This window comes from Allobosea sp., from assembly GCF_035944895.1.
In the GTDB taxonomy this organism is placed as follows: domain Bacteria; phylum Pseudomonadota; class Alphaproteobacteria; order Rhizobiales; family Beijerinckiaceae; genus Allobosea.
Map to the genome: position 1 here is coordinate 221,535 of NZ_DASZAT010000010.1, position 53,682 is coordinate 275,216.

Sequence of the window (53,682 nt, forward strand, 5' to 3'; positions counted from 1 at the left end):
CTCGCGCCTGCAGCTGGCGCGCGGCCCCAACGAGCTCTGGAGCAAGGGCGGCATCCAGTACTCACCGCCCTTCCGGTAGGCAGCGAGGCAGGCACAGGGAACCGCCGGGCTCTCCGGCGGTTGTTTACTCCGTTACATCACCAAGGAGTACTGCCCGTGCCCGCCATCAAATCCCTCCTCGCCGGCGCTGCCGCCCTCATGCTGGTTTCCGGCTCGGCCATCGCCCAGCCGCGAACGCTCGGCCCACAGACCGGCACGGTCAAGATCGAGCAGATTTCCGTCGCCTTCATCGCTTCGGGTGAGCTCGGCGGCGGTACCTTCACCTATCGTGGCCGCTCCTATCCGATCTCGGTCGGCGGGCTCGGCATTGGCGGCATCGGCGCCTCCCGTGTCCTCGCCAGCGGGCGCGTCTACGGCCTGACGACCCGCAACGACCTCGCTGGACCCTACGTCCAGCTCAAGGAAGGCTGGGCTGTCGGCCGCGCCGGCCAGGGCCGCGTCTGGCTCAAGAACGACAAGGGCGTGACCATCAGCCTCGACACCCGCCGACAGGGGTTGCAGGCGACGATCGGCGCCGACGGCGTGGTGATCGCGTTCAAGTAAGCGAGACCACCGGCAGGAAGGCACTCAATGGCGGCCGGGCGGATGCTCGGCCGCACTCGTTTAACGGCTCTCAGCGTCCAACCGCGCATACTCCGCCGCCAGAAAATCGAGCAGCGCCCGGACGGAGGGCAGCAAGCCGCGCCGAGACGGAAACACCGCGTGGATGATGCCGGCGCGCGGCGCCCAGTCCGGCAGGACCTCGATCAGCCGGCCTGCCCTGATATCCTCGATCACCACCATGACCGGCATCTGCACCACGCCGACGCCTTCAAGCGCGGCATGGCGCAGCGCCACCATGTCCTCGGTGACGAAGCGTGGCTGGTGGCGGATGCTGGCCTCGGCGCCATCAGGCCCCTGCAGCCGCCATTCATGACCCGGCTGCGTCCCGCCCCATGACAGGCTCGGCAGCGTACCGACATCGGCGGGCACCGGCGTGCGCCCGAGCCCGGCCAGCAATTGCGGCGCCGCCACCAGGCATTGCCGGCTTTCGGCCAGCACCTTCATCACCAACTCGCTTTCATCCAATGGCGGGAAACGCACCCTGATCGCGATGTCGAAGCCCTCGCGGATCACGTCGACGCGCCGGTTGGTGCTCTCCAGCTGCACCTCGACCTTCGGACACGCCGCGAGGAAGCGGGCGATCATCGGCCCGACCTGGAAATAGAGCACCGCCGACGGGCAAGCGACGCGCACTACGCCCTGTGGCGCGGCACGGGCCCGGTCGATCGCCTCCTGCGCCGCCTCGGCCTCGACCATCATCGCGACGCAATGCTGGTAGTATTCGCGGCCGATCTCGGTGACCGCGAAGCGCCGCGTCGAGCGCTGCACCAGCCTGACCCCGAGCCGCTCCTCCAGCAGTGCCAGCCGACGGCTCAGCCGCGAGCGTGGCATGCCCATCGCACGGGCGGCCGCGGCGAAGCCCTGATGCTCGACCACCTGGGCGAAGAAGTAGAGGTCGTTCAGGTCCTGCATCGCACCACCATTGTCCTATCAATAGGACAGAGTGGCGGGATTATGCCGGCTACTGCGCCTTCTGTCCCGCTCATAATCTTCTTGGCAACACGGCGCCGCATCGGCGCCTCCAAGGAGACCAGGCCATGCGACAGGTTCGCGGCATCTACAGCAGCCCCGCCGCCCATTGGGTCGGCGACGGCTTCCCCGTCCGCTCGATGTTCTCGCACGCCGCCCAGGGCGAGCATGTCAGCCCCTTCCTGCTGCTCGACCACGCCGGCCCTGCCGAGTTCGCTCCGGCGGGCAAGCCGCGCGGCGTCGGCGTCCACCCCCATCGCGGCTTCGAGACCGTCACCATCGTCTATCAGGGCGAGGTCGAGCACCGCGATTCCACCGGCCAGGGCGGGCTGATCGGCCCCGGCGACGTGCAGTGGATGACTGCCGCCTCCGGCATTCTGCACGAGGAATTCCACTCGCAGGCCTTTACCCGCTCGGGCGGCACGCTCGACATGGTTCAGCTCTGGGTCAACCTGCCGGCGAAGGACAAGGGCGCAGCTCCCGGCTACCAGACCCTGCTCGACAAGGACATTCCGGCAGTCGCGCTTGAAGGTGGCGCCGGCACGCTGCGCGTCATCGCCGGCGACTATCAGGGCCATGCCGGCCCGGCCCGCACCTTCACTCCGATCGACATCTGGGACCTCAAGCTGAAACGCGACGGGCAGGTTTCGCTCGCTCTGCCGGAGGGACGCACGCTCGGTCTCGTCGTCCTGCGCGGCAACGTCCTGATCAATGGCGCCGACAAGGCCCGCGAGGCTCAGTTCGTACTGTTCGATCCGACCGGCGGCGAGATCGCGATCGAAGCGGAAACCGACGCCGCCGTGCTCGTCCTCAGCGGCGAGCCGATCGACGAGCCGGTCGCGATGCACGGCCCCTTCGTCATGAACACCAATGCGGAGATCCGCCAGGCCATGGCCGATTTCCAGAGCGGCCGCTTCGGCAAAATCCCGGCCTGAGCGCCGGCACCGGCGCTGTCCGCCGCCGCGATGCCGGACATTCCTCGCAACGGAGAAAGACCATGACCAAGCCCTATACCCGCCTCGACAAGGACAAGGCCGTCGTCCTGCTGGTCGACCACCAGACCGGCCTGCTCTCGCTCGTCCGCGACATCGACCCGGACAAGTTCAAGAACAACGTGCTGGCGCTGGCCGACCTCGCCAAATACTTCAAGCTGCCGACGATCCTGACGACCAGCTTCGAGGACGGCCCGAACGGCCCGCTCGTTCCCGAGCTGAAGCAGACCTTCCCGGACGCGCCGTTCATCCCGCGCCCCGGCCAGATCAACGCCTGGGACAATGAGGACTTCGTCAAGGCGGTGAAGGCGACGGGCCGCAAGCAGCTCATCATCGCCGGCGTCGTCACCGAGGTCTGCGTCGCCTTTCCGGCGCTGGCCGCGATCGAGGCCGGCTTCGAGGTCTTCGTCGTCACCGACGCCTCCGGCACCTTCAACGAGATCACCCGCCATTCCGCTTGGCAGCGCATGTCCGATGCCGGCGCCCAGCTGATGACCTGGTTCGGCGTCGCCTGCGAACTGCATCGCGACTGGCGCAACGATGTCGAGGGCCTGGGCGCGCTCTTCTCGAACCACATCCCCGACTACCGCAACCTGATCACCAGCTACACCACCGTCTCGGCGAAGAAGGCCTGATCGGCGAGGAGCGCAGAGCAAACGACGCCTGCGCTCCACCTTCTCGCCCCGCAAAACCTCCACGGAGATCTGTCATGACGACCCCCGCCAACTTCAACGGCCAGCGCCCGGTCATCGACCCCAGCGATGCGGTGATGCTGCTGATCGACCATCAGAGCGGCCTGTTCCAGACCGTCGCCGACATGCCGATGCCGGTGCTGCGCAATCATGCCGCCGCGCTCGCCAGAATGGCGACGCTGAGCAAGATGCCGGTGATCACCACCGCCTCGGTGCCCCAAGGGCCGAACGGGCCGCTGATCCCGGAGATCCATGAGAACGCGCCGCATGCGCAGTACGTCGCCCGCAAGGGCGAGATCAACGCCTGGGACAATCCCGACTTCGTTGCGGCGGTGAAGGCGACCGGGCGCAAGACCCTGATCATCGCCGGCACCATCACCTCGGTCTGCATGGCCTTCCCGGCGATCGCCGCCGCTTATGACGGCTACAAGGTCTTCGCCGTGGTCGATGCGTCGGGCACCTATTCGAAGATGGCGCAGGAGATCACGCTCGCCCGCGTCGTCCAGGCCGGCGTCGTGCCGATGGACACCGCCGCCGTCGCCTCCGAGCTGCAGAAGAGCTGGCATCGCGACGACGCTGAGCAGTGGGCACAGGTCTATACCAGGATCTTCCCACCCTATCAGTTGTTGATCGAAAGCTATCTTAAGGCCCAGCAGGTCGAGAAGGACCAGGAACAGCTAGACTCCCAGCGCGGCTGACCTGTCATGCTCGTGACTGGACAACTGCCCTAGCAAGCTCAACTTGAACCGCCGGAGCTTCCTCGTTCCGGCGGCCTCCCGTGACAAGAGGATGATCCCGATGACGAAGGTTCTGGTTCTCTACTATTCCAGCTACGGCCATATCGAGACGATGGCGCAGGCGGTCGCCGAAGGGGCGCGCGAGGCCGGCGCCGAGGTGGTGATCAAGCGCGTGCCCGAGCTGGTGCCCGAGGAGGTCGCCCGCAAATCCGGCTTCAAGCTCGATCAGGCCGCGCCGATCGCCACCGTCGACGAGCTTCCGAACTACGACGCCATCATCCTCGGCGTTCCCACCCGCTTCGGCAACATGCCGGCGCAGATGAAGAACTTCCTCGACCAGACCGGCGGCCTCTGGTTCCAGGGCAAGCTGATCGGCAAGGTCGGCAGCGTCTTCACCTCGACCGCGACCCAGCATGGCGGCCAGGAAAGCACGATCCTCTCGACCCATACCGTGCTGCTGCATCAGGGCATGGTCATCGTCGGCCTGCCCTACAGCTTCCAGGGCCAGATGTCGCTGAGCGAGATCACCGGCGGCTCGCCCTATGGCGCCAGCACCATCGCCGCCGGCGACGGCTCGCGCCAGCCGTCGGAGAACGAGCTCGCCGGCGCCCGCTTCCAGGGCAAGCACGTCGCCGGCATTGCGGCCAAGCTGGCGGCGGGCTGAGACCCAACCGAATCCGCGGTCCGGCAGCGCTGCCGGGCCGCCTTGTCTTGAGCCGCACCGCGGCTTCAGATTGTCGCTGCGCCCGCACGCGATAGCCAGGTCGGCCGCAGCCAGAGAGGAATGCCCGATGGATACCGGCGTCGTCGACAACCCCGACCAGCATCGCTTCGAGCTCGACATCGATGGCGAACTCGCCCTCGCCTACTACAAGCTCGACGGCGACCGCATCGTGCTCACCCACACCGAGGTGCCGCAGGCCCTCTCGGGCCAGGGCGTCGGCTCGCGCCTGGCCAAGGGCGTCTTCGAGCAGATCCGGGCGTCGGGCCGCAAGGTCGTGCCACGCTGCTCCTTCATGGCCGGCTGGGTCAGTCGCCATCCGGAATATGACGACATCGTCGTAGGCTGAGCCCGGCAGCTCGGCCCGCTGCGGCGGAGCGACGCTACTTCATCGCGTCCGGCTGCACCGTGGTTGCCTCCGCGATCGGTCCGGCGCTCCGGGCCGGCAACGGCCGGTCGCGTTGCGGCCATTGCAGTGCGAGCATCGCCGCCGCCAGCCCGATCCCGAGCAGGTCGGTCAGCCAGTCCGGCTTCACCAGGCAGAAGGCGGTCGCGACGAGGAGCGCGCGCTCCCAGATGGCGCAGCGCCGCAGCAGATAGCCGTGCAGGCCCGCCGCGAGCAGGCCGATGCCGATGCAGGAGGCGATGAAGCGCCAGATGATCGTCGGCCAGTCGCCGATCATCAGCAGCGCCGGCTCGTAGACGAACATGAACGGCACGACGAAGCCCGCCGCGCCGATCTTCACGGCCGCCCAGCCGCTGCTCCAGAGATCGGCCTTCGCCAACCCGGCCGCGGCATACACCGCGAGCGCGACTGGCGGCGTGATCGCCGAGAGGATGGCGAAGTAGAAGGCGAACATGTGCGCCGCCGGCATCATCACGCCGAGCTTGATCAGCGCCGGCACCAGCAGCGAGGTCATCACGATATAGGCCGGGGTGGTCGGCATGCCCATGCCGAGCACGATGCCGGCGACGCCGGTCAGCAGCAGCGCCAGCAGCAGGTAGTTCTGCGACAGTCCGATCACGGCCTGGGTGAAGACGATGCCGGCGCCGGTCAAGGCCACGACACCGATGACGATGCCGGCGCAGGCGCAGGCGAGCGCCACGGCAAGCGCATTGCGCGAACCATCGATCATCGCGTCGATGATGATCGGGATGCGTACATTCACCCGCGTCGAGGCGCGCAGCGCCGCAACCGGGAAGCAGAGCAACGTCCCGGCCAGCGCGGCGAGCGGAGCGCTGTAGCCGGAATAGAGCACGGCGAGGATGGTCAGCACTGGCAGGAAGAGATGGCCGCGCTCGCGCAGGGTCGTACCGAGCTTCGGCAGTTCGCTGCGCGGCACGCCCATGATGCCGTGGCGCTTCGCCTCGAAATGCACCGCGGCGAAGCAGGCGACATAGTAGAGGATAGCCGGGATCAGCGCCCAGATCACCACCTGGCCATAGGAGACCGACAGGAACTCGGCCATGACGAAGGCCGCCGCCCCCATGATCGGCGGCATGATCTGGCCGCCGGTCGAGGCCACCGCCTCGACGCCGGCGGCGAAATGCGGCTTGAAACCGGTCCGCTTCATCAGCGGGATCGAGATCGGCCCGTCGACCATGACATTGGCGACGGCGCTCCCGGAGATGGTGCCGAACAGGCTCGACGACACCACCGAGACCTTGCCGGGCCCGCCGGCCGTGTGCCCGGTCAGCGACAGCGCGAAATCCATGAAGAGCTGGCCCGTGCCGGTCCGCTCCATGAACGAGCCGAACAGCACGAAGATCATCACATAGGCGGCGGAGACGCCGAGCGGCGCACCGAAGATGCCTTCCGTCGTCATGAACAGCTGGTCGAGCAGCCGCATCGGCTCGACCTTCGCGACGAAGAGGCCATAGACGAGGAAGACGATCGCGGTCAGCGGCAGCGCCCACCCGATTAGCCGCCTGGTCGCCTCGAGCAGCAGCACGATGAGGATGACCGCCATCGCCATGTCGACCGGCGTCATGTCGTCGACATAGTAGATGCGGTTGACGATGTAGTCGTAGTTCCAGAACAGATAGGTGATCGGCGCCATCGCCAGAACGAGCAGCGCGTAGTCGAGCAGCGAGGGCGCGGCATCGCTCCCGGCCCGCCGATAGATCAGGAAGGTCAGCGTCAGCGCGAAGAGCAGATGCGTGCCGCGGAAGATGATCGCTTCCGGCGTGCCCTGCCCGCCCAGGATCGGCGGCAGGATCACCCACATATGGTAGAGCGCCATCGCGACCGCGATCACGGCCGTGACGAGCCGAACGATGCCGGCATGGCTGAAATCGAACCGGAATTCCGGCTTGGGAACGCTGATATCCACTGGCATGTCCCGGCTCTGGAGCCGATCGCGGGCCGTCGCGCGCATGCGCCGCGCAGGCCGATCGGAAGCTTGTCGGAGAGCGCGCGCCGGAAAGGCCCGGCGCGCCGGGTTAGCGATCGGTTCTCAAGGCTGCCGCCAGCCGCTCACTTGGCGGCGACGGTGATGCCCTTTTCCTTGTAGAAGCGCACCGCGCCGGGATGGAACGGCACGCCGACATCCTCCGCCATGATCTGTGGCGTCAGGCCGGCCATTGTCTTGCTGGTCGCCGCCAGCGCCGGGACGTTGTCGGCGATCGCCTTGGTCATCGCATAGACCTGGTCGGCCGGCAGCTTGCAGGAGGCGACGATGTGGGTGGCGTAGCCGATCACCTTCACGTCCTCGGCCTGCTTCGGATAGGTGCCTTTCGGCACCGTCACCAGCGTGTAGCCGGGGTTGAGCTTGCGCATGCCGTCGAGATCGGCCGAGAGGTCGAGCAGCTTGACGTCGCGCGCCGAGGCGAGATCCATCACCGCGCCGGAGGGGATGGCCGTGCCGAGCGAAAACGCCTGGGCATGGCCGTCCTTCACCTGCTCGACGGAGTCCGTATAGGAGACGAACGAGACCTTGACGTCGCTATAGCTCATCCCGTGCACCTTCAGCAGCTGGCCGGTAATGAGCTCGCCGGTGTTGCCGCGCGGCTGGGTGGTGATCGCCTTGCCTTTCAGGTCCTTGACCGTCTTGATCCCGGAATCGGCCGGCACCAGCATCTGGAAATACTGCGGGTAGAGCGAGGCGATGTTGCAGATGTTCTCGTGCTTCTTCGGGAACGGCGCATTGCCGGCGAGCCCGTCGACCGTCGAGATCGAGTTGCCGAAGCCGACCTCGGCCTTGCCGTCCTCGATCGCGCGGACATTGGCGATGCCGGCGCCCGGCAGCGACTGCACGGCAAGGCCGGGAACAGCCTTCTCCCACATGTCCTTGAGCTGCCCACCCAGGGGCACCCAGACGCCGCCCTGCGGCCCGGTCATCAGACGCATCTCGGCAGCAGCGGCCGGCGCGGACAGCACCGTCGCGACTGCGAGACACAAAGCTGCACTGCTCAGTCTCGTCATCGGATTTCCTCCCTTTGAAACGATTGAACCTCGCCGCCTCTTGGGGGCGGTCGGGCAAACGCCGGCAGAACCGGCGCGACAATCATCGCGCCAAAGCTAGCGATTGAGGGCGGGCTGGCAAGTCTGGTTGTGGAAGTCGTGCATTAGTCGTCCTGCGCGAGCGGCCTCCGGGCTCGCAGGGCCGTTGCCGCTGCGCCCCGCTGATGCTAGGCCTGCCGCGGGCCGGTAGCTCAATGGTTAGAGCTCGCTGCTCATAACAGCGCCGGTGCCGGTTCGAGTCCGGCCCGGCCCACCAAACCGCCCCTCACGCCCCGCCGATCAGGATCCCCGCCGCCAGCACCAGCGCGCCGCCGAGCACGACCTGGAAGGTCGCGCGGGCGAAAGGCGTTTCCATGTAGCGGTTCTGGATCCAGACGATCGCCCAGAGCTCGATGAAGACCACCACGAGCGCGATCGCTGTCGCCGTCCAGAAGGACGGGATCAGATAGGGCAAGGCATGGCCGAGGCCGCCGAGCGCGGTCATCACGCCCGAAGCCAACCCGCGTTTCCAGGGCGAGCCGCGGCCGGAAAGCTTGCCGTCGTCATGCGCCGCCTCGGTGAAGCCCATCGAGATGCCGGCGCCGATCGAAGCCGAGAGACCAACCAGAAACGTTGTCCACGGGTTCTGCGTCGCGAACGCCGTGGCGAAGATCGGCGCCAGCGTCGAGACGGAGCCGTCCATCAGCCCGGCGAGGCCCGGCTGGACCCAGGTCAGCAGGAACTGCCGGTGCGCGGCCGCGTCCTCCGTCGAGCCGGCCTCGCCCTTGAGATGGTCCTCGGCGAGTTCCTCCGCCTTGCTCTCGTGGCCAGCCTCCGCCCGCGCCAGGTCGCCGAGCAGGCTGCGCGTCTGCGCATCCGTGCTGCGGCCCGCGGCGGCGACATAGAAATCGCGCGCCTGGCGCTCCATGGCCGCCGCCTCCTCGCGGATGCGCTCGAGGCCGAGCGTCTCGACCAGCCAGACCGGCCGACGCTGGTAGAAGTCGGCGACATGCTCGCGCCGGATCGGCACCACCACCTCGCCGAAGCGGCGGCGGTAATCATCGAGCAGGCGGCGGCGATGCCCGTCCTCCTCTGCTGCCATGCCGTCGAACACCGCCGCCGAAGCCGGATAGTCCTTGCGCAGCTTCTCGGCATAGACGGCGTAGATGCGGCCATCCTCCTCTTCCGAGGCGATCGCCAGCGCCAGAATCTCGCGCTCGCTCAGGCTGTCGAAGCGGCGCCGGCCACCGAAGCCGGCGGGCAGGAACGAGGATAGCATCGCAATCTCCTTAGAATGATTCTAAGATAAATATCGCACCATCTCGCGACAAGCCGCCCCAAACGCAACGCCCCCCGCCTTGCGGCGGAGGGCGTCGGGATATCCGGCGATGACGTCGTGCGTCAGGCGGCCCGCGCCTGCTCGTGATCGTGCTCCGCCCCGCCTTCGCGGAAGCTGAAGCGCGAGATGTGCTCCTTCAGCGAGCGGGTCTGCTCATCGGTGAGGGCGAGAGCAGCATTGGTCTCCTCGACCAGCGCGGCGTTCTGGTGCGCCATGGTGCCGATGCCGTCGATCTCCTTATTGATCGTCGAGACGTCGCTGGCCTGGCCGCGCGCCGTCTGCGAGATGCCGTTCATCAGCGCCGAGAGATCGTTGACCGAAGTCAGGATGCTGCCGAACACGGCCGAGCTCTGCTCGACCAGGCCGACGCCGACCTTGACGTCGCCATGGGCGGCCTCGACCAGCTTCTTGACGTCGTTCGAGGCATCGGCCGAACGCTTGGCGAGGCTGCGCACCTCGCTGGCGACCACCGCGAAGCCCTTGCCGGCATCGCCGGCGCGAGCCGCTTCAACCGCTGCGTTCAGCGCCAGCAGGTTGGTCTGGAAGGCGATCTCGTCGATCATCGAGATCACCTCCGAGATCTTGCTGGAAGAGGTACGGATGCGCTGCATCGCTTCCAGCGCCGAGGCGACGACCTGCTCGCCCTGCTGGGCGCGCTCCTCGGCGCTCTGGGCCATGCCGACAGCGGCGGCGGCATCCTTGGCGGTCTTCTGGACATTGGTCGCGAAGGCGCCGAGCTGGTTGGTAGCGACCGAGACGGCGTTGCTCTCCTCGGAAGTACGCTCGGCAAGGTCGGTGACGCCGTCGAGGATCTCGCTGGTCGCGCTGCGCACGGCCGAGACGGTCTCGGAGAGGCGTGCCAGCGTGCTCTCGAACTCGCCGGCGAGGCTATTGGTGCCGTTCTTCAATTCGGCGAAGGCGCCCTGGTAGCGGCCCTCGACGCGGGCGACCAGATGGCCGTCCGAGAGATGGCCGAGGACCTCGCAGGTTTCGGACAGGCCGGCCTGGACCGTCTCCAGCAGCTCGTTGACCGAAGCTGCCAGCGCATTGAGCTCGGCATCGGCGAAGGTCGCGTCGACCCGGCGGCTGAAATCGCCCTGCGCCGCTGCGGCGACGACGACCCCGAAGGCTTCGCCGAGCTCGGCCATCATCTGGCGGCGCTGCTCCTGGGCGCGCTCCTCATCCTCGACCTTGGCGAGTTCGGCGGCGCGCAGCGCCACCGCATTGTCGCGGAACAGCAGCACGCTCTTCGAGATGTCGGCGATCTCGTCACTGCCCTTGGTGTCGACGGCCGTCTCGAGCTGTCCGTCGGCGATCGCCTTGGTCGCGGCCCAGAGCTTGTTGAGGCGGCCGACGATCTGGCGCCGGACATAGAACAGCGACAGCGCCAGAGCGACGAGAAGCGAGCCGAGGCCGATCATGCCGAGCCAGAGCTTGCTGGTCTCGATCAGCTCTTTCGTCGAGCCGACGGCGGCCTGCGCCTCGCCGCGCGCGCCCTGCACCAGCGCATCGACCTCGCGGCGCAGCTGCGCCGCCGCCTGATCGATCTCCTTGAGGCCGCGGTTGATTCCCTCGCGGGTGGTGATGTCACGGTTGCGGATGTCGACCAGTCCGTCGCTGCCTTCGCCGATCCCGATCAGGTCCTCGACCGTCTTGGCCCGCGCCTTGTTGGCGGTGATCTTCTCGGCGTCGGCGAGCAGCGTCCGCAGCCGGTAGGCGATGCCGTTGAAGCGCTCGCGGGCGAGGCTCAGCTTTTCCTTGTCGTTGATCTGGGCGATCTCGCGCAGCACGCCGACCATCTCGTTGACATTGGCCTGCAGGGTGCGGGCCAGGTCGAAGATCGCGAAGTCGCGATCCATCAGCGTCTTGACCGCACCGGTCAGCGCCTCGCCGGAGAGTACGGCGAGATCGTCGAGGCCGAAGGTCACCGCGAACTTGGCCTGCTCGGCCTCGCCGCTGGCGGCCTTGACGAAGGCCTCATAGGCGCCGCCGAGCCTCTCCAGCGCCGCGGCGCCTTCGGAGGCGTTGCGCAGGCGCTCGCCGGTCAGGTCGTTGATGTCGTTGATCTGGCGCGAGAGATTGTCGAGCGCGGCCTGCGCCTTCTTGTTGTCGACATTGCCCTGCTCGCCGATCTTGCGGACGAGGTCGAACTGCCGGGCCTCGACCTTGTCGAACTCGCCGGTCAGCGCAGCGCGCTCGCGCACCGTCTGCACTTCCATGAAGCGCGGCGCCAGCGCAGTCGAGGCGGTGGCAGCCTGCGACAGCTCGAGCGCCAGCTCGACCACCGGCATCTTGCGCTCGACCATCTCGGCGACTGTGCTGCCGACCCTGCCATAGGAGAACCAGGCGACCAGCGAGGCCGCGATCGTCAACACCGTCAGGACGCCGAGCGCGGCATAGATCCGCGCTGCGATCCCGATGCGCGAGCCCTTCTGGCGCGCAGGCTTTTCAGTCTTCGACATTGACGCGGTACTCCTGAAGGCATTCCCGGCAGCGCGGCGCTGGCCGAGGTCGGACGCGGACATGGGCTAGCAGCCGACGAGGGTCAGCCGCGGAATGGAAATGATCGTGATGATGAGCGACAGCGGCTCGTCGGCGCGGCGCCTCGATGCGGCGACGGCGCGAGCCATGCTTCATGCGCCGACGGATGACGGCGGCCGATCATGCAGGACCTCCCAGCCCCTGGCAGACCGGCCCCGATGGACCGATCTGCGGCAGAATTGCGGAGGTCCGCTTAAAGAACGCTTAAGTTGCCGGATTCTTCTGAATCACTCGCCGATCGAGCCTCTTCACGGCTCGTTAGGAATTGCGGCGTCGTCCCCTACCCCGCCGACAGCGGCGGCACGGGACGCGGCTTGCCGTCATCGTCGATCGCGACGAAGGTGAAGGTCGCGTCGGTGACCTTCTCGTGCAGCGTGGTGCGGAAGCGCCTGGCCCAGGCCTCGACCTGGATCTTCATCGAGGTCCGCCCGACCGATTTCACCGAGGTGTAGACGCTGAGCACGTCACCGATCTTGACCGGGCGGATGAAGGTCATCGCCTCGACCGCGACCGTGACCACGCGCCCCTGCGCCCGGTCGACCCCGGCGATGCCGCCGGCCTGGTCCATGCGCGACATCACCCAGCCGCCGAAGATGTCGCCATTGGCGTTGGTGTCCGCCGGCATGGCGATGGTGCGAACGGTCAGGGTGCCGCAGGGTTCTTCGGCAGGTTTCACGCCGGGCTCAGTCATCGTTGGCCTTCCCCTCTTCGATATGGAAGGAGTGGAGCACACGATGCAGGATCGGCGCCAGCACGAAGCCGGTGGCGATCACCACAAACAGGCCTGAGAAGATCGCATAGAAGCCGGCGAAGAGCTTACCGTCTGCGGTTTTGAGTTCGGCGACCGGCCCCATGCCGGAGAGGATCATGGCCGCATTGACGAAGGCATCGACCCCGCTCATGCCTTCGCTCGCGGCATAGCCGATCATGCCGATGCCGAGCCCGACGACGGTGAGCCCCATCCAGAGCAGCATCGCCCGGCCCATGCGCAGCGCGAAGCGCCGTATCGGGACCAGCCGCTCATGGCGACGCTCGAATTGCAGCATGGGTTCGCCCCTGGGAGGTTGAGTGCAGCTTGGCGAGCCTGCATGCTGCGTCAAGCCGTTCAGGGCAGGAGGAAGCGCGATGTCCAGCCCGCCACCGATGATCTGCATCTCGCTGCGCTATGCCGATGCGCCCCGCATGTATGACTGGCTGATCGCGGCCTTCGGCTTCGAGAAGCATGCCGCTTATTATTCCGACGACGGCAAGACCCTGCTCCATGGCGAATTACGCATGGGCGAGAGCTTCGTCATGCTCGGCTCATCCGAGAACAACGAGTTCGGCAAGCTGGTCTCGCGCCCGGCCGAGCTCGGCGGCACCACCGCCTCGCCTTATATCGCGACGACGGGGATCGACGCGCTCTGCGAGCGCGCCCGTGCCGCGGGAGCGGAGATCTGCATGGAACCGACCGACCAGCCCTATGGCAGCCGCGACTTCATCTGCAAGGACCCGGAAGGCCATGTCTGGTGCTTCGGGACGTACCGGCCGGGCGACAAGCCCGCCTGATCAAGCCGCCGCCAGCTTCGGCCGCGCCTTCAGCATCAGCCAGCAGACGATCGAGAGGTTGATCAGGTTCCAGGCGAGGCCGTTGAGGAAGGCGAGCCTGTAGGACGAGGTCGCGTCGAAGATCAGGCCTGAAACCCAGCCGCCGAAGGCCATGCCGAAGACCGTCGCCGACATCACCACGCCGATGCGCACGCCCGCCTCGCGCGGCGGCATGTAGTCGCGGATGATCACCGCATACATCGGCACGATCCCGCCCTGGAACAGGCCGAAGATGCCGGTGACTATGAAGAGCGAGCTCAGCCCGTCGAACCAGAGATAGAGGAAGAGCGCCATGCCCTGCATCACCGAGGACAGGGCGAGCGTCGCCGTGCCGCCGATCTTGTCGGCGACGAAGCCCGAGCTGATCCGGCTGACGATGCCGAGCGCCATCATCACCGTCAGCATCTCGGCGCCGCGGGCGACGCCATAGCCGAGGTCGCTGCAATAGGCGACGATATGGACCTGCGGCATCGACATCGCGACACAGCAGCAGAAGCCTGCGACGACCAGCAGCAGTTGCAGCTGGTTCGGTGACAATCCGAGGCTGCCGCGCGCCCCGGCGCTCACCGCCTCCGCCGCGGCGATGCTCGCCGCGTTCGGCCGGCGCCGGAACAGCGGCGCGAGGGGCATCATCACGACGAACGCCGCGATGCCGAGCCACAGATGCGTCGTGCGCAGCCCATAGGTCTCGACGCCCCAGTTGATCAGCTGCGGCCAGAACATGCCGGCGAGATAGCTGCCCGACGCCCCGAACACGACGGCAAGGCCGCGATAGCGCCGGAACCAGTGCGAGAGATCGGCGATCAGCGGCGAGAATCCGGTCGCGGCGCCGAGCCCGATCAGGAAGCCATGCGCCAGCGCGAACTGCCAGAGCGAGCCGGCGACCGAGGCAAGCGCATAGCCACTGCACAATAGCACCGCGCCCAATACGATCGGCCAGACGATGCCGACGCGGTCGGCCAATCGGCCCATAGCGATGTTGCCGACGCCGAAGCCGATCATCGCAAAGGTGTAGGGCAGCGAGGCATCGGCGCGCAGCACGCCGAATTCCTGCTGAACCGCCGTCACCACCACGACCGCCGACCAGGAGCCGACGCAGGCGATCGTCCCGACCAGCAGGGCAAGTCCCAGCCTCATCCAGGCATAGGCAGAATCCGGCGCATAGCGCGCATCCTGGGCGTTCATGTTTCCTCGCCATGCGGTCGGAGAAAGTTCTTCTCCGTGCCTGAGCATTAGGCAGCACGCCTGTTCGCCACAAGCGCATGGGCGATGGGCCGATGCGGCGCGGATGGGGGGTCGGCGGCGGCTCGCTTCTTCGTTCGACTTGCATCGCGTAGGGGCCACGGCATGCTCGGCACCCGACTGGAGGGGTGATGGCGAGGATCTCAATCTACGGCGCCGGCGCGATCGGCTGCTATCTCGGCGGGCGGCTCGCCGCCGGCGGCGCGGAGGTCGGTTTCATCGGCCGCCCGGGCGTTGGCGATGAACTCCGGCAGCATGGCCTGAGGCTGACGCATTATGACGGCCGCGACTGGCGCGTTCCGCCAGAAACCATCGCCTTCTCGACCGAGCCGGCTGCCGCCGCGGCGGCCGATCTCATCCTCGTCACCGTGAAATCGGGCTCGACTGCGCAAGCCGCGGCAGAGCTTGCCGCCCTGGCTGCTCCGAACGCCATCGTGATCAGCTTCCAGAACGGCATCGGCAATGCGGATGTGCTGCGCGCCGCCCTGCCCGGCCGCAGCGTGCTCGCAGGCATGGTGCCCTTCAATGTCATCAGGCGTGGCGCTGGTGCCTTCCATCAGGCGTCGGAAGGCGAGCCCGAGGTCGAGGACGCAGCCGCGCTCGCGCCTTTCCTCAGCGATTTCACTCGCGCCGGTTTCGTCCTGCGCCAGCACCCCGACATGCTGCCGGTGCAATGGGCCAAGCTGCTCCTTAACCTCAACAACGCCGTCAACGCCCTCTCCGGCCTGCCCTTGCAGCAGGAACTGGCGCAGCGCGCCTATCGCCGCTGCCTAGCGCTGGCGCAGACCGAAGCACTCGCCTTGCTGAAGCAGGCGGAGATACGGCCCGCGCGGCTGACGCCGTTGCCGGCAAGCTGGATCCCGGCGCTGCTGCGCCTGCCAGACGCGCTCTTCGCCCGGCTCGCCCGCAAGATGCTGGCGATCGATCCGTCGGCGCGCTCCTCAATGGCCGACGATCTCGCCGCCGGGCGCAGGACAGAGGTCGACTGGATCAATGGCGAGGTGGTCAGGCTGGCAGAGCGGCTCGGCCAGCGGGCGCCGGTCAATGCGCTCCTGATATCGCTGATCAAGGCGGCGGAAGCAGGCGAGGCGAACTGGAGCGGAGAGGCCCTGTTCGCCGAATTGCAGACTGGCGCCGGGCGGGGCTAGCTCAGCCCTTGCGGCCGGTCAGGTCGGCATATTGCTCGGCTGGCAGCGGGCGGCCGAGCATATAGCCCTGCATGTAGTTGCAGCCCTCGTCGATCAGGAAGTCGAGCTGCTCGCGCGTCTCGACGCCCTCGGCCACCACCTCGATGTCGAGCGCATGGCCGAGCGCGATGACGGCGCGCGTGATCGCCGCGGCCTCCGAGGCGACGCCGAGATTGGCGACGAAGCTGCGGTCGATCTTCAGCGTCGAGAGCGGGAACATGTGCAGATAGGAGAGCGAGGAATAGCCTGTCCCGAAATCGTCGAGCGCGATGCGCACGCCGAGCGCCTTGATCCGGTGCAGCACCAGCATGGTGCGGTCGAAATCGGTGATCATCACCCCTTCGGTGATCTCGAGCTCAAGCCGCTCCGGCTCCAGCCCGGTCTCGACCAGCACCTCGTCGATCAGCCCCGGCAGGTCGCCATGGCGGAATTGCAGGGGCGAGACGTTGACGGCGATGCGCAGCGGCTTTGCCCAGCTCGCCGCCTCGGTGCAGGCCTGAACCAGCAGCTCGCGCGCCAGTGGCAGGATCAGCCCGCTCTCCTCCGCCGCCGGGATGAATTCGGATGGCGGGATCACGCCGCGCTCGGGATGGACCCAGCGCGCCAGCGCCTCGAAGCCTGTCAGATTGCCGCCCGCCGAGAAGACCGGCTGATAGTGCAAATGCAGTTGCTTCTGCGCGATCGCGGCTGAGAGATCCTCGGCGAGGTGATGAGCGAACGATACCGCATCCGCCCCGACCTGCGGCCCGCTGCTGACATCGACCAGCACGTTGACGGCGCCGGTGAGCTTGCCCTGCGCATCGTAGAGCGGCGTCGGCAGCGGCATGAAGCGCACGCGGCTGCCATCGGGCCGCTCGGCCAGTGCCTCGATACCGCGAACCGCGCGCCCCTCGCGCAGCGCCACGGCCAATGGGCAGTCCTCATGCGCCAGCGGCGAACCGTCGATATGGAAGAGACGATGGGTGATGCACCAGCGGTCGTGCCCGAGCTGCGGCTGCCGCCCGACGAGCCTGGCAGCCGCCTGATTGAAATAGGTCACGACCCCGTCGGCATCCGTCGCATAGAGCGCGAGCGGCAACTGCGCCACGACCTGCCGGAACCAGCCGTCATCGGCGGCGGCGCCTCGCACACTCGCAGACTCGTCCGGCTTCTGATTGCCGGGGGGATTGGGAGGCATGCGGGCGATCTCGACACGGCGAACAACGTGACGACATCAAAGCTGGAAAAACCGAATAAAGTTTTAAATGGCGACGGCGAATCTAATCCCGTAACGCAATAGCCGCTTTTCCGGGGACGAAAAACAGCGACAAAGCTCGTATTAATTGATTCAAATTTGCGCAATACCCAAAGGAAACCGTAATGGATGCGCAGATTTAAAATTTTGAACCAGCACTGAGCCAATGAATTTTGAAACAACTTCCATGATTAGAACAGGGAATACCCGAAATCCTATTTGAACAGGCGTTCGCCCTGCTCGTCGATCAGCTGCCGGGCCTTGACGATCGCGAAATCGGCCGCCTCGTCGGCGCCCGGGAAGCGGTCAGCCCGGATGAAGCGATGGCTCTTCACCTCGCCGTCGATCTCTTTCTCGATCACCCCGGACAATTGCTGCTGCCCACCCTCCGGGAACGGCGTGGCGTGGATGGTGAAGCCCTTGTACTCGATGGTCTTCAGCGGTCCGGCGGGCGTAGCCGGCTTGGCATCCTTGCGGCCGAACAGGGATTTGAGGAAAGACATGGCGCGCTCCGTGTGACCGGCGCTGTATAGCGCAGATGCGGCCCGCTTGGCCAAGAGGCGGGGCACGCGAAGAGCGATGGGCATTCGCGTCCAAGGAATCCCCTATCGCGTTCCTCGCCCCTAGCGCAGGGATGCCTGCGTCACCATGTCCTAGTCAGACAGGGCGAAAAAGCCGAGCCCGTCCGCCCGTCGTGCCCGCCTTGGCCCGCTCTGTCGCAGGAGCAGCCATGACGCGCTTCCTCAAATCCTGCTTGCCGATCCTGCTGGCCTTGCCGCTGTCATCCGGCACCGTCCAAGCCCAGGTACCCGCCGGCGTTCCCTGCGCCGAGCGCAGCATGGCGACGACCCAGCTGCATGAACTCTATGGCGAACGCCGGATCGGCTACGGCCTCGCCGCCAATGGCAGCGTGATCGAGCTCTTCGCCTCTCCGAACGGCTCCTTCACCGTGTTTGCGACCTTGCCCGACGGCATCAGCTGCCTGATCGCCACCGGCCAGTCCTGGGAGCCACCGCCCGAGCCCGAATATTACGCCGGGCGGTGAACGGCGGCACCTCCGTGCATCCGCTCCCACGGCTCCCAGCTTTGCCCTTCCCTCCCCTGCAACCGCCCAAGACAGGCGGCGGCTTGCTTTTTCCATCAATAATACCATACGGTATTGTACTAATCACGAGGCACCTATGAACGCTTGGCTCGCCCTTGCTGCCGCACTCGCGGCTGCCACGACCTTGATCCACGCAGTTCTGGGCGGCCGGCATGTCGCCGCGCCTTTGCTCGCGGCCGAGCGGCTGCACGCCGTGCCGAAATTCACCATGTATTATTGCTGGCATCTGGTGACGATCGTGCTCGCCGCGCTGGCGCTCGCCTTCGGCCTCGTCGCGACCGGCCATGGCAGCCGCGACCTCGCTCTATTCGCCACTGCCGGAGCTGCGCTGTTCTGCCTCTGGAGCCTCGGCATGATCGGGCTGTTCCGCCTGCGGATCGCGCATTTCCCGCAATGGGCGCTGTTCGCCGCGATCACCCTCAGCGGAGCGATCGGCCTGTGGTCGTGACCTCCCCTGCGCCGCGCCGCTTCCGCCTGAACGATTGGCTTGCGCTCGGCCTCGATGCCCTCGCCGAGCAGGGGCCGGCAGGGCTGACCATCGAGGCGCTTTGCCGCCGTGCCGGCAAGACCAAGGGCTCGTTCTATGCCCATTTCCCGGCGATCGAGGCCTTTCTCGCCGCGCTCGCCGCACATTGGCGCGAGACCTACACGCTTCGGCTGATGCAGGAGGTCGAGAACGGCGTGCCGACACAGGACCGCCTGATCGCGCTGGACAGGATGGCGCTCGCGCTCGACTTTCGTGTCGAGCAAGGCATGCGCCGGCTCGCCCAGCTCGATCCGGGCGTCGCGACGACCTGCGCCGAAGTCGACCGCGAGCGCGTCGCCTATCTGGAGATGCTGCATGGCGAGAGCGGGCGCTTCACAGCGGAGGAAGCCCTCGCGCTCGCCCGCGTCGAATACGCCGCCTATATCGGCTTCCAGCAGCTCGACCTCGGCCTGTCACCGCAGGATCTGCACGACTGCTACGGCAGCTTCATGCGGCTTTTGCACCGCCCGGCCAGTGGCTGACGGCTCAGGCGAGATGCAGCACGACCTCGCGCCGGTGCGGGCTGGTGCGGTGCTCGAACAGGTAGATGCCCTGCCAGGTGCCGAGCACCAGTCGCCCGCCGCTCACCGGGATCGACAGCGAGACCGGCAGCACCGCCGCCTTGATATGGGCCGGCATATCGTCCGGGCCTTCGGCGCGATGGGTGAGGTAGGCCATAGCCGGATCGTCCGCCGGCGGCACGAGGCGCGCAAAGAAGGCGGCAAGGTCGCGCCGCACATCCGGATCGGCATTCTCCTGGATCAGCAGCGAGCAGGAGGTGTGGCGCACGAACAGCGTCAGCAGGCCGGCCTCGACCGCTGCCTCGCGCACGAAGCGAGCGACCGCATCGGTGAACTCGTAGAGCCCCGCCCCGCGCGTCTCGATCGCAAGGCGGGTCTGCTTGCCAGCCATTACCGCTCGGTCAGCGCCAGCTTGGCGCCGAGCGCGACGAAGGCCGCCGCGAAGGTGCGCCGCAGCCAGGCCATCACCGCCGGCCGGCTCACCACCTTGTCGCGCATCGCCGCGGCGAACAGGCCGTAGAGCGCGAAGACGACGAAGGTCATCGCCATGAACACGCCCGAGAGCTCGAGCATGCGCGCCATCGGGCTCGCCTCATTGGCAGCGATGAACTGCGGCAAGAAGGCGACGAAGAAGATCGACAGCTTCGGATTGAGCACGTTGAGGGCAAGGCCGTCGACCAGCACGCGCCAGGCCGAGCGCTTGTCGGCCGCGGTCTCGACGCTGAGCGCGCCTTGCTCCTTCAGCGTCTGCCAGGCCATCCAGAGCAGATAGGCGACGCCGGCATATTTGACGATCGAGAAGGCGAGCGCGCTGGCATGCAGCAGCGCCGCAAGGCCCATCATCGCGGCGATCAGATGCGGTACGATGCCGAGCGTGCAGGCGAAGGAGGCGAGCACGCTGGCCTTGGCCCCGCGCGTCAGCCCGGCGGCGATGGTGTAGATCGCGCCCGTTCCGGGCGAGGCGACGATGATCAGCGAGGTCAGCAGGAATTCGAGGGACACAGCTTCACTCCAGCTCCAGCGACGCTGCCGGAGCCGCATCGATATCCCTGTCTCGGGCGCCTTGCTAGCCCAGCCCCTCGAAGATGCCGCCGATCACCGTCACGACGGCTTCGCCAGTCGCGACCACGGCGGTCCCGGCGCCTTCGATCACGGTCCCGACGGCCTTGACCGCCACGCCGACCGCCTCGATCGAGACATTGCTGGCGAGATCGAGAACGCCGTCGACGATCTCGGCGGCGCCCGAACCTTCTTCTTCCTGCTTCTTCGCCTGTGGCGGCAGATTCGCCTGCAGCGCCGCCTTGGCGGCTTCGATCTCGTCGGCGCTCGGGATACCGGCCATCTCTGCTCCTCCAAGGGAAGACCCGCAAGGGAAACCCCGATTGTCGGGGTGACCTTAGCAGAACTGTGGCGGCCAGGGCCGATTTTGCTTGCCTCCTGCGTAAACGAACCGTAAGGGCGGCGCTGCGTCCCCAGGGACCGCCGTAAGCGTCTCACGTCAGGCAACGCATCCACCACGGCCTGATGCCGCCGGGATGCAATGAAGCCATGACGGCGCGGCCTGTCCTTACGGATGTTCCCATGAACCTTTTCCGCAAATTGCCGGCGCGCTATGGCGCGCTCGTCACCCCCTTGATCCTATCGGGCCTGATGACGCTGATCGTCTCGGGGATCTCGACCCTGCGTGTGCTCGGCCCGACACCAGCCTTCCTGCAGGGTTGGCCCGGCGCCTGGGGCCTGTCCTGGCTGATCGCCTTCCCGGTCCTGCTGCTGGCCCTGCCGGTGGCGCGCCGGCTCACGACGATGCTCGTCGCGCCGGCAGGCTGATCACTGTGGAAAGGGCGGCTCCTGCTGCCCTTTCCAAGGCGTCGCAGGTCGAAAACCGCGCTGGAAAGCCCAATGCCGCCCTGCGGCCTGCGGTCGATGCCAAGCGCGCGCGACCAATCTTCGCACGGGGCCGTGGAACGGCCCCGTGCGTCTCCGAGATATCAGCAGGCCACCTCCAGCAAAGGCGGAAACATGCAGAAGAATGTTTCAGTGGTTATTTATGACCTTCACACGATCAGCCGGTTCTTTCGCTCCTGCGCGCTCCTCCTCGCCAGCCAGCAATCCCTGAGGATCGAATGGGAGACCTATCGGGACAGCAAGGTCATCAACGCGATCTACACGGTCTTCTTCTGGAAGGAGCCGCCCGGCATCGCCGTGGTAAAGGAAGGCGCTCCGGAGAAAGTCGAACGGCGCACCAACGAAATGCATGAGCGCTTTCTGTCGACCTGGGTCCGCAAGCTCTCCGAAGAGGGGCCCGGCGCAGCGCAAGGATATGTTACGACCATAGGCCAGCTCCGCGACATGGCGCGGAAGGACATGCAGAATTTTTACCGGAACGCCTCGGACATCAACAACGATGTCATCCGGGAAACTCAGGACGGCATCAACAATCTCGCCGCCATCAAGCTCGGCGCGCAGATCGGCGTCGCCGCGATCGGGGCCGTCGTCGGCATCGGCTTCGTCGCCCCCGCCTTGGTCGGCGGCGCGCTGACCGCGGGCGGCGGCCTGACGATCCTCGGCGTCGAGGCCGGGGCGGGAGCGGCGGCGTTCGGAGCCACCGGCCTCGCTCATTCCGTCACCCATTCGGTCATCAAGAATTGGGACGCCGGCGCCGGTGCCCAGGTTGCGGGAATTGCGATCGAGAAGAGCAAGGCCAAGGCCAGCGACCTGGCGGGAACCGGGGCCCAGCGCGTGCTCGACAAAGCTCTCGCCAACTCGGCGAACGCCGAAAACATCGTCCGCTCGGTCCAGGGCGAGATCAACAAGCAGTCGAACCGGCTCGCCCAGCAGACGCTGACCAGGAAAGCGGCGGAGAAGGCATCCAGCCGCATAGCCGCAGGCAATGCGCAACTGGCGACGCGCACAGCGGAGCTGGCGGCGCGCAACCGCAACGTCACGCTCGCCAGAGCCGGCGGCGTGGCCGTCCCCGTCGTCTTCGCGGCCTGGGACATCATGGATGCGATCAGCGATTATCGCGAGACCACGGCCGCCAATCGCTAAGGCACTCCCGAGCGGCAGGACGCCGGTGACGGAACCGGCCTCGCCAAAATGAAACGGGGCGCCGAAGCGCCCCGTTCGATATCCGGATCAATTGTCCAGGAAGCTCCGGAGCTTGCGGCTCCGGCTCGGATGCTTGAGCTTGCGCAGCGCCTTCGCCTCGATCTGGCGAATGCGCTCGCGGGTGACGCTGAACTGCTGGCCGACCTCTTCGAGGGTGTGGTCGGTGTTCATGCCGATGCCGAAGCGCATGCGCAGCACACGCTCCTCGCGCGGGGTGAGCGAGGCGAGCACGCGCGTGGTGGTCTCGCGCAGGTTCGACTGGATCGCCGCGTCGATCGGCAGGATCGCGTTCTTGTCCTCGATGAAGTCGCCGAGATGGCTGTCTTCCTCGTCGCCGATCGGAGTTTCCAGCGAGATCGGCTCCTTGGCGATCTTCAGGACCTTGCGCACCTTCTCCAGCGGCATGGCCAGCTTCTCGGCCAGCTCCTCCGGGGTCGGCTCGCGGCCGATCTCGTGCAGCATCTGGCGCGAGGTCCGGACGATCTTGTTGATCGTCTCGATCATGTGCACCGGAATGCGGATGGTGCGGGCCTGGTCGGCGATCGAGCGGGTGATCGCCTGCCGGATCCACCATGTCGCGTAGGTCGAGAACTTGTAGCCCCGGCGATACTCGAACTTGTCGACCGCCTTCATCAGGCCGATGTTCCCCTCCTGGATCAGGTCGAGGAACTGCAGGCCGCGATTGGTGTACTTCTTGGCGATCGAGATCACGAGACGCAGGTTCGCCTCGATCATCTCCTTCTTCGCCTGCCGGGCCTCGCGCTCGCCCTTCTGGACCATCAGCACGATCTTGCGGAACTCCTGGATCTCCAGGCCGGTCTCCGAGGCCATCGTATGGATGTCCTCGCGCAGGTCCTTGATCCGGTCCTTCTCCTGCGCGACGAACTCCTTCCAGCCGCGCGAGCCGAGCTTGGAGACGCGCAGCAGCCACTTCGGATCGAGCTCGCCGCCGATATGCTGCTTCAGGAAGTCGTCGCGGGCGACGCCATAGCTCTCAGCCAGACGCAGCAGCCGGGTCTCGTGCGAGATCAGGCGCTTGTTGATGTCGTAGAGCTGCTCGACCAACGCCTCGATGCGGTTGTTGTTGAGCGAGAGCGACTTCACCGAAACGATGATGTCGTCCTTCAGCTTCTTGTACTTGCGGTCCTGCGACGGCGAGAGCTTGGCATTCTCCAGCCGGCCGGCGATGTCCTGGTCCTGCAGGCGGCGCAGCTTGGTGTAGTTGCTGGCGATCGAGTCGAAGGTCTCGAGCACGCGCGGCTTCAGCTCGGCTTCCATGGCCGAGAGCGACACGTTGTTCTCCATGTCGTCGTCGTCCATGCCCTCGGGCGGGGTCTCGCCCTCGGGCGCAGCCTCTTCGGCTGCCTCGGCCCCTTCCTCGCCCTCGCCCGCCATCTGCTCGGGGTTCTTGCCGTCGGGGCCGGCATAGGTCGCTTCGAGGTCGATGATGTCGCGCAGGAGGACCTTGCCCTCCATCAGCTCGTCGCGCCAGATGATGATCGCCTGGAAGGTCAGCGGGCTCTCGCAGAGCCCGGCGATCATCGCCTCGCGGCCAGCCTCGATGCGCTTGGCGATCGCGATCTCGCCCTCGCGCGAGAGCAATTCGACCGAGCCCATCTCGCGCAGATACATGCGGACCGGATCGTCGGTGCGCTCGGTCGGCTCGAGATTGCGCTTGGTCTCGACCGGCAGCGCCGAGCGCTGCGCCTCGACCATGTCGCCGCCCTCGGCCTCGTCCTCTTCGCCATCCTTGCCGCGGGCCGCACGCTCCTCGCCGGCCGCTTCCGGATCCTCATTGTCGACGACATTGATGCCCTGCTCGCTGAGCTGGCCGAGCACGTCCTCGATCTGCTCGGAGGAGAATTCCTCCGAAGGCAGGACCTCGTTCAGTTCGTCATAGGTGACATAGCCGCGCTTCTTGGCGAGCTTGATCATCCGCTTGACGGCCTGATCGGTCAGATCGAGGAGCGGGCTGTCCGTGCTCGGGGGCGCTTCCGGGGAACCCGCTTCGGACTTGTCCCGCTCGCTCACTTTGGTCGCCATCAATCAGCGCTCCACCATCTTGCGCGCCGGTGCTCTGGCTCCGACGCATAAAAGGGCGCCGCGGCAGCCATCGCTGCCGCGCACCCACCCAACTCATCCGCCGCAGATAGCACCGATCATCGTTGATGAATCGTGCACCATCTCAAAGCCGTCCTCGAATCTGCCGACGAAAGCAACGGACCGGCCTGGTCACTTCTCCGGATTCGCCTCGGTCCCCTCGATCGTCTCGAGGCGAGCCTTGACGTCCTTCATCCAGGCGAAATTGGCTTCCGTTGGTTCGTCAGCCAATGCGCGTTCGGCTGCCTTCAGCTCGCTATGTAGCGTTCGTGCGCGATGATGCAAGACGAGAGCCTGACGAATCGAATCAAAAACCGATTCAGGATCAGCCGTTTGCGCGAGCTTCAGCCGCTCGGCCGGCTGGGTGACCGCGAGCAGCGCCGCCCGCGCTTCCGCCACGCGGGTCTGCTCCAGCCGGCGCCCGAACGCCTCCTGGTCGAAGCTGCCATCGAAAGCCGCTTCGACGAGCGCCTGACGGAAACGCTCGGCCGCAGCCCCATCGAGCGCAAGCTCGGCGATCTCGTCGACGCAGCGCATGACGAGGTCCGGATGGCTCGCCAGAGCCAGCAGGATGAACGCCTCGCGCGTGTTCTCTCCGTGCCGGCGCTGCATCAGCGGCGAGCCGGCGAGTTGCGGGCTCGGCCGCACCAGCGACAGCGGCGGCCGCTCGGGACCACGCGGAAAGCCGCGCGCGCCACCGCGCGCATTGCCGCCGCCAAACCCGCTCTGGCGCCGCCCCTCGAAACGCTCCCGCTGCGGCGGCGCGAAGAGCTGGGCAATGCGCTCGTCGATCTCGCGGCGATAATGCCTGCGCGTCACCTCGTCGCGAATCAGGCCGAGCGGCTCCTTCAGCCTGCGCTCGAAGGCAGCACGCCGCTCGGGCGTGTCGAGCTGGCTCGCTTCGAACTCGCGGGCCCAGAGCATGTCGACCAGCGGCTTGGCCGAACCGATCACCTCGGCGACCGCCGGCTTGCCGCCGGAGCGGGCGAGATCGTCCGGGTCCTGTCCCTCGGGCAAAAGCGCGAAGGAGAGCGAGCGCCCCGGCTCCAGCATCGGTAGCGCGAGGTCGATCGCCCGGCCCGCCGCCTTGCGGCCGGCCTTGTCGCCGTCGAGGCAGATCACCGGCTCGCCAGACATGCGCCAGAGCAGGGAGAGCTGATCCTCGGTCAGCGCCGTGCCGAGCGGCGCCACCACCTGCGGGAAGCCGGCGAGCGTCATCGCGATGACGTCGACATAACCCTCGACCACGATGACCTGGCCGGTGTCGTGCGCGGCCTTGCGGGCATTGTGATGGTTGAACAGCAGCGCACCCTTGTGGAAGAGCGGCGTCTCCGGCGAGTTCAGGTACTTCGCCGGCACGTCGGCGCTCATCGCCCGGCCGCCAAAGGCGATCACCCGTCCGCGCGCATCATGAATCGGGAACATGATCCGGTCGCGGAAGCGGTCATAGGGCACGGCGATCTCCTCGCCATGCACCAGGAGCCCGGTCTCCATCATCGCATCGGCGCCGACGCCCTTCCCCGCGAGATGGTCGCGCAGCGCGAAGCGGTCCGGAGGGGCATAACCCATGCGGAAGAGCCGGCGCGCCTCCCCTTCCAGCCCGCGCCCTGACAGATAGCGCCGCGCCAGTCCGCCGCGCTCCGATTGCAGCTCGGCCTCGAAAAAGCGCGCCGCCAGCTCGACGACTTCGTGCAGCCCCTTGCGCTTCTCTTCCTGAGCCTGCGCCTCGAAGGACACCTTCGGCAAGGTGACGCCGGCCTCCGAAGCGAGCTTCTCGACCGCCTCCGGGAAGGAGAGCCCTTCGGTCTCCATTACGAATTTGAAGATGTCGCCGTTCTTGCCGGAGGAGAAATCGAAGAACGAGCCCTTCTGGTCGTTGACGAAGAAGGACGGCGTCTTCTCGGCATTGAAGGGCGAGAGCCCCTTCCATTCGCGACCGGCCTTGGCAAGGCGCACGCGCTTGCCCACGACCGCCGAGACAGGCAGCCGCGCCTTGATCTCCTCAAGGACGGAGGGCGGGAACTTCATGGCTTCCTATCTGGCGATGCGAGACGGCTCTGCCAATCGCCGATCGCAACACTCCCACTCTTATCTGCCCTTTCCACAGCGTCGTGATAGCCGACCCCGCTGCCGATGTGAGACAGCAGCACACTCGCACTGCGGATTACGGCGGCACCGAGTCGTTCACGGACAGTGCAGCGGGTCGTCCGCCAGGGCCTTCGCCACGCCCTCGATCGGCAGCAGGATGGCGGCGTCTCCGGCCCGCAATTCGATCCGTTTCGCATCGCGCAAGGCTGCCACCACCGGCTTCATCTGCGTGGTTCCGAAGCCCGCATCGGGTTTCCAGGTCAGCTCGACCTCGTCGATACCGGCCTGGGCCGTGACCGGCACGCGCGTCGCCTTGCCGTCGGCCACGATCTCGATCACCGCCGGCAGGGCGTCCTTGAGCTGCGTCCTGGGCAGGACGGCAATCAGGTAGGGGCCGCTCGCGATCGCCGGGTTGGCGCGGGCAGCCGCCGAATCCCCGCAATAGAAGGTGAGCCGCGTCCCGTCGGCGCCGCTCACCCCGGCATAGGATGTGCCCATCTGGTAGCCGGTGCCCCAGCCTTCCGATTGGGCCAGAGCAGCCGAGCCTTGCAGGGCGAGACCGAGCGTCAGGACAGCGATCGACCGTTTCGACATCGGAAGCCTCCCTTGCCGAAACGCTGCCCGTCGATCTGGCGAGAATGCCGCCGCGGATCAGCCGCCCAGCAACTGCTTTACCATAGGGGAGACCTTGGCGAAGTCCATCTGGCCGGCATAGGCGGCGCGCAGGGCGCCGATGACCTTGCCCATGTCCTTGACGGCGGAAGCCCCGGTCTCGGCGATGACCTCCTCGATAGCCGCCTTGATCTCCTCGTCGCTCATCTGCTTCGGCAGATAGGAGGAGATCACCGCAACCTCGGCGCGCTCGCCTTCGGCGAGCTCGGGCCGGCCATTGGCATCGTAGATCGCGATCGATTCCTGGCGTTGCTTGATCATCTTCTGCAGCAGGGCGAGGATCTCGTCGGCCGTTGCCTCGCCCTTGCCGGCACCGCGCGCCTCGATGTCCTTGTCCTTCAGTGCTGCCTGGATCAGGCGGATGGCGGCGACCTTGCCCTTCTCGCCGGCCTTCATCGCGGTCTTGAGGTCGGCGGTGAACTGCTCGCGCAGAGTGGACATGATGTTACGAACCTTCTTCATTCATTGACGGGGCGCGGCCGCCTGATTAAGGCTCGCGCTCCAGACCGGCAGCGCCATTTCGCGCAGCCTTCACGCTTGCCGCAGCTTCCAGCGGCCTGGACGAGACATAGACATGACCGCTCACGAAGGAAACCCCGCCTCCCAGGGCTGGCAAGGGGGCACGCAAGAAGGCTGGGTCGAGCCGCGCGCAACTGCCGTGCTGGTGCTGGCCGACGGTACGGTGCTCGAAGGCTTCGGCCTCGGCGCGACCGCACAGGCGCCCGGCGAGGTCTGCTTCAACACGGCGATGACCGGCTATCAGGAAATCCTGACCGACCCGTCCTATGCCGGGCAGATCATCACCTTCACCTTCCCGCATATCGGCAATGTCGGCGTCAACGAAGAGGACACCGAGACGGTCAACGCAGCCGCCTCCTCCGGCGTGCGCGGCGTCGTTCTGCATGCCGAGGTCACCCAGCCCTCGAACTGGCGCGCGGCCAAGCATCTCGACGCCTGGCTCAAGGCCCGCAACATCGTCGGCATCTGCGGTGTCGATACGCGCGCCTTGACCGCGCTGATCCGCGAGAACGGCATGCCCAACGCCGTCATCGCTCATGACCCCGCCGGCAATTTCGACATCGAGGCCCTGAAGAAGGAGGCCGCGGCCCTACCCGACATGGCCGGGCTCGACCTCGTGCCGCTCGTCGCCGCGACCCAGCGCTATGACTGGGACGAGACGCCCTGGCAGTGGCCGCGCGGCTACGGCAAGCGCGAAGCTGCGGCGCATCGCGTCGTCGCCATCGACTACGGCGTCAAGCGCAACATCCTGCGCCTGCTGGCCAAGGCCGGCTGCGAGGTCGAGGTCGTGCCCTCGACCGCCAGCGCCAAGGACATCCTCGCCCTCAATCCCGACGGCGTCTTCCTGTCGAACGGCCCGGGCGACCCGGCCGCGACCGGCGAATATGCCGTGCCGGTGATCAAGGAACTCCTCGACCTGAAGATCCCGACCTTCGGCATCTGCCTCGGCCACCAGATGCTGGCGCTCGCCATCGGCGGCCAGACCATGAAGATGAAGCAGGGCCATCACGGCGCCAATCATCCGGTCCAGGACAAGACCACCGGCAAGGTCGAGATCGTCTCGATGAACCACGGCTTCGCCGTCGATCCGGCGACGCTGCCGGCCAACGCGACCGAGACCCATGTCTCGCTCTTCGACGGCTCGAACTGCGGCATCGCCCTGAACGACCGCCCGGCCTTCAGCGTCCAGCACCATCCGGAAGCCTCGCCCGGCCCGCAGGACAGCCACTATCTCTTCACCCGCTTCGTCGAGCTGATGGAAGCGGAGAAGGCGAAGAAGGCCGCCTGATCACGGAGGGTGTCATGATCCACCAGTTGCGCATCTACGAGATCTTCGAGCGCAACAAGGTGGCGTTCCACGCCCGCTTCCGCGATCATGCCAGCCAGATCATGGCCCGCCACGGGTTCCGCATCATGTCGATGTGGGAAACGCGCAGCGCCGGTCGCACCGAGTTCGCCTATCTCCTCGCCTGGCCCGACCTCGAGACAAAGGCGGCGCGCTGGGCGAGCTTCATGGCCGACCCTGAGTGGATCGAGATCAAGCGCGTCAGCGTCATCGAGCATGGCGACCTCGTCGGCGCGATCGAGGACCGCGTTCTGCTGCCGACCGACTATTCCCCGCCGCTGTGATTGACAGGCGCTCGTAATTGCCTCGCCTTCACCGCTCATCGTGGCTCTGTGAAGGCGGTGACCACTCTCAATCCCCGCATTGCACGAGAAAGTGGACTTCCTTCAGAAATGCGTGCTTTGATTGCGACGCTGGTCGCAAGAAACATCAGGGAAAAGGGTAGCGGCTCGGCTTGGGGGAGCGATGGCTACAGACGTCCTGACAATCTCGTCGTTTGACGAGGCTCTCGATCTATTTTTAAGACTAACGGAGAGCGAAGAAGAATTTGAACAACGAATTGAGATTGCGCCAGGATGGGTTACGCCGCACGTCTATATTCCTAAGCCAGAGGTAGATTCTTCGATCTCACCCCCGTTTATGGAGGCATTCCTACACCTCCAAAAAGAACTATTTCAACTTGCTGCACTTGCAAAATCAGGCGTCTCTCACGTCAATCAACTTAACGAAATAGATAGACATGACTTAGAGATCTCTGTAAAAGTAACTTCCGGCAGCTCGAATCTCGTCTCCGACTTAGCAAAGCCCATAGAACGGTGCTTTAAGATCATGCTCGGAAAGATGACAGGACGCCAAGCAACGATTGTCATCCTCGGAATCTCGATGCTAATCGCCGGCACAATTGGCTGGTCATCGTGGCTTGAGCAGCAAAAAACCATCAAGATTGAGGAACTAAAGAGCAAAGAGCACATTGAAGCACTCTCAGCGCTTAAATTCGCCAATGAAAATCAGCTAGAAATTTTTAAGATGCTGATGCAAACCCTTGAAAAGCAAGGAAAGGTTGGCACTCAATCTCAAGATTTGATCGACTCTTCATTTGGCGCCCTACTGAAAGCAGCATCAAAAACTGAAAAAACTGAAATAAATGGACAGAGGCTGACTGCATCAGAAGCTTCATCACTAAGAACATCCTCTCGATCTTACGCCATGAACAGGATAATTCGAGAGAAAATGCGTGTTGTAGATATGAACACCGCCGCTGAAGTCGATGCAATGATCCTTATGCGGCCCGTGTCCAAAGAGCAGTTCAAAATGAAACTATCAGAAACTCTCTTTATGTCAGATGATAGGACAAAATTATTTGAAGCTCTTGAAAATAGAACAGAGATTGAAGTCGAACTTTCACTCCGCGAGGTAGAAGGTGAAGTAAAAACTGTAACTTTTTTACGAGTGGCTCCTAGGTAAACATTTGCGTTCCGAAATCGACCTGGCCAACGGCGCCCAATCCGAGCAAGGTTGACAGCCCGGCCCGCCCGCGCTCTAAGCGGGCCATGACTGGTCCCTGCCTGCTCGCCCGCAACTATTACGCCCCGTCCTCATAGAGGCGGTGGCATTTTCATGTCTCAACCGCCGCGCTGGCGGTTGAAATCAGGCAGTCACCCGGCATCGCGGCCCCTCCAGAGGACCACGCGATGCTTGCCCCGAACAAGACCAATCCCTCCGTCGGCCTGATGGGCTTTGGCGCCTTTGGCCGCCTGATCGCCCGCCATCTCAAGCCGCATTGCCGCTTGCTGGTCTTCGACCCGGCATTGCCGGCCGATGCCGCCTCAAGCGGGATCATCGCCGCCGATCCGGCCGAGATCGCCGCCTGCGATATCGTCATCCTCGCCGTGCCGGTCGCGGCTCTTTCGGAGGCGATCGCCACCCTGCGCCCACATCTGCGCGCCGGCGCGATCGTCGTCGATGTCGGCTCGGTCAAGATCGGCCCGGCCACGACCATGCTCGCCGAGCTGCCCGAGGACGTCGAGATCGTCGGCACCCATCCGCTCTTCGGCCCGCAGAGCGGCCGCGACGGCATTGCCGGCCTGAAGATCGCGATCTGCCCGATCCGCGGCGCCAGCGCCTGGCGCATCGCCGCCTTCCTGCGCCGCGTGCTTGGTCTCAAGGTGATCATGACGACGCCGGAGGCTCACGATCGCGAGGCGGCGCTGGTCCAGGGCCTGACTCATCTCATCGCCAAGATCCTGGTCCGGATGGAGCCCCTGCCCCGCCGCATGACCACGGCGAGCTTCGATCTCCTGATGCGTGCGACCGAGATGGTCCGCCATGACAGCCCGGCGGTCTTCATGGCAATCGAGCAGGCCAACCCGCATGCCCGGCCGGTGCGCGACCGCTTCTTCGCGCTGGCCGAGGAGATGCGGGCGCATCTCGATCGCTCGACCATTGATGGCACCAGCCCTCAGCCGACGCCGGAACCGCAACGCGCCCTCTCCCCCCTTGTGGGGGAGAGCTGGAGAGGGGGGTAGTCAGCCGTGCGGGGAAAGATTTGCTCCATGGTCGAAACCTCCCCGAGAAGGGCAGCGCCCTGCATACCCCCCTCCCAACCCTCCCCCACAAGGAGGGAGGGCTGCGCCTCTGCCGGTAACCTGTCGCCAAGCCGAAACGATCTGATCCGAGCGGCCGCTAAATCGCCTTCGCCTCGGTCCTCAGGAAGCCAGCGAGCTTGCCCGCCGGCAGCCCGGCTTCGTGTGCGATCCTTGTCGCCAATGCCACCGCCGCCGGGCGTGGCTGGCCCATCGGCCGGTCGAGCCAGTAGGAGACCGGGTTCAGCGCCGTGCGCTGGTCGACCCTGACGATCCGCCCGGCATCGACCTGCGCCTGCGCCAGAGGTGGGCGCGACAGCGCCACGCCGAGCCCGCTGGCTGCAGCGTCGAGCACGAGATTGTAGTCCTCGAAGCGCCGATCCTGCTGGCGCGGCCGGAAATCGAGCCCCTGCGCATTGAACCAGGCGCGCCAGCCGGCGGCGTCCGAATCATGGATCAGCGGCTGGTCGAGGAAGCGCTCCGGCCTGCCCTCGCCGATCGCCTTGGCCAGCTCCGGCGAGGCGACCGGATAGCACCACTCCTCGAAGAGCTGCACCGAAACCCTGCCCGGCGTACCGCCGCGGCCGCAGCGAATGGCGAGGTCGATGCCCTCCTCTTCAAGGTCGACCTTGCGATGGTCGACCTGCAGCATGATCCGCACGGCAGGGTCGCCGCTCTCCAGACGCTGCCAGCGCGGCATCAGCCAGAGCGAGCAGACCGATGGCGTCGCGCTGAAACGCACCACCGCCGTGCCGCGCGGCTCGCTCCAGCGATCCGACGAATCGGCGAAGACCGAGAAGGCCTCCTGCGTGCGCTGGAACAGCCGCTGCCCCTCCGGCGTCAGCGCGACGCCGCGTGCCTGGCGCTCGAAAACCCGCAGGCCGAGCCAATGCTCGAGCTTGGCGACCTGCCGCGAGACCGCGCCATGCGTCAGGTTGAGCGCCTCGGCCGCAGCCGAGAAGCTGCCGGAGCGGGCAGCGGCCTCGAAGGCGCGCAGCGTGTCGAGTGGTGGAAGCGGCGAGCTGTGATCCATACTCACAGCTCGTCATTGAATTACTCGTTTGTCAATCAGCTCACCGAGGCGCTTATCGGAGGGGAACCGTCATTCGCCCGAAAGAGGCCCGTCATGACAACCGTCCCCTCGGCCACCCGGCCCGGCTCCACCCTCGACGCCATGCTGCTCTTCACCATCCCCTTCACCGTGATCGCCTGGGCCTCGTCCTTCCCGGCGATCCGGGCCGGCCTTGCGGGCTTCGGCGCGCTCGAACTGGCCGCCTTGCGTTTTGCCATCGCCGGCGTATTCGCGGCGCTCTTCCTCGCCGTGACGCGCCCGAAGCTGCCCGAACGCGCCGACATCTGGCGCTTCCTCACCGGCGGCATCGTCTTCATCGCGCTCTATGCGATCTTCCTCAATCTCGGCCAGCGCGTCGTCCCGGCCGGTGCGGCGAGCTTCATCATCAACACCAATCCGATCATGACGGCGGCGCTCGCCATGCTGGTCCTGAACGAGCGTTTCAGCGCCCTCGCCTGGGCTGGCACGGCGCTGGCCTTCGCCGGCATCGGCGTGATCGCTCTCGGCAACGGGCTCGATCTCAATATCGGCGTCAGCGTCCTGCTGATCCTCGGCGCCGCCCTGTGCAATTCGGTCTCGACCGTGGTGCAGAAGCCACTCTTTGCCCGCCACAGGCCGCTCACCGTCGCAGCCTGGAACATGACGCTCGGCGGCCTCGCGCTCACGCCCTTCCTGCCCGGCGCGCTCGAGCAGTTGCCGGCCGCCCCGGCGCAGGCGATCTGGTCGGTGGTCTGGCTCGCTCTGGTCTCCAGTGTCGTCGCCTACGGCACCTGGGCGATCACCCTGTCGCGCCTACCGGCCGCCCGCGCCGCCAACTTCCAGTACTGCGTGCCCCCGGCGGCGATGCTGATCAGCTTCCTCTGGCTCGGCGAGGTCCCGACCGCGCTCGGCCTGATCGGCGGCGCCATGGCGCTGGCCGGCGTGGTCCTCGTCAACCTGAAGCGGTGAACCCATCGTCATTCTCGGGCGGCGCACAGCGCCGACCCGGGAATCCCATGACGAGAAGGCGCCGGCCGGAGCCTCCTCCGGCCTGAGATGCTCGGGTCAAGCCCAAGCATGAGGTGCCTTCACTGACCGCCCTGCGCTCCCACCTGGCTCGCTTCGATCCCCAAGATCATTGCCGGCGCAGGCGGTCGACACGGTCTCCCGTCACGCGTCCTCCGCCGAGATATCCTGGCGCAGAGATAATTATCTTGACGGAAAGATATCTCTCGGCTAGATATCTTTTCGTCAAGATAAATCGATCCGCGATCAGCCAGGGAGGCAGCTATGTTCAACGTCCTTCGGTCCGAAGATCAGCAGCGCGGCGCCAATCGCACGGTGCGTTTCGAGGGTGAGAAGCTCGGCGGCCCGGTCTCGTTCTTCATCGTCGACGCCGAGCCCGGCCAGGGCTCGATGCTGCACGTCCACCCCTATTCCGAGACCTGGATCGTCCGGAAGGGCGAGGCCGAGTTCACTGTCGGCGGCGAACGGACGCGCGGCTATCCCGGCGACGTCGTCGTCGCCGCCGCGGACATCCCACACCGTTTCGAAAATGTCGGCGATGGCCGGCTGGAACTGATCTGCGTCCACCCGAACGGGCGGATCCTGCAGCAGAACCTCTGACGGTCACCGAGATGGCACGCCCGGGGCGGCACGCGCTTTTCAGCGGGACAACGCCCCGGGGATCTTTGCAGCCATGATCAGCCAGGCGCGTCAGGCCTGGAGACGCCCGGCCTTGATGTACTCGACCATCTGGCCGACCACCGTGCCCCAGCCCTCGTGGAAACCCATCTCCTCGTGCTGCTTGCGGCTGGCATCGTTGCCATGGATGGCGACGGCCCGATAATGCGTGCCGCTGCCGTCCCGGGCGAGGTCGAGGATGGCGGTGAAGAACGGGTTCGGCGCTGGCCGATAGCCGCCGAGAAGCGTGTCGGTCATGACCAGCCGCTCCAGCGGCTTCACCTCGAGATAGCATTGGGTGTTGGGATATTCCTCGCCCTCGGGCGAGCGCATGGTGAAGTTGATCGCGCCGCCGGGGCGCAGATCGAGATCGCAGGCGGTGATCAGCCACGGCTTGGGCGCGAACCAGTTGCGCAGGTGCTCCGGCGTCGTCCAGGCACGCCAGACCAGCTCGACCGGGACATCGAGCTTGCGTTCGAGCACCAGGTCGAGTTCGGGATTGATCGTGATCGCAGGCAAGGTCATTTGCTCTCCTCTTCCTTCAGGCTCATGACATAGGCGTCGAAGCGGTCGAGCCGGCGCGTCCACAGATTGCGCTGGCGTCCGAGCCAGTCCTCGGCGAGCTTCAACTGATCGGCGGCCAGCTCGTAGGTCCGGACGCGCCCGGCCTTGTGCGAGCGCACCAGGCCGCTGGTCTCGAGCACCTTCAGATGCTCGACGAAGGATGGCAGGGCCATCTTGTAGGGCGCAGCGAGCTCGCTCACCGAGGCCGGCCGCGACGTCAGGCGCTCCAGCACATTGCGCCGCGTCGGGTCCGACAGCGCCCGGAAGATCTGATCCACGATGACGGCATTGGCCGCATGCGGTGTGGGTGAGCCGATTTGCGGTGTCATGGTGTCGCCCTTCGGCCCCTGCGCCGGAGGCATTGATAGGCGGACTTAATACTTAGGTCAATTCCTTAGTTTTGAAACGCAGCTATTGGGGCTTCGCCTCGGCATGTGTTGAGGAACCGCGCCGGAGACCCCTCTCCTGGAAGGAGAGGGGTAGGGGTTTCGTGGCGAAAGGACTGTTGCGGGTCCGGAGAGCACGCTCCGCAAAAGTGCGATCCACTTTTTGCGATCAGATGATGCCCCATCGGGAGGCAACCAGCAGCAAGCCTCGCGGTGGTGAGCCGGCGGGGCTCGTTTTCTCGTCAGCCTGTCTCAGGCCTCAGCGAACAGCCGCCGCTGCAATTCGTCCCAGAGCTCCGGCGTTTGCGCCGCCAGGATGCCGAAGCCCTGTTCGGCCGGCCTGTAGGGGCTCCCGTCGAAACGCGCCGCCCGGCCGCCCGCCTCTTCGAGGAAGAGCGTGCCCGGCGCATGGTCCCAGGGCAATCCGCGCCAGAACATGACGAAATGCTGCTCGCCACGCACGATCGCGGGATATTCCTCGCCGGCGCAATGCATCCCCGGCGTGATGGCGGCAAGATCGCGGCCATTGGCCTGCACCCGCGCTGTGATCTCGGCGGGCAGGAAACGGGTCAGCACGCCGCCGCGCAGCGCGCTCCACGGTGGCGCCCGCCCGACCCGGACGCGTTCGCCATCGATCCAGGCGCCGGAGCCGCGCTCGGCAACGTGGATCGCCCCGGTCGCCGGGCTCAGCATCCAGGAGGCTACGGGCTCGCCCTCGCGCAGCAGCGCCACCATCATCGAGAAGCACGGGCTGCCCTTGACGAAATTGGCGGTGCCATCGACCGGATCGACCACGAAGACGGTGCCCTCGCCCAGCCCCTGCAACAGCTCCGGCCGGGCCGAGACCGCCTCCTCGCCGATCACCCGCGATCCCGGCAGCAGCTCAGGCAGGCGGACATCGAGCAGCCGCTCCGCCTCCTCATCGGCAATCGTGACCTCCTCGCCCGGCGATTTCACCCGGACTTCCGTCTCACCCAGCTTCCGGAAGCGCGGCATCACCACTTCAGCCGCGACCTCGCGCAGCAGATCCGAGACCTGTTCGATCAGCATGGTCGAGCTGCTCCCGAAATCCAGATGTTCGCCATCATTGCAGGAAACCCGCCTGGACGAGCTGCCGCGAGAGATCGGCCGAGACGCGCTCGACGCCGAGTTCGGTCGGCCCTGCTCGCCAGACCCGCTTGTCCGCGTCTCCGGTCAGCACGATCTCAGTCACAACCTGGCGGGTCAGCGGCGCTGCCGCGAATGCTTCGACCATGCCGCGCAGCATCGTTGCGGAAGGCATGCTGTCGGCGCCTCCGATCTCGTTCGCCCCAGCACGAGCCCTCAACTGCTGAAGTCCGGGCACGGCATCCGGCACCGCACATGCGAGTCCGACCCTCGCCAGATGAGAACCGGTCGGCAATTGCGCCCCGATATGGGCTGCCTGCGCGTGGCACCGGACGCGCTTGCCAGCCTCGACCATGAGCCGCGCGAACAGCTTCAGTTGCTCCTTGCTGGCGCCGGCCGGAGGCCTCGACATGGCATGTTTGAGAGTCCAGCCGATCGGATCGGCGGTCCGCTTCAGGTCGATATAGTTGATCCCGCCGTTCGAAGCGCCCCATTCGCGCTGCAGGCGCAAAGCGCTCGTCCGGTCGTAGTTGAGCCAGGTCCGATAGTAGAGCTCCGCGGTCTGTTCCGCCGTGAGCGGCGAAGCCTGAGCCGCCGCACCGCAAACACCACCGGCCCAGATCATGCAGATCAACAGGAGTTTCGGCAGATGGCTTATCGGTCTCGTCACAAGCCGTCTTCGTGTCGAGACCAGTCTGATGCGAGGGCCGACAGGATTCGACGGCACCGTCAAAATCCCCTCGCCTCCAACTCTGCTTCCGCCTCGGTGATATAGTCCCGGATCACCGGCACGGCGCTCTTGTGCGGGCCGAGCAGCAACTGGAAGACCATGTCGCCGCCGATGTCGAAGGAGATCGAGCAGGCGGAGAGGTAGAACTCCCACATCCTTGCAAAGCGCTCGCCCAGCATCGTCACTACCTCCGGCCGATGCGCCATGAAGCGCTCGCGCCAGGCTTCCAGCGTCCAGTGATAGTGGCGGCGCCAGAACTCGCAGTCCGAGTGCCAGAGGCCGGTCTGCTCGACAGCGGCGAAGACCTCCGACAGCGCCGGGGCATAGCCGCCGGGGAAGATGTACTTGTCGAAGAACGGACCGGTGAAGCCGGGGGGGCCGACGCGGCCGATGCAGTGGACGAGCGCGATGCCATCGGGGGTCAGGAGGTCGCGAATCTTCTCGAAATATTCGAGGTAATGCGCAACGCCGACATGCTCCATCATGCCGACCGAGACGACGCGGTCGAAGCTCCCGGTCAGCTCGCGATAATCCTTGTTGATGAAGCTGACGGCATCGCCGACGCCGGCCGCCTCGGCCCGCTTCTGCGCCGCCGCCATCTGGTCGGGCGAGACGTTGAGGCCGGTCACCTTCGCTCCGCAGGCCTTGGCGAGGTAGATCGACAGCTCGCCCCAGCCCGAGCCGATGTCGAGCACGCGCATGCCGGGCTCGATCTTCAGCTTGGCGGCGAGATGCCGGAGCTTGGCCTTCTGCGCGTTCTCGAGGCCAACCTCGGGGCTGTGCCAATAGGCACAGGAATAGGTCATCGTCTCGTCGAGCCAGAGCCGGTAGAACTCGGTCGGGATGTCGTAGTGGTGCTTGACCTTCTTGCCGGCGACGCCGAGCGGGTTGTGCATCCGCCAGCGCCGGATCTTGAAGCGCATCTTGCGGATCGCCGCCTGCAGCGGGTGCTTGCGCAGTTCGCCGCGCTGAATCCAGAACAGCGTCAGCAAATCGTGGATGGTCGAGCCGTCCTCGAACTCGATGCGCTGGTCCATATAGCCTTCGGCCAGTGCGAGCTCGGGATTGAGGAAGAGCTCGCGCTCGATCTTGGTGTCCTTGAAGCGCACCGTCACCTCGCCAGCGACGACGGGTTTGCCGGCGAAGACGAATTCGGTCCGCCCCGGCCCGAAGACATGCCGCTGCCCGTCCGGCGCGATCACGGTCAGGCGCCCCTTGCGGATCGAGCGCTTCAGCAGTTTCGGCAACAGCAGCATGGTCGGGCAGGCTCCGGTCGGTCGCGCGCAAGCTATTGGCTCAGCAGCCGTGCCGTAAACCCCGCATGCAATCAACCTGCTCTGCACGCGCAGCGCAGCCATGCTAAGGGCTAGCCGCGAAGGCGCCCCCTCGAAACGGAGACCCGATGTCCTGGCGTGATTTCTGGAACGGCGAGCACGCGATCTACGTCTCGGATCGCCACAAGGCCCTGCATTATCGCCGCATCGCGCAGGATATCGCCGCCGCAGTCCCCTCAAAGGACGCCGCCGTGCTCGATGTCGGCTGCGGCGAGGCGCTCTCGGCCGATCTCGTCGCTAGCGCTTGCGGGAAGCTGATCCTGTGCGAAGCCGCCTCGACGGTCCGCGAGAAATTAAGAGCCCGCTTCGGCAGGCTCGCCAATCTCTCTGTCGTGTCGCCAGAAGAGGTCGAGGCCATGCCGGATGATTCGCTCGACCTCGTCGTCGCCAATTCGCTGATCCAGTATCTGAAGGAGGACGAGTTGAAGCCGGCGCTGGCGACCTGGCTCGCCAAGCTCAAGCCCGGCGGCGAACTCATTCTCGCCGATGTGATCCCGCCCGATCTCTCGCCTTTGACCGACGCGACCGAATTGCTCGGCTTCGCCTGGCGCGGCGGCTTCTTCGTCGCTGCGCTCGGCGGCCTCGTGCGCACCGTCTTCTCGGATTATCGCAAGCTGCGGGCGCAATACGGCCTCTCAACCTATAGCGCCGTCGGCATCACCGCGCTGGTCGAGGCCGCCGGCTTCACGGGCGTCACGCGCCGCACGAATTTCGGCCATAACCCGCATCGTATGGCCTTCTCGGCCAGGAAGCAGGCTACGCCGGAGGCTCCGACGCCATGACCTCGCTCGCGCTCGCCTTCACCGTCGTCACATTGGCTTTGGCCGGCGCCATGGCCGGCTTCTTCTATGCCTATTCGATGTCGGTGATGTGGGCGCTGGATGCGGTCGACCCGAAAGCCGCGATCGCCGCGATGCAGAGCATCAACATCGTCGTGCGCAACGCCATCTTCTTCCCGGCCTTCTTCGGCACGCCGGTGGTGGCGCTCGTGGCCGCGGGTCTCTGGCGCGCGCAGGGCGCGAGCAATGTCGCGCTGCTGCTGGCGCTTGGAGCCATCGTCTATCTGATCGGCACCTTCCTGGTCACAATCGTGCTTAACATCCCAATGAACGAAAGGCTGGCCCGGACGAATATCCCAGCGGAGGTCGAAGCCGCCCGCACGATCTGGGAGGCTTATTCGATCCCGTGGACGCTCTGGAATCACATCCGCACGGCATCGAGCTTTGCGACACTCGTGCTCACCGGCTGGGCGCTCTACCTCGCCGGTCGCCACGCTCCGACGTGGAGCTGATCAGGCACTCTCGCGATCGGCGAAGGAGAAGAACTTGTGCCCGGCGAAGGTGAAGACCATCACGATCAGCGTGGTGACCACCTGCATCGGCAGATAGGGCAAGCCGGCGACCTTGACGAAGAGGTGCATCAGCACGCCGGTCAGCAGGAAGCCGCCGAAGGCGATCAGGCCGAAGCGCCAGCTCGCCTCGCCATGGGTGCGCGTCGCCTCGAAGGTGAGCCAGCGGTTCAGCACATAGGAAACGACGCCGCCGAGCACGAAACCGGCCAGCGAGGCCGCAACGGGATCGGCTTCGCCGAGCTCGACCAGGCCGATCAGCAATCCGTAATGTGCGACCGCCGCCATCACGCCCGAAAAGGCATAGGCGATGACCTGGCGCGTATGGCGGGGAAGACGGTTCAGCATCCGGGATGCCTATACCCCGGATGCTGAACGGAAGCCTATGGCTATTCAGCCCGCATCGCTGCCGGCGAGATTGGCCGGCATACCCTCGACCGGCAGGTCGAGCGCCTGCTTCAACGTCTCCAGATTGTATTCGCGCATGCGGCCATTCGTGGGATCGCTGACATAGGCGCTGCCGCCGACGACCGCGAGCGAGGGGGTCGGTGTCTTCGCGCCGTACTGGCAGTCGAAGGCCGGCACGGCGTCGAAGCTGGCGAGCTCCTTCCAGCCGGCGATGTCATAGACCCGGAGCTTGCCGTCCGGCGTCAGATTGGCGAGCCGCCGGCCATTGGCCGAGAGCTCGAACTGGCAGGCTGACTGGCCGCCCGGCACCGGCAGGACGTCCGCTGAGGTTAGCGACTTGGCGGTCGGATCGACCCGGAGCAGCCCGTCATAGGGCGAGGTCTTGCCGTAATTGGCGACCATGAACTTCGCGCCGGCCTTGGCCTTGATCGTGCTCAGCCGGCGCTCGTCGGGATAGGCGAGCTTGTGGGCGCTGAACTTGGCCCCGGCCTGCGACAGCACCAGCATGCCGCCGCCCTCCCCTTCAGCACAGCCGAAGACGTGGCGGCCATCGGCGGCGGCATGGCCGTGATAGAGCTTGCAGGAGGCGTCGGGCTTGGCCGGGTCGTTGAAGCTGGCGAGCTTGCCCCAGCCGCCTTTCGTCCGGTCGAGGATCTCGAAGCCATCAGGCCGCGACGAGGCGCTCTTGTCTTCGCCCTTCACATAGACCGGGTTCGGCACCGACATCAGCCAGCGCCCCTCGCCTAGCGGCACGACGATGCCATGCTGCGGCCCGGGGCTCGGCCATTCCGTCAGCGCCGGCTTGTCCTTGGAAAGGTCGTTGATCGCGACCAGCACCGCCTTCGCCGTGCTCTGCCCGTCCCAGGGGCGGATGCCGTCATAGAACAGTGCGAGCTGGCCATGGCCGGAGATGACATGGGCCGGCTTCTGGCCGGTGAGCGTCAGGTCGAGCAGCTTCACCGGCCCCTTCTCGATGTCGTTGTGGTCGCCATGCGACTCGATCGTCAGGCCGGTGTCGAGGAAGCGGAGCGTGCCGGCATCGTCGCCGGTCTTGACCACCACGAAACGGCCGCCCTGCGCCGTGGCGAAGCCGGGATTAGCCTTGGGCAGGTCGAAGCTGTGGGTGACCTCGCCGGTGTCGAGATCGAGCACGCGCACGACCGGCTTCTCATGGTCGGCGAAGACCAGCCGGCCGCGCAGCACGGCATGGTCATGAGCAAGGGCCGGCAGACTCGACAGCACGGCCGAGATGGCGAGCGAGGACAACAGGGAAAGCGAACGCATCATAGTCTCCAGGGCGGACGGGAAAGGGGGAGGTCTCAGGCAGCGGTCGCGCGGCGCCAGGCCGGGAACGGGTCGGGCAAGTCGCGATAGCGCTCGGGCTTGAAGGCGATGGTCGGCGTCTCGCCGATGAGGCAGGCATCGAGCCCGGCACGGATAGCGCTCTCGTCCATGCCGGCACCAATGAAGACCAGCTCCTGACGGCGGTCGCCCCAGACCGAATGCCAGTGCCGGTTCAGGATGGCGCGCCAGTCCGGATGGTCGGGCCAGCGCGGGCGCGGCACGGCGGCCCACCAGAAGCCCATCGCCTCGGTCCGGCAGATGCTACCTGCGAGCGACATCTCGCCAACCCATTCCGGCCGCGTCGCCAGCCAGAAATGGCCCTTGGCCCGGATCAGCCCCGGCCAGCTCTGCGCCAGGAACGCGTTGAACTTTTCCGGATGGAAGGGCCGGCGCGCCCGGTAGACGAAGGACGAGATGCCGTATTCCTCGGTCTCCGGCACATGGTCTTTGAAGCCGTAGAGCTCCTTGTGCCAGAGCGGGTGCTCTTGCGCCTTCTCATGGTCGAACAAACCGGTATCGAGGATCTGGTCGAGGCTAACGCGGCCGAAATCGGCCTCGATCAATCGTGCATCCGGATTGAGCGCCCGGATCACCAGTCTCGCCTGCGCCACCGCCTCCGGCCCGGCATCGCCGACCTTGTTGAGCACGACGACATCGGCGAATTCGATCTGCTCGACCAGCAGGTCGACCAGCGTGCGCTCGTCGCCCTCGCCGGCCGTCTCGCCGCGCTCGCGCAGGAAATCGCGCGAGCCGTAATCCCTGAGCAGGTTCACCGCATCGACCACCGTCACCATGGTGTCGAGCCGGGCGAGGTCGGAGAGCGAGAAGCCGTCCTCATCGCGGAATTCGAAGGTCGCGGCGATCGGCAGCGGCTCGGCGATGCCGGTGCCCTCGATCAGCAGGTAGTCGAAGCGCCCGTCACGGGCGAGCCGGCCGACCTCGGCCAGGAGATCGTCGCGCAAGGTGCAGCAGATGCAACCATTGCTCATCTCGACCAGCTTCTCGTCGGTGCGCGAGAGATCGCCGCCGCCGGACCGGACGAGATCGGCGTCGATGTTCACTTCGCTCATGTCGTTGACGATGACCGCGACCTTGCGGCCCTGGCGGTTGTTGAGGACGTGGTTGAGCAGCGTCGTCTTGCCGGCGCCGAGAAAGCCGGAAAGCACGGTGACGGGAAGGCGGCCATCCATCTCGGATCTCATATTTTGTTACGTTGTAACATTTCATAGCGAGAGCGAATTGCGGACGCAAGGCTGCCGTGCAGGCACGTCGCTGGCCTTCCACAGCGCGCGCCCTAAGCTCGCCTTCTCATGCGATGGAGGAGCCCGCGCCATGATCGAGATCGACCTCTTGGTGCGCGCCGAATTCCTCTATCCGGTCAGTCCCGGCATGCCGGTGATCCCCGATGGCGAGGTCGCGATCGCGGGCGGGCGCATCCTCCATGCCGGCCCGCGCCAGCCGGAGGGACATTGGGCGCCGGCCCGCACGCTGGATGGTGCCGGGCGGGCCGTCCTGCCCGGCTTCGTCAATTGCCATTCGCATGCCGCGTCACTGGTCTTCCGCAGCCAGACCGACGACCACGCGGCCAAGGGGGCGCTGCTCGAAGTCGCCTTCCGGATGGAGAAGGACATCAGTGAGGACGAGTGGGCGCTATTGGCGGAAGCCGGCTGCGCCGACATGCTCCAGGCCGGCATCACCACGATCAACGACATCTGGTACGCGCCGCACCGGCTCGCCGAAACGGTCGAGTCTTGCGGCCTGCGCGCGCAGATCGCCCACAAGGTCTTCGATGTCCGCTTGCACGAACTCTGGCGCGGCGACTACACGCATCATCCTGACATCGGCGAGAAGCGCCTGCGCGACGGCGTCGCCTTCGCCGAGCGCTGGCATGGCGCCGCCGATGGCCGCATCACCGCGCGCATCGGCACGCACGCCACCGACACCTGCTCGGCCGAGCTACTGAGGACCGCCCGCGCCGAGGCGAACCGGCTCGGCATCGGCATGCACATCCACGCCGCCCAGAGCATCGCCGAGGTCGAGCAGATCAAGGCGGCCCATGGTTGCGGCCCGGTCGAGTTTCTCAGGGACGTCGGCATGCTCGGCCCGGATGTCGTGCTCGCCCACCTCGTCTTCGCCGATACCGGCGATCTCGATGCGGTCGAGGGGAGCGGTGCGGCCTACGCGCATTGCCCGACGATCTATCCACGCCGTGGCCGCTATCCGCCGCTGGAGGACATCATGGCGCGCGGCATTCCGACCGGCTTCGCCACCGACTGGATGCTGAACGACCCGTTCGAAGGCATGCGCAACGCCCTCAACGCCATGCGGCTGCGCCTGGGCAGCCCGACCGCCCTCTCCTGCGCGCAAGCGCTGGAGCTGCACACGATCGGCGCCGCCCGCGTCATGGGTCTTCAGGACGAGATCGGCTCGCTGGAGCCGGGCAAGAAGGCCGACCTGATCATGGTCGACATCGATCGCCCGCACCTCCAGCCCTATTACGGCGACTATGCCGCGCTGGTCTATTACGCACGGGCGAGCGACGTGGTGACCAGCATCATCGACGGCACGATCGTCGTGGAGGATGGCCGCCCGACCCGCATCGACCGCGAGCGGACGATGGCAGGGATCAGGGAGAAGGTGCCGGGCTGGCGCGGAAAACTGGCGGCACTCGGCAGCCGGGCGGTCTTCGGCCCGGGCTGTCCCTGCTGCGGCTGATCTAGTCGGCAGCCGCCGCCGGTTCAGCGATCAGCCTGCGGGTGACATCGCTGGCGATGTCGAGCAGGTCTGCAGCTGCCGGCGTTCGCGTGCCCGACGTCAGCAGGCGCACCTCGATCGGCGGCAGCTCCGGCAGGCCATGCTCGGCGGCGACATCGCGAACCGCGCCCGGCAGGCGGTGACGGGTCCGGACCGAAACACCATGTCCTGCCCCGAGAGCGGCCCACAGGCCCGGAAGGCTCGGCGTCGTCAGCGCCATCCGCCAGCGCAGGCGCTGCCGGTCGAGGGTCTGGAGCGCGGTCTGCCGGAACAGGCAGGGATGGTCGAACAGCACGAGCGGCAGCTCGGTCGAGCCGGGTCGCTGCATGGTCTCGGCAGCCAGCCAGACCAGCGGCAACGTCGCGACATGCGCACCGGCCGTCGATGAACCCGCCTTGAAGAAGGCGAGCGCGACATCGAGCCGGCCGGCCTCCACCTCCTCCTCCAACGCGTAGTTGCGCCCGGCGCGGACTTCGAGATGGGAATTCGGTCGCTGCTGCGAGAACAGCCCCAGCACCTCCGGCATCACGTCCTCGAAAAAGTCCTGCGGCAAGCCGAGGCGCACCGTGGCCGCCCCTGCGCTGTTGCCGACAGCCGCCGCAGCCTCGTCGTTCAGCGCGATGATCTGGCGGGCATAGCTCAGCAGCGCCTCACCGGCCTCGGTCGGCACCAGCCCGCGCCCGTCGCGGCGAAACAGCGGACGCCGCGCCTGCTCCTCCAGCTTCTTGAGCTGCATGCTGACCGCCGATTGCGACCGGCCGAGTTGCGTCGCAGCGCGGGCGAAGCTGCCGAGTTCGACACCGACCACCATGGCCCGCAGCGCATCCATATCGAAATTCGCCGACATCGACCCGAATTCCTGAAGTCAGACTTACAATCATTTCGTTATTCGGAATGATCCTGCATTGCTAGCGTCCTGTCCAGCGGCCTTGTGGCCGGACCAGCCCCTGGAGGACAGCGAATGCAGCCCGATCTCATCGAACAGTTGAAGACACTCACCACCCCGCATCTGGCGGATGGCTGCCTGCGCTGCGGCGTGCCGATCCGCTTCGCGCCTGCGGGCTTGCGGCCCCTCGCCCAGGACATGGAAGTCCGCGGCCGAGCCCGCCCCGTGCGCCATGTCGGCAGCATCGATGTCTTCTTCGAGTTGCTCGAGCACGCCGCTCCAGGTGAGGTGATCGTCATCGACAATGGCGGGCGCCTCGATGAGGCCTGCATCGGCGACATCGTTGCGATCGAGGCCAAGGCGGCCGGCATCGCCGGCTTCGTGATCTGGGGCCTGCACCGCGACAACCGCGAGCTCGCCGAGCTCGGCCTGCCGGTGTTCAGCCTCGGCACACTGCCGACCGGGCCGCAGCGCCTGCATCCGCGGCCGCACGACCTCTTCCGTCAGGCACTGGTCGGCCAGCACGGCATCGCCGAGACCGACTATGTCGCCGCCGACAGCAACGGCGTGCTGTTCCTGCCCGAAAGCCGGATCGAGGACATCGTCGCGGCTGCGATCGGCTATCGCGAGACCGAGGCGCGCCAGCTCGCGGCGATGCGCGCCGGCCGCAGCTACCGCAGCCAGACGCGCTTCGACCAGTACCTGGCGACGCGGGCGCAGGACCCGGCCTACGGCTTCCGCCAGCATCTCAAGGACATCGAGGCCGCTGGCGAGGTCTGAAACGCCTCCCCATCACGACGTCAGCGGCGCTCCAGCTGCCCCCATCACGAGACATCGCAATGACCAAGCAGATCCGCATCCATGAGAATGGCGGCCCCGAAGTGCTGCGCTACGAGGAGGCCGCGCTCGGCGTCCCCGGGCCGGGCCAGGTTCGTCTCCGCCAGACGGCCGTCGGCCTTAACTTCATCGACGTCTACCAGCGCAGCGGCCTCTATCCGCTGCCGCTGCCGAGCGGCATCGGCCTGGAGGCGGCTGGCACCGTCGAGGCGGTCGGCGACGGCATCGCCAATCTGCGGCCCGGCGATCGCATCGCCTATGCCGGCGGTCCGCCCGGCGCCTATGCCGAGGCGCGCATCATGCCGGCCGCCCCGCTGGTCAAGCTGCCCGACGCCATCAAGGACGAACAGGCCGCGGCGATGATGCTGCAGGGCCTGACGGCCTATTACCTGATCCACCGGACCTATCGCGCCAAGCTCGGCGACACCGTGCTCCTGCACGCCGCGGCCGGCGGCGTCGGGCTGATCGCCTGCCAGTGGCTCAGCGCGCTCGGCGTCACCGTGATCGGCACCGTCGGCAACGAGGAGAAGGCGGCGCTGGCTCGGGCCCATGGCTGCGCCCATACGATCCTCTATCGCGAGGAGAACATCGCCGAACGAGTGCGCAAAATCACGGACGGCGCCGGTGTCCCAGTGGTCTTCGATTCGGTCGGCAAGGACACCTGGGAGGCGTCGCTCGACAGCCTGAGCCCGCTCGGCCTGATGGTCAGCTACGGCAATGCCTCGGGCGCGGTGCCGCCCTTCGCCGTCGGCCAGCTCGCCAGCAAGGGCTCGCTGTTCGTGACGCGGCCGACGCTCGCGACATACATGGCCAGGCGCGAGGACCTCGAAACTGCCGCCAACGCGCTGTTCACCGTCGTCGCCGACGGCACGGTCAAGATCGCGGCGCTGCAATCCTACCCGCTCGCCGATGCCGCGCAGGCGCATCGCGACCTCGAGGCCCGCAGAACCTCCGGCTCGACGATACTCATCCCGTAGCGCCGACCTGCTGACCGCGGATCAGACGTCGAGCTTGATCCGCGGTACCGACGGGTCGCGCCGCGCTGTCTCGATCACGCTGTCGAGCAGGCCGGGAAAGCGCCGGTTGAACTCCTCGCGGCGGATGCTGAGGAAGCGCACCGTGCCCTCCGACCGCGAGCGCGTGATCCCCGCCTCGCGCAACTTTGCGAAATGGTAGGACAGCAGCGAGGGCGAGGCGAGCTCGGTGAAGGCGCCGCAGCGCGCCTTGTCGACCTCGTCGCAATCGGCGAGCGTCACCAGGATGCCGAGCCGGATCGGATCGCCCAGCGCCGCGAACACGTCGGCCGGCAGGACGTCCTCGATCTCGGGATGGAAGAGCTGCTTCATCACCTCCGGCTTAATTGCATCGGCCGCTCCTGACAAGTTTCAATGATCCTTGAATTTAGGATTGACTCATGGTTGGCCGACGCCCATGTTTCAACAATCATTGAAATAGTCGGCAACTCCCCACGGAGCGCATTGCCATGGATATCCGTCTCCTCCTCCTGGCCGGCGGCGCCTTCGCCATCGGCACGGGCAGCCTCGTCATCACCGGCATCCTGCCCAATCTCGCCGCCGCTTTCGGCGTCAGCGTCGACACGGCCGGCCTGCTGATCTCGATCTTCGCCATCGCCTATGCCATCGGCTCGCCGGTGCTCTCCACATTGTTCGGCAATCTCGATCGCAAGCTCGTGCTGGTCGGCTCGCTCGCCATCTTCACCCTCGCCAATCTCCTCGCCGCCTTCACCAGCGACTTCGCCTGGCTGATGCTGGCGCGGATCGTCATGGCGCTCGGCTCCGGCGTGTTCATGCCGGCGGCGAACGCCGTCGCGGTGGCGCTGGTGCCGCCGGAACGCCGGGCTCGCGCCATCGCGCTGGTTACCGGCGGCATGACCGTGTCGCTGATCCTGGGCGTGCCGCTCGGCACCGCCGTCGCCACGCTCGGCTGGCATTTCCCGTTCCTGGTCGTGGCGCTGTTCGGCGCGCTCGCGCTCGCCGGCCTCCTGCTCAAGATGCCGGCCGGCCTGCCGCGCGGCACCAACACCCTCTCCGAGCGGCTGCAGGTCGCGCGCCGCGGCGACGTGCTGCTGGCGCTCGGCACCACCGCGCTTTGGACCACTGGCGCCTTCACGCTCTACACCTATGTCGCGCCCTTCCTCTCGGCCCATGCCGGCATTTCCGGCCACTGGCTGAGCGCGACGCTGGTCGTCACCGGCATCGGCTCGGCGCTGGGCAATCAGTGGGGCGGCCAGGCCAGCGACCGCTTCGGCCCGGTGCCGACGCTGACCTTCGTGCTGACCCTGCTCGCCGCATCGCTGGCCGCTGCCTCTCTCGTCGCGGTGACGCTGCCGCCTGCCGTGGCGATCTTCGTCCTGCCGGTGATCCTGATGATCTGGAGCGGCGCCGGCTGGGCCGGACATCCCTCGCAGATGTCGCGCCTCGCGGCGATGGCGCCCGATGCGGTCGTGGTCGCGCTCTCGCTCAACGCCTCGGCGCTCTATATCGGCATCGCCGCCGGTGCCGCGCTCGGCCAGCAGGTGCTGCGCCACGGCGCCTCCTGGGAGCTCGGCTTCGTCGGGGCTGCCTGCGAGCTCGGCGCGCTCGGCCTGCTGCTGATCGCGACGCAGCGGCGCAAGGCGGCGGCGCGCGAGGCCGCCCGCGTCAGCGAGGTCGCGGTCGCTCCGACTGCGCGCTGATCGACATCAGCCGATCGATCGCTCAGCCCGCTCGCCAAAACGGCGGGCGGGTTTGTCGTTCCCGGTTCAGGCCCGGACCTCGAACACCATGTTGAATGGCGTCTCGGTGGCGCGGCGGAAGCGGGTGAAGCCGGCATCCATTGCGACCTTGCGCAGACGCATCTCGCCAGCCTGCGCACCGAGGCCGAGCCCGACTTCCTGCGCCATCGAGGCCGGCGTGCAGATCATCGTCGAGGCGCCGTAATAGATCCGGCCGACCGGGTTGAGGTTCTGCTTCAGGCTGTCGTGCGCGAAGGGCTCGACGATCATCCAGGTACCGCCTTCGGCCAGCGTCTCCCTGACATGGCGGCCGGCCCCGACCGGATCGCCCATGTCGTGCAGGCAGTCAAACATCGCGACGAGATCATAGCTCGCCGCAGGAAAATCCTTGGCGCTGGCGCGCTCGAAGACGATGCGGTCACCAACCTCGGCCTTGTCCGCCGCCTCCCTGCCCTTCTCGATCGAGGGGCCGTGATAGTCGAAGGCGTAGAAGCGCGACTTCGGATAAGCCTGCGCCATCAGGATGGTCGAGGCGCCATGGCCGCAGCCGACATCGGCGACGACGGCACCCGCTTCGAGCTTCGCTTTGACGCCGTCCAGCGCCGGAATCCAGCTGCTCACCAGATTGGTGTTGTAGCCCGGGCGGAAGAAGCGCTCGGTGCCGCGGAACAGGCAGTTGCTGTGCTCGTGCCAGCCCAGGCCCGCCCCGGTCTTGAAGGCCTGCTCGACCTTGGGCTCGTCGACCCACATCGACTGGACGATCTCGAAGGCGCCGGCGAAGAAGGCCGGGCTGCCCTCCTCGGCGAAGGCCATGGCCTGCTCGGGCGACAGGCTGAAACTGTCACTCCCTTCATCGTACTCTATGTACTCCGCCGCGGCCTGGGCCGAGAGCCATTCGCGAACATAGCGTTCCTTCAGGCCGGTCCGGCTGGCGAGTTCCGCGGCCGTGACCGGTTTGCCATCGGCCATCGCCTTGTAGAGGCCGAGCTGGTCGCCGAGGACGATGAGCGAGCCGGTGACGCAGGCCCCGACATCCCCGACGAGACGTCCCACCAAGGCATCCAGTTTCTGCGGATCGGATTCACGCATGGCCAAGCTCCTCTGGTTGGGGAGGGCGTGGCCGGGGCCTGACGCGAACCGGCTCGACGCCATCGCGGAAGCCGATGCTATACCCCGCTCGGAGGGGCTCAACTGCGCAAAGGGAGAGTCTCGTTCGCCTGTGCGCGCATGACAGGAAGAAGCGCTTTCCGCTTTCCCCCGCCGCCTTGCCCGTCTATAGCGAGCGCCTAGCATTCATCTTTGGCGCTCGCTGGCTTCCGCTCGTTTCGATCGGAGGGGCCGTGCGCGCCCGCACGGAACCGGTCGAGCCCATGCCCAAGCGCACAGACATCAAGACGATCCTGATCATCGGCGCCGGCCCCATCATCATCGGCCAGGCCTGCGAGTTCGACTATTCCGGCACCCAGGCCTGCAAGACGCTGAAGGCCGAGGGCTACCGCATCGTCCTGGTCAACTCGAACCCGGCAACGATCATGACCGACCCGGAGCTGGCCGATTCGACCTATGTCGAGCCGATCACGCCGGAGATCGTCGCCAAGATCATCGAGAAGGAACGCAACGTCCTGCCGGGCGGTTTTGCCCTGCTGCCGACCATGGGCGGCCAGACTGCGCTCAACTGCGCCCTCTCGCTGGAGAAGATGGGCGTGCTGGAGAAGTTCGACGTCGAGATGATCGGCGCCACCGCCGACGCCATCGACAAGGCCGAGGATCGCGAGCGCTTCCGCGAGGCGATGACCAAGATCGGCCTCTCGACCCCGCGTTCGCACCACGTCAAGACGCTCGGCGCCGCGCTGGAAGCGCTGGAGGATATCGGCCTGCCGACGATCATCCGCCCCTCCTTCACCATGGGCGGCACCGGCGGCGGCATCGCCTACAACAAGAGCGAGTTCATCGAGATCTGCGAGCGCGGCATCGACGCCTCGCCGACCAGCGAGATCCTGATCGAGGAGAGCGTCCTCGGCTGGAAGGAATACGAGATGGAGGTCGTCCGCGATAAGGCGGACAATTGCATCATCGTCTGCTCGATCGAGAACCTCGACCCGATGGGCGTCCACACCGGCGATTCGATCACCGTCGCCCCGGCGCTGACGCTGACCGACAAGGAATACCAGATCATGCGCGACGCCTCGCTGGCGGTGCTGCGCGAGATCGGCGTCGAGACCGGCGGCTCGAACGTTCAGTTCGCCGTCGATCCCGAGACCGGCCGGATGATCGTCATCGAGATGAACCCGCGCGTGTCGAGGTCGTCCGCCCTGGCGTCGAAGGCGACCGGCTTCCCGATCGCCAAGGTCGCGGCGCGGCTCGCCGTCGGCTACACGCTCGACGAGATCGAGAACGACATCACCGGCGGCGCGACCCCGGCCTCGTTCGAGCCGACGATCGACTATGTCGTCACCAAGATCCCGCGCTTCGCCTTCGAGAAATTCCCCGGCTCCGAGCCAACCCTGACCACCGCGATGAAGTCGGTCGGCGAGGCCATGGCGATCGGCCGCACCTTCCAGGAATCGCTGCAGAAGGCGCTGCGCTCGCTGGAGACCGGTCTCGACGGGCTCGACGAGATCGAGATCGAGGGCATCGGCCAGGGCGACGACAGGAACGCGATCAAGGCCGCGCTCTCGACCCCGACGCCGGACCGCATCCTGCAGATCGGCCAGGCGATGCGCGCCGGCTTCACCGACGAGCAGATCCATGAGAGCTGCAAGGTCGATCCCTGGTTCCTCGAGCAGATGCGCGGCATCGTCGACGCCGAGGAGAAGGTCCGCAAATTCGGCCTGCCACAGACGCCGATCGCCTTCCGCCAGCTCAAGGCGATGGGTTTTTCCGACAAGCGCCTCGCCGCCGTCTCCGGCAAGAGCGAGGCCGAGGTCAGGACGCTGCGCCGCTCGCTGAAGGTGCGCCCGGTCTACAAGCGCATCGACACCTGCGCCGCAGAGTTCGCCTCGCCGACCGCCTATATGTACTCGACCTACGCCATGCCGTTCGCCGGCGCGCCGGCCGACGAGGCCAAGCCCTCGGACGCCAGGAAGGTCGTCATCCTCGGCGGCGGGCCGAACCGCATCGGCCAGGGCATCGAGTTCGACTATTGCTGCTGCCATGCCTGCTACGCCCTGCGCGACGCCGGCTACGAGACCATCATGGTCAACTGCAATCCGGAAACGGTCTCGACCGACTACGACACCTCGGACCGGCTCTATTTCGAGCCGCTGACCGCCGAGGACGTGCTCGAGATCCTCGAGACCGAAAAGCAGGCCGGCACGCTGCACGGCGTCATCGTCCAGTTCGGCGGCCAGACCCCGCTGAAGCTGGCGCATGCGCTGGAACAGGCCGGCATCCCGATCCTCGGCACCACGCCCGACGCGATCGACCTCGCCGAGGACCGCGACCGCTTCAAGCGCCTGCTCGACAAGCTGCATCTCAAGCAGCCGAAGAACGGCATCGCCTATTCGGTCGAGCAGTCGCGCATGATCGCGGCCGAGCTCGGCCTGCCCTTCGTCGTGCGCCCGTCCTATGTGCTCGGCGGCCGCGCCATGGCTATCATCCGCGACGAGGTGATGTTCGAGGATTACCTGCTCGGCACCCTGCCCTCGCTGATCCCCTCCGAGGTCAAGGCCAAGTACCCGAACGACAAGACCGGACAGATCAACACGGTTCTCGGCAAGAACCCGCTGCTGTTCGACCGCTATCTGTCGGATGCGATCGAGGTCGACGTCGACTGCCTCTGCGACGGCAAGGAAGCCTTCATCGCGGGGATCATGGAGCATATCGAGGAAGCCGGCATCCATTCCGGCGATTCGGCCTGCTCGCTGCCGCCGCGCTCGCTCTCGCCGGAGCTGATCGCCGAGCTGGAGCGCCAGAGCAAGGCGATGGCGCTCGCCCTCGACGTCGGCGGCCTGATGAACGTGCAGTACGCCATCAAGGACGGCGAGATCTACGTGCTCGAGGTCAATCCGCGGGCCTCGCGCACCGTGCCCTTCGTCGCCAAGGTGATCGGCCAGCCGATCGCCAAGATCGCGGCCCGGCTGATGGCCGGTGAGAAGCTCGCGAGCTTTAACCTGAAGCAGGAGAAGCTCCAGCATGTCGGCGTGAAGGAGGCGGTGTTCCCCTTCGCCCGCTTCCCCGGCGTCGACGTGCTGCTCGGGCCGGAGATGCGCTCGACCGGCGAGGTCATCGGCCTCGACCGCTCTTTCGACGTCGCCTTCGCCAAGAGCCAGCTCGGCGCCGGCTCGAAGGTCCCGGTCAAGGGCACGGTCTTCGTCTCGGTCCGCGACGAGGACAAGCCGCGCATCCTGCCCTCGATCGTGGTTCTCGCGGAGCTCGGCTTCCAGATCGTCGCGACCGGCGGCACGCTGCGCCTGCTGCAGGAGAACGGTATCCGCGCCAGCAAGATCAACAAGGTGCTGGAAGGCCGCCCGCACGTCGTCGACGCCATCAAGAACGGCGAGATCCAGCTAGTCTTCAACACGACCGACGGTCCACAGGCGCTGGCGGACTCGCGCTCGCTGCGCCGCGCGGCCCTCTTGCACAAGGTGCCCTATTATACCACC

The 53,682-nt window shown here is 66.4% G+C and carries 56 protein-coding genes and 1 tRNA gene (2 of these 57 running past the window's edge); 28 read left to right on the forward strand and 29 right to left on the reverse strand.

Annotation, left to right across the window (positions count from 1 at the left end; translation table 11 throughout):
- Both VGV58_RS16630 and VGV58_RS16635 read left to right on the forward strand, forming a co-directional pair.
- Positions 1 to 79, forward strand: the final stretch of a protein-coding gene (locus tag VGV58_RS16630) for an amino acid ABC transporter substrate-binding protein (protein ID WP_326875143.1). It extends 941 nt beyond the left edge of the window; the window shows 79 of its 1,020 coding nt (coding positions 942-1,020); its start codon lies off the left edge, out of view; the stop codon is at positions 77 to 79.
- A 77-nt stretch (positions 80 to 156) separates the two neighbouring features.
- Complete coding sequence (locus tag VGV58_RS16635) at positions 157 to 603, forward strand: hypothetical protein (RefSeq protein WP_326875144.1); 447 nt, start codon at positions 157 to 159, stop codon at positions 601 to 603.
- A 60-nt stretch (positions 604 to 663) separates the two neighbouring features.
- Here VGV58_RS16635 and VGV58_RS16640 read toward each other — a convergent pair whose 3' ends face one another.
- Positions 664 to 1,575 carry a LysR family transcriptional regulator gene (locus VGV58_RS16640; protein WP_326875145.1) on the reverse strand — a complete coding sequence of 304 codons (912 nt, stop codon included), beginning with the start codon at positions 1,573 to 1,575 and terminating at the stop codon, positions 664 to 666.
- A gap of 125 nt (positions 1,576 to 1,700) precedes the next feature.
- On the opposite strand from VGV58_RS16640, the gene VGV58_RS16645 reads away from it, so the two are divergent.
- The 5 genes from VGV58_RS16645 to VGV58_RS16665 all read left to right on the forward strand — a co-directional run bounded on the left by VGV58_RS16645 (position 1,701) and on the right by VGV58_RS16665 (position 5,123).
- Entirely contained in the window at positions 1,701 to 2,567 is an 867-nt protein-coding gene (locus VGV58_RS16645; RefSeq protein WP_326875146.1) for a pirin family protein, read from the forward strand.
- Between the two features lie 62 nt (positions 2,568 to 2,629).
- Positions 2,630 to 3,259 (forward strand): isochorismate family cysteine hydrolase YcaC, encoded by a 630-nt coding sequence (gene ycaC, locus VGV58_RS16650; RefSeq protein WP_326875147.1) that lies wholly within the window; start codon positions 2,630 to 2,632, stop codon positions 3,257 to 3,259.
- A 74-nt stretch (positions 3,260 to 3,333) separates the two neighbouring features.
- The gene (locus VGV58_RS16655; RefSeq protein ID WP_326875148.1) at positions 3,334 to 4,014 is read left to right on the forward strand and encodes a hydrolase; all 681 of its coding nucleotides are present in this window, start codon (positions 3,334 to 3,336) and stop codon (positions 4,012 to 4,014) included.
- A gap of 100 nt (positions 4,015 to 4,114) precedes the next feature.
- Positions 4,115 to 4,717: an NAD(P)H:quinone oxidoreductase gene (gene wrbA, locus VGV58_RS16660; protein WP_326875149.1), complete on the forward strand. Its 603-nt coding sequence runs from the start codon at positions 4,115 to 4,117 to the stop codon at positions 4,715 to 4,717.
- Positions 4,718 to 4,844: 127 nt separating this feature from the next.
- Complete coding sequence (locus VGV58_RS16665; protein ID WP_326875150.1) at positions 4,845 to 5,123, forward strand: GNAT family N-acetyltransferase; 279 nt, start codon at positions 4,845 to 4,847, stop codon at positions 5,121 to 5,123.
- A gap of 34 nt (positions 5,124 to 5,157) precedes the next feature.
- On the opposite strand, the gene VGV58_RS16670 is transcribed toward VGV58_RS16665, so the two are convergent.
- Positions 5,158 to 7,113 carry a TRAP transporter permease gene (locus tag VGV58_RS16670; RefSeq protein ID WP_326875151.1) on the reverse strand — a complete coding sequence of 652 codons (1,956 nt, stop codon included), beginning with the start codon at positions 7,111 to 7,113 and terminating at the stop codon, positions 5,158 to 5,160.
- Positions 7,114 to 7,250: 137 nt separating this feature from the next.
- Positions 7,251 to 8,198 (reverse strand): TAXI family TRAP transporter solute-binding subunit, encoded by a 948-nt coding sequence (locus tag VGV58_RS16675; protein ID WP_326875152.1) that lies wholly within the window; start codon positions 8,196 to 8,198, stop codon positions 7,251 to 7,253.
- 219 nt (positions 8,199 to 8,417) lie between these two features.
- Between VGV58_RS16675 and VGV58_RS16680 the strand changes: the two genes are divergently transcribed.
- A tRNA-Ile gene (locus tag VGV58_RS16680) sits at positions 8,418 to 8,493 on the forward strand.
- A gap of 9 nt (positions 8,494 to 8,502) precedes the next feature.
- On the opposite strand, the gene mbfA is transcribed toward VGV58_RS16680, so the two are convergent.
- From mbfA to VGV58_RS16700, 4 genes are all read right to left on the reverse strand, one after another.
- Positions 8,503 to 9,495 (reverse strand): iron exporter MbfA, encoded by a 993-nt coding sequence (mbfA, locus tag VGV58_RS16685; RefSeq protein WP_326875153.1) that lies wholly within the window; start codon positions 9,493 to 9,495, stop codon positions 8,503 to 8,505.
- A gap of 122 nt (positions 9,496 to 9,617) precedes the next feature.
- Positions 9,618 to 12,017 (reverse strand): methyl-accepting chemotaxis protein, encoded by a 2,400-nt coding sequence (locus tag VGV58_RS16690; RefSeq protein ID WP_326875154.1) that lies wholly within the window; start codon positions 12,015 to 12,017, stop codon positions 9,618 to 9,620.
- A gap of 359 nt (positions 12,018 to 12,376) precedes the next feature.
- Positions 12,377 to 12,787, reverse strand: a complete 411-nt coding sequence (locus VGV58_RS16695) for an acyl-CoA thioesterase (protein ID WP_326875155.1) — start codon at positions 12,785 to 12,787, stop codon at positions 12,377 to 12,379.
- On the reverse strand, positions 12,780 to 13,142 hold the full coding sequence (locus VGV58_RS16700) for a hypothetical protein (RefSeq protein WP_326875156.1): 363 nt from the start codon (positions 13,140 to 13,142) through the stop codon (positions 12,780 to 12,782). Before VGV58_RS16700 ends, VGV58_RS16695 begins: the two co-directional genes overlap by 8 nt.
- Before the next feature lie 79 nt (positions 13,143 to 13,221).
- On the opposite strand from VGV58_RS16700, the gene VGV58_RS16705 reads away from it, so the two are divergent.
- The gene (locus tag VGV58_RS16705; protein WP_326875157.1) at positions 13,222 to 13,644 is read left to right on the forward strand and encodes a VOC family protein; all 423 of its coding nucleotides are present in this window, start codon (positions 13,222 to 13,224) and stop codon (positions 13,642 to 13,644) included.
- Here the strand turns inward: VGV58_RS16705 and VGV58_RS16710 are convergent, their stop codons facing one another.
- Positions 13,645 to 14,868, reverse strand: coding sequence for an MFS transporter (locus VGV58_RS16710; RefSeq protein ID WP_326875158.1), 1,224 nt, complete (start codon positions 14,866 to 14,868; stop codon positions 13,645 to 13,647).
- Positions 14,869 to 15,056: 188 nt separating this feature from the next.
- Between VGV58_RS16710 and VGV58_RS16715 the strand changes: the two genes are divergently transcribed.
- Entirely contained in the window at positions 15,057 to 16,073 is a 1,017-nt protein-coding gene (locus tag VGV58_RS16715; protein WP_326875159.1) for a 2-dehydropantoate 2-reductase, read from the forward strand.
- Position 16,074: 1 nt separating this feature from the next.
- On the opposite strand, the gene VGV58_RS16720 is transcribed toward VGV58_RS16715, so the two are convergent.
- Positions 16,075 to 17,289 carry a putative bifunctional diguanylate cyclase/phosphodiesterase gene (locus VGV58_RS16720; protein ID WP_326875160.1) on the reverse strand — a complete coding sequence of 405 codons (1,215 nt, stop codon included), beginning with the start codon at positions 17,287 to 17,289 and terminating at the stop codon, positions 16,075 to 16,077.
- 272 nt (positions 17,290 to 17,561) lie between these two features.
- Positions 17,562 to 17,849: an HlyU family transcriptional regulator gene (locus tag VGV58_RS16725; protein ID WP_326875161.1), complete on the reverse strand. Its 288-nt coding sequence runs from the start codon at positions 17,847 to 17,849 to the stop codon at positions 17,562 to 17,564.
- A 227-nt stretch (positions 17,850 to 18,076) separates the two neighbouring features.
- On the opposite strand from VGV58_RS16725, the gene VGV58_RS16730 reads away from it, so the two are divergent.
- The 3 genes from VGV58_RS16730 to VGV58_RS16740 all read left to right on the forward strand — a co-directional run bounded on the left by VGV58_RS16730 (position 18,077) and on the right by VGV58_RS16740 (position 19,459).
- Positions 18,077 to 18,391 carry a hypothetical protein gene (locus tag VGV58_RS16730; protein ID WP_326875162.1) on the forward strand — a complete coding sequence of 105 codons (315 nt, stop codon included), beginning with the start codon at positions 18,077 to 18,079 and terminating at the stop codon, positions 18,389 to 18,391.
- A gap of 136 nt (positions 18,392 to 18,527) precedes the next feature.
- Positions 18,528 to 18,899 (forward strand): hypothetical protein, encoded by a 372-nt coding sequence (locus VGV58_RS16735; protein WP_326875163.1) that lies wholly within the window; start codon positions 18,528 to 18,530, stop codon positions 18,897 to 18,899.
- Entirely contained in the window at positions 18,896 to 19,459 is a 564-nt protein-coding gene (locus tag VGV58_RS16740; protein ID WP_326875164.1) for a TetR/AcrR family transcriptional regulator, read from the forward strand. The genes VGV58_RS16735 and VGV58_RS16740 overlap by 4 nt, the downstream gene beginning before the upstream one ends.
- A 4-nt stretch (positions 19,460 to 19,463) precedes the next feature.
- On the opposite strand, the gene VGV58_RS16745 is transcribed toward VGV58_RS16740, so the two are convergent.
- The 3 genes from VGV58_RS16745 to VGV58_RS16755 form a co-directional block, all read right to left on the reverse strand.
- Complete coding sequence (locus tag VGV58_RS16745) at positions 19,464 to 19,889, reverse strand: secondary thiamine-phosphate synthase enzyme YjbQ (RefSeq protein WP_326875165.1); 426 nt, start codon at positions 19,887 to 19,889, stop codon at positions 19,464 to 19,466.
- Entirely contained in the window at positions 19,889 to 20,500 is a 612-nt protein-coding gene (locus VGV58_RS16750; protein WP_326875166.1) for a LysE family translocator, read from the reverse strand. Before VGV58_RS16750 ends, VGV58_RS16745 begins: the two co-directional genes overlap by 1 nt.
- 64 nt (positions 20,501 to 20,564) lie before the next feature.
- Positions 20,565 to 20,840: a hypothetical protein gene (locus VGV58_RS16755; RefSeq protein ID WP_326875167.1), complete on the reverse strand. Its 276-nt coding sequence runs from the start codon at positions 20,838 to 20,840 to the stop codon at positions 20,565 to 20,567.
- Between the two features lie 239 nt (positions 20,841 to 21,079).
- On the opposite strand from VGV58_RS16755, the gene VGV58_RS16760 reads away from it, so the two are divergent.
- Positions 21,080 to 21,325 (forward strand): DUF2798 domain-containing protein, encoded by a 246-nt coding sequence (locus VGV58_RS16760; RefSeq protein WP_326875168.1) that lies wholly within the window; start codon positions 21,080 to 21,082, stop codon positions 21,323 to 21,325.
- Positions 21,326 to 21,397: 72 nt separating this feature from the next.
- Positions 21,398 to 22,546, forward strand: coding sequence for a hypothetical protein (locus tag VGV58_RS16765; protein ID WP_326875169.1), 1,149 nt, complete (start codon positions 21,398 to 21,400; stop codon positions 22,544 to 22,546).
- An 87-nt stretch (positions 22,547 to 22,633) separates the two neighbouring features.
- On the opposite strand, the gene rpoD is transcribed toward VGV58_RS16765, so the two are convergent.
- The 4 genes from rpoD to VGV58_RS16785 all read right to left on the reverse strand — a co-directional run bounded on the left by rpoD (position 22,634) and on the right by VGV58_RS16785 (position 27,907).
- Positions 22,634 to 24,649 carry an RNA polymerase sigma factor RpoD gene (rpoD, locus tag VGV58_RS16770; protein ID WP_326875170.1) on the reverse strand — a complete coding sequence of 672 codons (2,016 nt, stop codon included), beginning with the start codon at positions 24,647 to 24,649 and terminating at the stop codon, positions 22,634 to 22,636.
- A 189-nt stretch (positions 24,650 to 24,838) separates the two neighbouring features.
- Complete coding sequence (gene dnaG, locus VGV58_RS16775; RefSeq protein WP_326875171.1) at positions 24,839 to 26,734, reverse strand: DNA primase; 1,896 nt, start codon at positions 26,732 to 26,734, stop codon at positions 24,839 to 24,841.
- Positions 26,735 to 26,890: 156 nt separating this feature from the next.
- Positions 26,891 to 27,388: a hypothetical protein gene (locus tag VGV58_RS16780; protein WP_326875172.1), complete on the reverse strand. Its 498-nt coding sequence runs from the start codon at positions 27,386 to 27,388 to the stop codon at positions 26,891 to 26,893.
- 57 nt (positions 27,389 to 27,445) lie between these two features.
- Positions 27,446 to 27,907 (reverse strand): GatB/YqeY domain-containing protein, encoded by a 462-nt coding sequence (locus VGV58_RS16785; RefSeq protein ID WP_326875173.1) that lies wholly within the window; start codon positions 27,905 to 27,907, stop codon positions 27,446 to 27,448.
- A gap of 133 nt (positions 27,908 to 28,040) precedes the next feature.
- Here VGV58_RS16785 and carA point away from each other — a divergent pair, with 133 nt between their 5' ends.
- The 4 genes from carA (at position 28,041) to VGV58_RS16805 (ending at position 31,855) form a co-directional block, all read left to right on the forward strand.
- Complete coding sequence (carA, locus tag VGV58_RS16790; protein WP_326875174.1) at positions 28,041 to 29,273, forward strand: glutamine-hydrolyzing carbamoyl-phosphate synthase small subunit; 1,233 nt, start codon at positions 28,041 to 28,043, stop codon at positions 29,271 to 29,273.
- A gap of 14 nt (positions 29,274 to 29,287) precedes the next feature.
- A complete protein-coding gene (locus VGV58_RS16795) occupies positions 29,288 to 29,614 on the forward strand; it encodes an NIPSNAP family protein (protein WP_326875175.1) in 327 nt (108 codons plus the stop codon).
- A gap of 181 nt (positions 29,615 to 29,795) precedes the next feature.
- The gene (locus VGV58_RS16800) at positions 29,796 to 30,794 is read left to right on the forward strand and encodes a hypothetical protein (protein ID WP_326875176.1); all 999 of its coding nucleotides are present in this window, start codon (positions 29,796 to 29,798) and stop codon (positions 30,792 to 30,794) included.
- Positions 30,795 to 31,021: 227 nt separating this feature from the next.
- Positions 31,022 to 31,855: a prephenate dehydrogenase gene (locus VGV58_RS16805; protein ID WP_326875177.1), complete on the forward strand. Its 834-nt coding sequence runs from the start codon at positions 31,022 to 31,024 to the stop codon at positions 31,853 to 31,855.
- Positions 31,856 to 32,012: 157 nt separating this feature from the next.
- On the opposite strand, the gene VGV58_RS16810 is transcribed toward VGV58_RS16805, so the two are convergent.
- On the reverse strand, positions 32,013 to 32,945 hold the full coding sequence (locus VGV58_RS16810) for a LysR substrate-binding domain-containing protein (protein ID WP_326875178.1): 933 nt from the start codon (positions 32,943 to 32,945) through the stop codon (positions 32,013 to 32,015).
- Positions 32,946 to 33,038: 93 nt separating this feature from the next.
- Here VGV58_RS16810 and VGV58_RS16815 point away from each other — a divergent pair, with 93 nt between their 5' ends.
- Both VGV58_RS16815 and VGV58_RS16820 read left to right on the forward strand, forming a co-directional pair.
- Positions 33,039 to 33,932 (forward strand): DMT family transporter, encoded by an 894-nt coding sequence (locus VGV58_RS16815; RefSeq protein WP_326875179.1) that lies wholly within the window; start codon positions 33,039 to 33,041, stop codon positions 33,930 to 33,932.
- A gap of 321 nt (positions 33,933 to 34,253) precedes the next feature.
- On the forward strand, positions 34,254 to 34,589 hold the full coding sequence (locus VGV58_RS16820; RefSeq protein WP_326875180.1) for a cupin domain-containing protein: 336 nt from the start codon (positions 34,254 to 34,256) through the stop codon (positions 34,587 to 34,589).
- A gap of 90 nt (positions 34,590 to 34,679) precedes the next feature.
- On the opposite strand, the gene VGV58_RS16825 is transcribed toward VGV58_RS16820, so the two are convergent.
- From VGV58_RS16825 to VGV58_RS16845, 5 genes are all read right to left on the reverse strand, one after another.
- Positions 34,680 to 35,171 carry an SRPBCC family protein gene (locus tag VGV58_RS16825; protein WP_326875181.1) on the reverse strand — a complete coding sequence of 164 codons (492 nt, stop codon included), beginning with the start codon at positions 35,169 to 35,171 and terminating at the stop codon, positions 34,680 to 34,682.
- Positions 35,168 to 35,539 (reverse strand): ArsR/SmtB family transcription factor, encoded by a 372-nt coding sequence (locus tag VGV58_RS16830; RefSeq protein WP_326875182.1) that lies wholly within the window; start codon positions 35,537 to 35,539, stop codon positions 35,168 to 35,170. Before VGV58_RS16830 ends, VGV58_RS16825 begins: the two co-directional genes overlap by 4 nt.
- A gap of 309 nt (positions 35,540 to 35,848) precedes the next feature.
- A complete protein-coding gene (locus VGV58_RS16835; protein ID WP_326875183.1) occupies positions 35,849 to 36,646 on the reverse strand; it encodes an inositol monophosphatase family protein in 798 nt (265 codons plus the stop codon).
- 34 nt (positions 36,647 to 36,680) lie between these two features.
- Positions 36,681 to 37,214, reverse strand: a complete 534-nt coding sequence (locus VGV58_RS16840) for a hypothetical protein (RefSeq protein ID WP_326875184.1) — start codon at positions 37,212 to 37,214, stop codon at positions 36,681 to 36,683.
- A 218-nt stretch (positions 37,215 to 37,432) separates the two neighbouring features.
- Positions 37,433 to 38,689, reverse strand: a complete 1,257-nt coding sequence (locus tag VGV58_RS16845) for a cyclopropane-fatty-acyl-phospholipid synthase family protein (RefSeq protein ID WP_326875185.1) — start codon at positions 38,687 to 38,689, stop codon at positions 37,433 to 37,435.
- A 146-nt stretch (positions 38,690 to 38,835) separates the two neighbouring features.
- Between VGV58_RS16845 and VGV58_RS16850 the strand changes: the two genes are divergently transcribed.
- Positions 38,836 to 39,549 carry a class I SAM-dependent methyltransferase gene (locus VGV58_RS16850; protein WP_326875186.1) on the forward strand — a complete coding sequence of 238 codons (714 nt, stop codon included), beginning with the start codon at positions 38,836 to 38,838 and terminating at the stop codon, positions 39,547 to 39,549.
- A complete protein-coding gene (locus tag VGV58_RS16855; RefSeq protein ID WP_326875187.1) occupies positions 39,546 to 40,058 on the forward strand; it encodes an anthrone oxygenase family protein in 513 nt (170 codons plus the stop codon). The genes VGV58_RS16850 and VGV58_RS16855 overlap by 4 nt, the downstream gene beginning before the upstream one ends.
- On the opposite strand, the gene VGV58_RS16860 is transcribed toward VGV58_RS16855, so the two are convergent.
- From VGV58_RS16860 to zigA, 3 genes are read right to left on the reverse strand one after another with little or no spacing between them, the layout of a single operon-like run.
- A complete protein-coding gene (locus VGV58_RS16860; protein ID WP_326875188.1) occupies positions 40,059 to 40,463 on the reverse strand; it encodes a GtrA family protein in 405 nt (134 codons plus the stop codon).
- A gap of 45 nt (positions 40,464 to 40,508) precedes the next feature.
- A complete protein-coding gene (locus VGV58_RS16865; protein ID WP_326875189.1) occupies positions 40,509 to 41,807 on the reverse strand; it encodes a YncE family protein in 1,299 nt (432 codons plus the stop codon).
- 35 nt (positions 41,808 to 41,842) lie between these two features.
- A complete protein-coding gene (gene zigA, locus VGV58_RS16870) occupies positions 41,843 to 43,057 on the reverse strand; it encodes a zinc metallochaperone GTPase ZigA (RefSeq protein ID WP_326875190.1) in 1,215 nt (404 codons plus the stop codon).
- Positions 43,058 to 43,199: 142 nt separating this feature from the next.
- On the opposite strand from zigA, the gene VGV58_RS16875 reads away from it, so the two are divergent.
- Positions 43,200 to 44,582, forward strand: coding sequence for an amidohydrolase family protein (locus VGV58_RS16875; RefSeq protein ID WP_326875191.1), 1,383 nt, complete (start codon positions 43,200 to 43,202; stop codon positions 44,580 to 44,582).
- Position 44,583: 1 nt separating this feature from the next.
- Here the strand turns inward: VGV58_RS16875 and VGV58_RS16880 are convergent, their stop codons facing one another.
- A complete protein-coding gene (locus VGV58_RS16880; RefSeq protein WP_326875192.1) occupies positions 44,584 to 45,468 on the reverse strand; it encodes a LysR family transcriptional regulator in 885 nt (294 codons plus the stop codon).
- Positions 45,469 to 45,582: 114 nt separating this feature from the next.
- Between VGV58_RS16880 and VGV58_RS16885 the strand changes: the two genes are divergently transcribed.
- Complete coding sequence (locus VGV58_RS16885) at positions 45,583 to 46,287, forward strand: RraA family protein (RefSeq protein ID WP_326875193.1); 705 nt, start codon at positions 45,583 to 45,585, stop codon at positions 46,285 to 46,287.
- A gap of 59 nt (positions 46,288 to 46,346) precedes the next feature.
- On the forward strand, positions 46,347 to 47,321 hold the full coding sequence (locus tag VGV58_RS16890) for a quinone oxidoreductase family protein (protein WP_326875195.1): 975 nt from the start codon (positions 46,347 to 46,349) through the stop codon (positions 47,319 to 47,321).
- Positions 47,322 to 47,342: 21 nt separating this feature from the next.
- Here the strand turns inward: VGV58_RS16890 and VGV58_RS16895 are convergent, their stop codons facing one another.
- Positions 47,343 to 47,690, reverse strand: a complete 348-nt coding sequence (locus VGV58_RS16895) for an ArsR/SmtB family transcription factor (RefSeq protein ID WP_326875196.1) — start codon at positions 47,688 to 47,690, stop codon at positions 47,343 to 47,345.
- A 137-nt stretch (positions 47,691 to 47,827) separates the two neighbouring features.
- Here VGV58_RS16895 and VGV58_RS16900 point away from each other — a divergent pair, with 137 nt between their 5' ends.
- The gene (locus VGV58_RS16900; RefSeq protein WP_326875197.1) at positions 47,828 to 49,039 is read left to right on the forward strand and encodes an MFS transporter; all 1,212 of its coding nucleotides are present in this window, start codon (positions 47,828 to 47,830) and stop codon (positions 49,037 to 49,039) included.
- Between the two features lie 66 nt (positions 49,040 to 49,105).
- On the opposite strand, the gene VGV58_RS16905 is transcribed toward VGV58_RS16900, so the two are convergent.
- Complete coding sequence (locus VGV58_RS16905; RefSeq protein ID WP_326875198.1) at positions 49,106 to 50,167, reverse strand: methyltransferase domain-containing protein; 1,062 nt, start codon at positions 50,165 to 50,167, stop codon at positions 49,106 to 49,108.
- A gap of 281 nt (positions 50,168 to 50,448) precedes the next feature.
- On the opposite strand from VGV58_RS16905, the gene carB reads away from it, so the two are divergent.
- A protein-coding gene (gene carB / locus VGV58_RS16910; RefSeq protein WP_326875199.1) for a carbamoyl-phosphate synthase large subunit crosses the window boundary here: on the forward strand, positions 50,449 to 53,682 show its 5' portion. It continues 99 nt past the right edge of the window; only the first 3,234 of its 3,333 coding nucleotides appear in the window; its start codon is at positions 50,449 to 50,451; its stop codon lies beyond the right edge, outside the window.

Excerpts from the sequence above, each read along its gene's own strand:
- VGV58_RS16640 (WP_326875145.1), bottom strand. The coding sequence starts at position 1,575 with ATGCAGGACCTGAACGACCTCTACTTCTTCGCCCAGGTGGTCGAGCAT.
- VGV58_RS16645 (WP_326875146.1), top strand. The coding sequence starts at position 1,701 with ATGCGACAGGTTCGCGGCATCTACAGCAGCCCCGCCGCCCATTGGGTC.
- ycaC (WP_326875147.1), top strand. The coding sequence starts at position 2,630 with ATGACCAAGCCCTATACCCGCCTCGACAAGGACAAGGCCGTCGTCCTG.
- VGV58_RS16655 (WP_326875148.1), top strand. The coding sequence starts at position 3,334 with ATGACGACCCCCGCCAACTTCAACGGCCAGCGCCCGGTCATCGACCCC.
- wrbA (WP_326875149.1), top strand. The coding sequence starts at position 4,115 with ATGACGAAGGTTCTGGTTCTCTACTATTCCAGCTACGGCCATATCGAG.
- VGV58_RS16665 (WP_326875150.1), top strand. The coding sequence starts at position 4,845 with ATGGATACCGGCGTCGTCGACAACCCCGACCAGCATCGCTTCGAGCTC.
- VGV58_RS16670 (WP_326875151.1), bottom strand. The coding sequence starts at position 7,113 with ATGCCAGTGGATATCAGCGTTCCCAAGCCGGAATTCCGGTTCGATTTC.
- VGV58_RS16675 (WP_326875152.1), bottom strand. The coding sequence starts at position 8,198 with ATGACGAGACTGAGCAGTGCAGCTTTGTGTCTCGCAGTCGCGACGGTG.
- mbfA (WP_326875153.1), bottom strand. The coding sequence starts at position 9,495 with ATGCTATCCTCGTTCCTGCCCGCCGGCTTCGGTGGCCGGCGCCGCTTC.
- VGV58_RS16690 (WP_326875154.1), bottom strand. The coding sequence starts at position 12,017 with ATGTCGAAGACTGAAAAGCCTGCGCGCCAGAAGGGCTCGCGCATCGGG.
- VGV58_RS16695 (WP_326875155.1), bottom strand. The coding sequence starts at position 12,787 with ATGACTGAGCCCGGCGTGAAACCTGCCGAAGAACCCTGCGGCACCCTG.
- VGV58_RS16700 (WP_326875156.1), bottom strand. The coding sequence starts at position 13,142 with ATGCTGCAATTCGAGCGTCGCCATGAGCGGCTGGTCCCGATACGGCGC.
- VGV58_RS16705 (WP_326875157.1), top strand. The coding sequence starts at position 13,222 with ATGTCCAGCCCGCCACCGATGATCTGCATCTCGCTGCGCTATGCCGAT.
- VGV58_RS16710 (WP_326875158.1), bottom strand. The coding sequence starts at position 14,868 with ATGAACGCCCAGGATGCGCGCTATGCGCCGGATTCTGCCTATGCCTGG.
- VGV58_RS16715 (WP_326875159.1), top strand. The coding sequence starts at position 15,057 with ATGGCGAGGATCTCAATCTACGGCGCCGGCGCGATCGGCTGCTATCTC.
- VGV58_RS16720 (WP_326875160.1), bottom strand. The coding sequence starts at position 17,289 with ATGCCTCCCAATCCCCCCGGCAATCAGAAGCCGGACGAGTCTGCGAGT.
- VGV58_RS16725 (WP_326875161.1), bottom strand. The coding sequence starts at position 17,849 with ATGTCTTTCCTCAAATCCCTGTTCGGCCGCAAGGATGCCAAGCCGGCT.
- VGV58_RS16730 (WP_326875162.1), top strand. The coding sequence starts at position 18,077 with ATGACGCGCTTCCTCAAATCCTGCTTGCCGATCCTGCTGGCCTTGCCG.
- VGV58_RS16735 (WP_326875163.1), top strand. The coding sequence starts at position 18,528 with ATGAACGCTTGGCTCGCCCTTGCTGCCGCACTCGCGGCTGCCACGACC.
- VGV58_RS16745 (WP_326875165.1), bottom strand. The coding sequence starts at position 19,889 with ATGGCTGGCAAGCAGACCCGCCTTGCGATCGAGACGCGCGGGGCGGGG.
- VGV58_RS16755 (WP_326875167.1), bottom strand. The coding sequence starts at position 20,840 with ATGGCCGGTATCCCGAGCGCCGACGAGATCGAAGCCGCCAAGGCGGCG.
- VGV58_RS16760 (WP_326875168.1), top strand. The coding sequence starts at position 21,080 with ATGAACCTTTTCCGCAAATTGCCGGCGCGCTATGGCGCGCTCGTCACC.
- VGV58_RS16765 (WP_326875169.1), top strand. The coding sequence starts at position 21,398 with ATGCCGCCCTGCGGCCTGCGGTCGATGCCAAGCGCGCGCGACCAATCT.
- rpoD (WP_326875170.1), bottom strand. The coding sequence starts at position 24,649 with ATGGCGACCAAAGTGAGCGAGCGGGACAAGTCCGAAGCGGGTTCCCCG.
- dnaG (WP_326875171.1), bottom strand. The coding sequence starts at position 26,734 with ATGAAGTTCCCGCCCTCCGTCCTTGAGGAGATCAAGGCGCGGCTGCCT.
- VGV58_RS16780 (WP_326875172.1), bottom strand. The coding sequence starts at position 27,388 with ATGTCGAAACGGTCGATCGCTGTCCTGACGCTCGGTCTCGCCCTGCAA.
- VGV58_RS16785 (WP_326875173.1), bottom strand. The coding sequence starts at position 27,907 with ATGTCCACTCTGCGCGAGCAGTTCACCGCCGACCTCAAGACCGCGATG.
- carA (WP_326875174.1), top strand. The coding sequence starts at position 28,041 with ATGACCGCTCACGAAGGAAACCCCGCCTCCCAGGGCTGGCAAGGGGGC.
- VGV58_RS16795 (WP_326875175.1), top strand. The coding sequence starts at position 29,288 with ATGATCCACCAGTTGCGCATCTACGAGATCTTCGAGCGCAACAAGGTG.
- VGV58_RS16800 (WP_326875176.1), top strand. The coding sequence starts at position 29,796 with ATGGCTACAGACGTCCTGACAATCTCGTCGTTTGACGAGGCTCTCGAT.
- VGV58_RS16805 (WP_326875177.1), top strand. The coding sequence starts at position 31,022 with ATGCTTGCCCCGAACAAGACCAATCCCTCCGTCGGCCTGATGGGCTTT.
- VGV58_RS16810 (WP_326875178.1), bottom strand. The coding sequence starts at position 32,945 with ATGGATCACAGCTCGCCGCTTCCACCACTCGACACGCTGCGCGCCTTC.
- VGV58_RS16815 (WP_326875179.1), top strand. The coding sequence starts at position 33,039 with ATGACAACCGTCCCCTCGGCCACCCGGCCCGGCTCCACCCTCGACGCC.
- VGV58_RS16820 (WP_326875180.1), top strand. The coding sequence starts at position 34,254 with ATGTTCAACGTCCTTCGGTCCGAAGATCAGCAGCGCGGCGCCAATCGC.
- VGV58_RS16825 (WP_326875181.1), bottom strand. The coding sequence starts at position 35,171 with ATGACCTTGCCTGCGATCACGATCAATCCCGAACTCGACCTGGTGCTC.
- VGV58_RS16830 (WP_326875182.1), bottom strand. The coding sequence starts at position 35,539 with ATGACACCGCAAATCGGCTCACCCACACCGCATGCGGCCAATGCCGTC.
- VGV58_RS16835 (WP_326875183.1), bottom strand. The coding sequence starts at position 36,646 with ATGCTGATCGAACAGGTCTCGGATCTGCTGCGCGAGGTCGCGGCTGAA.
- VGV58_RS16845 (WP_326875185.1), bottom strand. The coding sequence starts at position 38,689 with ATGCTGCTGTTGCCGAAACTGCTGAAGCGCTCGATCCGCAAGGGGCGC.
- VGV58_RS16850 (WP_326875186.1), top strand. The coding sequence starts at position 38,836 with ATGTCCTGGCGTGATTTCTGGAACGGCGAGCACGCGATCTACGTCTCG.
- VGV58_RS16855 (WP_326875187.1), top strand. The coding sequence starts at position 39,546 with ATGACCTCGCTCGCGCTCGCCTTCACCGTCGTCACATTGGCTTTGGCC.
- VGV58_RS16860 (WP_326875188.1), bottom strand. The coding sequence starts at position 40,463 with ATGCTGAACCGTCTTCCCCGCCATACGCGCCAGGTCATCGCCTATGCC.
- VGV58_RS16865 (WP_326875189.1), bottom strand. The coding sequence starts at position 41,807 with ATGCGTTCGCTTTCCCTGTTGTCCTCGCTCGCCATCTCGGCCGTGCTG.
- zigA (WP_326875190.1), bottom strand. The coding sequence starts at position 43,057 with ATGGATGGCCGCCTTCCCGTCACCGTGCTTTCCGGCTTTCTCGGCGCC.
- VGV58_RS16875 (WP_326875191.1), top strand. The coding sequence starts at position 43,200 with ATGATCGAGATCGACCTCTTGGTGCGCGCCGAATTCCTCTATCCGGTC.
- VGV58_RS16880 (WP_326875192.1), bottom strand. The coding sequence starts at position 45,468 with ATGTCGGCGAATTTCGATATGGATGCGCTGCGGGCCATGGTGGTCGGT.
- VGV58_RS16885 (WP_326875193.1), top strand. The coding sequence starts at position 45,583 with ATGCAGCCCGATCTCATCGAACAGTTGAAGACACTCACCACCCCGCAT.
- VGV58_RS16890 (WP_326875195.1), top strand. The coding sequence starts at position 46,347 with ATGACCAAGCAGATCCGCATCCATGAGAATGGCGGCCCCGAAGTGCTG.
- VGV58_RS16895 (WP_326875196.1), bottom strand. The coding sequence starts at position 47,690 with ATGAAGCAGCTCTTCCATCCCGAGATCGAGGACGTCCTGCCGGCCGAC.
- VGV58_RS16900 (WP_326875197.1), top strand. The coding sequence starts at position 47,828 with ATGGATATCCGTCTCCTCCTCCTGGCCGGCGGCGCCTTCGCCATCGGC.
- VGV58_RS16905 (WP_326875198.1), bottom strand. The coding sequence starts at position 50,167 with ATGCGTGAATCCGATCCGCAGAAACTGGATGCCTTGGTGGGACGTCTC.